Raw genomic sequence first — 57,671 nt, forward strand, 5'->3', positions numbered from 1 at the left:
GCAGTCTTTACTGCCATTCCTCACCATCGTCTTTCCGGCAGTCTTTTGGCCGGAATCCACTTTTATTGCTTTTATACCAATAATTTATCAATCGAGTATTAAAAGTTTTCTTAACTTATCGGCATTAGGTCAATAGCACTAATAATCTAAAAGCGTGATGATAAGTAGCAACACTTAGGTTATCTTTGTTAATTTGTATGAATCAAGCTACACACAACTAGTAACAAAGCTTGCATTTATTGTTCTCATCCATAGTATTACTTGCTAAATATTGACGCTTAAAGGACTAGTTTTCTCACCATGGCAGAACCCAAAAAGACACGTACAAGGTTATCACCTGAAGTCAGAAAAAATTTGATTCTTGATCATGCAGCAGAAGTGGTTGCCACTGAAGGTGTATCAGCATTAAGTATGGACAGATTGGGTCAAAAAGCGGGGATAAGTAAATCACTGGTTTATGCGTATTACCCTAGTATGAAAGAACTTTTGCAAACCCTACTTAAGCGCGAATACAGGAGCTTAAGAATACGCCAATCCAAAGCCGCAGAAGGCGCGGAGACATTCGAACAATTGGTTAGACAAACCACTAACACTTACTTAAGTTATATTGAAGAAAGGGGCCAAATTTTAGATAGATTAGCCGCTGAGCCGAGTCTATCCGAACATGGTGATCCAACTGAATATAGTAGAAATACTGCAGTAGAGTTTGTGGCAGAAATAGTCCATCACCATTTTGGAATAGATATCAATATCGCGCGAACGGCTGTAGATATATCTTTTGGTATGCCAGCAGCGGCTGGCCACTATCTGACTCGACACAATGTTAGCCGACAAACAGTTGAAGATATCACAGTCGCCATGATGGTTGGCAGCATTGAAGGGTTACAACGCAACTATGAAACGGCTCTAAAACCTCTCGTAAGAAACACTGACTTAGAATAAGCTCGATAATAACGTAAGAAATCGCTTAAGTAGCCTCTCGTTATTTTCGAAAAAACGCTTCCATCGCGCTAATCACTTCTTGAGGCTTATCAATAAATGGCGTGTGCCCAGACCCGGGAATAACAGCAATAGTGAGATCATCCACGTATCTGGGAATGACCTCTAACATAGCCGGAACAAATGTGCGTTCATTTTCAGTCCATATCAATAAGCTGGGAACACTGACCCTTGCCATTTTCGAAGGCCAATAAGTCTCATCATTTATATCGTCTACCTTTGGAACATTGGCACGATACCAATTAACAGCACCGGTGTGCGCGCCAGGTTGATTCCAAGCATCAAAAAATGCCTGTTTAAATTGCTCATCTATATGTCCATTTGCGTAACCACGGTTAAAACCGTAACGCCATAACATCTCAGGACCTTGTTTAGCGTAGACGTTTTCCATTTCTGGACTTTTCAGTTTCTCCATATAAACCGATGACTTTTTTTGGTCCGCATCATTAACCAACATAAGTAATAACACATTGTATGGCGGCGCATTGATCACTACCAATTTGTCCAGTAGTTGCGGATATTTTTGCGCCACGGACCATGCCAAAGCACCGCCCCAGTCATGTCCTACTAAGGTGACCTTTTTACCATTAGATAGCGACCCTATTAGCGCTTTTACATCTTCGACTAATAATTCAAGTTTGTAGTTTTCGACCCCTTCGGGTTTAGCAGATAAGTTGTAACCGCGGTTATCTGGCGCCACAACATGATAGTCATTGCTAAAGTGCCGCAACAAGTTGTGCCAACTTTCACCAAAAAACGGGTAGCCATGTAAAAAAACAATGAGATCTCCCTCTCCTTTATCCACATAGTGAAATCTGAGGTCATTGAGAGTGACAAAATGAGAATCATACCCTAGGGAAGACTTATTGAGTTGTGCTTGATTGTTAACATCAGCTGCATAGGTTGTGGTAAGCAGCAAAACAGAGCTACATAAATACACCCCAAGTAAGCGTTTGAAGCCAACAAAACTAAAGTTACAGGACATAACAGTTATTCTCTATTTGATACCAGATGACTTAAGTTCGAGGGTCAAAACTATCAATCGAATAGGCACTTAGTGGATTCACAGCCTGCCTTAAGCTATAGATATTACTATCAGGGTCTCTGGCGAAGACTTGCCAAAATTCACCCAGCAATTGCGGCTCGCTGATAAAAGCGATGCCAAGGGCTTTTAAGCGTTGGTATTCTTTTTGAATATCCGCCACTTCTAAGGAAAAGCTATATCCCAAATCACTTGGCGTACGAACACCTGAACTTTTTTCAGTTAAAGGCGTTCTATATTGCCAAAATTCCATTACTTTTGATTTTTGATTCATTTTGAACCAGCCACCTAGCAGTGATGTATTGTCCTCATCGATCAGTTCGTCTAATTTTGAGTTGTTGGCATAGTCACCCACACGGTAAGGCTTAAATCCCAAGACGGTTTGGTAGTAACTCATTAAGGCATTTATATCGTGGGTGACTAGCGCAACTTGGGTCATCCACAGATCGTAATCTAATGTTTTCCATGTAGGATCATAACCAGAACGCTCAAGTACTTTTTGGTCAAGCTGCTCTAGCTCAACCATATTACCTTCAGGATCATAGGCGTAGCCATAAGTGACACCATAACCACCTAAATCAACCGCTTTTCCTTGACGAGATAATACCTTGGCACCAGCCTTAACAAACTTGTCAAAACCCGATTTATTTTGTGGAGACTGAAAACAGGTATGTGTCATGCCTGGTCCATTTACTTTCATAGTGCTGGTTTTGGCATCATGATTGTGTTTGAAGGCTGTCAGTTCAAACAGCATGTTAGGGGCTTTTAAGGTAGCGACTTCGTATTCAATTCCTGGGTGACCAAAAAGTTTATCAGCAATTTTGTTGTTTTTTACTGTTTCGCGCTTAATCAACTCAAAACCTGTCGCTTCTTGGTAAAACGCCAAAACCTTATCTAAATTCGCCACAGAAATGCTAATGTGACTAATCCCTTTCAAGGTAGTAGTGGTGTCATTTATGGTGGCCGTTTTGTCTATTTCTATGGCTTCTGCAGACACTATTAGCGCCGACAAACACAGCGCCGTAACCCTTTTCAAAATATTCATAACTTTCTCCAAATAATTTAAGTTAAAACAAGCAAAGCCAAATCCTTTGCCACTGACAATTGAATACAAAACTAAATGTTTACTGACCACCGATTGAAAACACCATAAGCAAATTCCCAGGCGCTTCCCCCCATTTATCGTATCCAGAGGTAAGGTAAACGGATTTGTTGGCAATCACTGGGCCATCTGCCTCAATCGAACCGCCATAGCCCTTTACACCGTTATTACCAATGACTGCTTGTGTAGTGTTGTACTCCCAAAGAATGTCACCGTTGCTGGCAGAAAAAATTCTAAACATGCCATCTAGACTCCCCGCATAAACTAGATCAGCGGAACTAGAAACAGCCGCTGAAATACCGGGAAAACATAAAAATTTTCGTTCTTTAGGGCAAACATTGGGAAGGGTTTTACGCCACACAAACTCCCCTGTTTTCAAATCTAAACTATGAATACCTGGATGAGCGTCGCCAATATTGTAGGCATTGTTTGTTGGCAAATCGGATACACCTACAAATACTTTTTCAGTACTTGTGCTCATGCCCCAATGTACACCTCCCATTGTGCCGCCACTGCCTACACGCTTTTTCCAAACAACTTTACCTTGGGCGTCGGGGTCTAACGCATACACCATGCCTGACTTTTGGCCTACTATGAGTAATTGTTTACCATTTTTTTGTTTACTTAAAATGGCCGAGGCACCTATATCGTAATCGGGCCCGTCTTCTTTGGGGCAGTTGGGAGTATTGCGAGAGCACGCACCATTCCAAGCATCACCTTTTGTGACTTGTGTCACCCATTTAATCTCACCGCTTTCCAAATCCAACGCGAGTACAGCGTCACTTGTGCCAGTGGCAGGTGATGAGTAGTTCTGCCCTGTTGTGGCATACAATAAGTTTCGCTCTAAATCTAAAGTAGGTCCCGACCAGACTGGAGCACCAGAAGGACCATGTTGTTGAGTCCCTACCGAGGTTTTGTAAGTCGCTTTAGGCTCATCGACTGTATAAGTTGTCCACACTTTTTCGCCTGATTGAATATCAATGGCCACCACTGCACCTCTAAAGGAACAGCATTCATAGTCTGGTCTGGCGGCAGGAATGATTTCAAGGGAAGAGACTGGGACATACACTTTTGAGGCGTCAGCTATCACAGAGCCTGTCACCACTGCCAGTGGGCTTTGGTGTACTTTAGTGCGCCATAATAATTTGCCAGAAATGGCATTTATGGCGTATGCGTTGCCCTCCAAATCACCGAACAATAGCAAGTCATTTTGTACAAAAATGGCACCTCGTACTTCTGCCTTAGCTTGGTATTCCCAGTGAACACAACCTGTATTGGCATCAAGTGCATAAATAATCCCAGCTTGGCTTCCTATGTAAACCATATTGTCAGTCACAGTAGGCTGAGCCCTTACTCGCGTTGCATCTGGAAAAGCAAAGGTCCATTTTAGTTTTAGATCACTGACATTATCAGCTGTGATCCAAGCCGCATCTTGTTGATGGCGACTGTTATCAGACTGACCTCCCCAACCATTCCATGCCAAGTTGCTTACAGTACTCGGAGTCGCAATCTCAGTACTTTTACAAGTATAAGTGGAGACACTATTACCAGCTTTAGTGACCTTTTTACCCGTTAAGTACTCGGCCACCGCAGTCTTTTCTGAGCGAGATAACGCCATACCAGCGGTACTCATTAATCCAGATTCAAGTGAAGTTACTATTCTCTCTGGTGGATAAAGCTTCAGCGCCTCTACTTTTGGCGCCTCAAGTAAGGCACCTGAATGACAGGCTAGACAGCTAGTTTGGAAAATCTTGCCTCCATCGATTGATTCATCAGCTTCAACAGTCATTAAACCTAATCCAAATAACGCGACAAAACGCATCATTAATAGCAAACCTAATCGACCAATACTCGTCATTTTAATTCCCATAGTAACAACTAAAAACATCAACTATTAACTTCATATTTACAAAAAACAACATTAATGTAAACCTTATTGACGATTAGTGCAATAAGGTTTAGTGTTAATTTGACATAAACAAACCAGTATCGAGGAAATTACTATGGACTTAGGCTTAACAAACAAACGTGTAATTGTAACAGGTGGAAGTCGAGGGATTGGCCATGCCATAGCCGATAGTTTTATAAATGATGGAGCTGCAATAGCGACTTGTGCTCGTGGCAAAGAGGCCTTAGCCAAGGCATTGAATCAGTGGCACAACCAAGGTGCAACTGCCTTTGGAAGTAGCGTAGACGTATCTGAACCAGAGGCCTTTGCTAGTTGGTTTGAGTCTGCTGTAGAGCAACTTGGTGGCTTAGATATTCTAGTGAGCAATGTCACCAGCATGAATGAATTTACTGGGCTAGATCGCTGGAAACAAGCCTTTGAAGCGGATTTGCTGCAACATATAAGAGCGACCGAGTTAGCTTTACCACATTTAAAAAATGGCAAACAACCTGCGATTGTTTATATCGCGTCAATAGCCTCCATTATGACTGCCAATATGCCTACCGAAACTGAGTATGGTGCAATGAAAGCTGCTTTGATCTCTTATGCAAACCAACTCGCAAACAAGTTAGGCAAAGATAATATACGTGTCAACTTAGTCTCCCCAGGCCCCATCTATCATGAAAATGGCTTCTGGCAAGGGGTTGAAAAGTACAAACCAGAGCTCTTTAAACGTGCCGAAGCGTTGTCAGTATTTAATCGACTTGGCACATCACAAGAGGTAGCCAATGCAGCGGTATTTTTGGCGAGTCCTGCGGCTTCAAACGTAACGGGTACCAATTTACGCGTAGATGGTGGCACCATCAAAACGGTCAACTTCTGATTTTTATTTTACAATATTACAACAAAATAATTTTAAAAGACATTTACTTAATTACTTGTTTTATATGTAAATAAATTTAATTTCACGAGTCGACAATGTTGAAATAAAATATTTAATAACATTTTTGTTACAAAAATATTTGACTATTACAAATTGTTCCAATACCGTAAGCGCCTTATTGACTATAATTACAATAACGCTTTATTTAGATACATATACATCTAATAGAAAAATTCTATTCGATAAAAATAGAAAACAGTTATACACACATTGGAGCTTAATAATGTCAAATTTAAGACTAACTAAATGCTTATTAACCGCGGTCACTGTATTACCTTTTACACTGACAACCATTGCTCAAGAAGTACAACAGGCACCAAAAAACAAGGAACAAGAAGGCAAAGGCATCGAGGTAATCGAAGTCACTGCACAAAAACGAGTGACAACATTACAAGAAACAGCCATAGCGATTAGTGCGTTTAACGCTGCAATGTTGGAGGATCAAGACATTCAAGATGCATCTGATATGCAATTCGCAGTACCCAATGCGATGGTGAATGGTGGAGGGTCTTACAGTGTCAGGGGAGTAGGCAATACCGCTGTATCGGCAACTGCAGATCCGGGTATGGGGGTGCACATCAATGGGGTGTATATGAGTGCTAACGCCTCCCAAAATGAGTTTTACGACGTTCAATCTATTGAAGTACTTCGTGGGCCGCAAGGCACACTTTTTGGTCGTAATACCACTGCGGGTGTTGTGAATACTATTACCAAGCGACCTCACGATTTCTTCGAAGCATCTTTGATGACCGATATAGGGAATTACAATGGCGTTAGAACCAATGGATTTGTTAACCTACCTATTAGCGAAAAGGTGCTACAACGTTTTGCATTTAACACAGTTAAACGAGACGGTTATTCTGAAACCTTAGCTGAAAATGTTGATTTTGATACGCTAGACGGCCGTGATCAATGGTCAGTGAGAAGCTCAACAACAATAGAATTTAGTGATCAAACTGAAGGTTTTTTGTTTGCGCAGTATTTTAGAGAGCACAGTGATCGTAGTGGAACTGTTGGGGTGTTATGTAAATCAGATCCGGTACTGGGTTGTGACAACAGCGAAACCTTAGGGTTTGAATTTCCGAACACCAGTTTTACCGATGGCTCTTTAGCTAACGGCGCTCTGGCTGGGTTACTAAGTGCCCTTGGCTATAGCACGCGCCCGGATTTCTGGAATACTAATTTGGATGGTTCATCTCGCGCGACTAATACCGATCCTAGGAAAGTGCGAACAGATTACCAACCCAGCTATAACTACGAAGATTTACTATTATCTTTTGAGCTTAACTATGAATTTAGTGATTACGTATTTACATCAGTAACGGCCTATCACGATAGAGAAAGTGAGGCTTATAGAGATTTTGATAACGCTGATGGTGGCGATGCGATGTTGGTTCCACAATCTTTATTATTGCCTGAAGGACGAACTGAACCTACCACCCGCCACAGCACCACCCGCACTGACATAGCGGCAAGTACTCAGTTCAGTCAAGAATTTAGGGTTGCCTCTTATCTTGATGGACCCTTTAATTTTACCGCCGGTGCCTTTTACCTAGATTATGAAGGTGAAAGCTTAGTGCAATTTCATATTCCTGAAGTAACTGCTGTTGCCGCTTTTAAAGCCTTACCTGATGAGTTAGGAGCTTTTACTTTTGACACACCTGAAGTGTTCACAGAATCCTGGGCAATTTTTACTGAAGGTTATTACGACGTAAACGACGATCTCAAATTAACAGTAGGTATTCGCTATACCGAAGAAGAAAAATCAACTAAAACCAGAACCTATTCACCACTTGATATCTATCCATTCGCGGCGGGGTCATACCTGACCACTGACTTTGATATGGATAGCACCTTTAAATACGGCGACGGAGCGTGGGAGGAATTCACCGGGAAAATTGGTTTTGGTTATACACCTGATTTAGATGCGACTGATCAAACGCTGATTTTTGGTACTTTATCTCGTGGTTATAAAGGGGGAGGCATTAACCCTGGCGCTAGTGAGTCTTCGTTCCCAACTTTTGATCCTGAATATATTAATGCGTTAGAAGTAGGTACCAAAAACACTCTGTTTGACCGCACCTTTCAAGCTAATGTAACCGCATTTATGTATAAATATGATGGATTACAAGTAGGAGGCATTTTAGGAGACGGAACGACATTTAATACTAACGTTGATGCAGAAGTAAAGGGGGCTGAGTTTGAGTTTATTGCGGCGCCAATTGATGGTTTAAGAGTAAATCTTAATCTGTCACTACTCGACTCTGAGATTGTTGATGAATTCTACACATCACCAGATATATCATCTCCTTCTGGCTCCGGACCTGTAAACTTAAAGGGCAATACTTTGCAATATTCTCCTGAAAGTTCAGTGCAGTTTGGCATCCAATATAGCCATGAATTGAGTGATAACTGGGAAATCACTTATCGCGCACAAAGTTATTGGCAAGATAGCTATTACTCACGCTTATATAACATCAAGACCGACAAACAAGACGGATGGTCACAGTCTGATCTAAGCGTAACAGTAAGAGACATAGCGGATGAAACCTGGCAGTTTGAGTTGTATGTCAAGAATGTCAGTGACGAAGCCTCAATTACTGGGTTAGGAGTCGATAACTCCTTGGTCGGTCGTTATCGAACACCGACTTATCTTGATCCTCGCACCTATGGCGTGCGCATAACTTACAGATTTGAATAACCAAACTAAGTCTCAATAAAAACCTGAAATGTGTCCTCAGGATTTTAACCTCACCATTTGGTGAGGTTTTTTTTGACTGCTATATCTGGCTGTCGATCATGGTTTATCTGGCAATGTAATGTCTATCAAAAGAAACTTAAATTCGTACTTCACCATCACCCATCACAATAAATTTTTCAGTTGTAAGTGATTCGGCGCCCATAGGACCGTAAGCGTGCAACTTACTGGTAGAAATACCAATTTCTGCACCTAAACCCAATTGCCCACCATCTGAAAAACGTGATGATGCGTTAGCCATCACTACCGCAGAATTAATACGGCGAATAAAAGCTTGGGTTTTAGAATAGTCTTGGCTAACTATCACTTCAGTATGCCCAGAACTATATTCTTCGATATGTTCTATTGCTTGCTCGAAGTCATCAACCACTCTTACTGCAATTTCCATCGCCAAATATTCGGCGTGCCAATCATCTTCAGTGGCAGGCTGCGCATTACTAAAATAATATATACTATTTTCGCAAGCATGTACTAGCGTATTGTGCTCTGCCAACATTGCCGCCGCCTTAGGTAAAAACGATGCGGCTATGTCTTTATGTACCACTAAGGTTTCTAGTGAATTACATACACCAGTACGTTGCGTTTTGCCGTTCTTGAGAATGTCTAAGCCTTTATTCTGATCTGCGGCGCTGTCTACATACAGGTGGCATACACCTTTATAATGTTGAATAACAGGAATACGGCTATTTTGTGAGACAAAACGAATCAACCCTTCGCCACCTCGCGGGATAATCAGATCAATAGATTCATTGAGTGTCATTAATTCGTTCATCACGGCGCGATCGGGATCAGGCACAACTACCACAGCCGCAGGATCTAATTGCTGTTTCGCCAAAGCGCTTTTTATACATTCTGCCAAGGCTAAGTTGGAGTGAATCGCTTCCTTGCCGCCACGCAACACTACTGCGTTACCCGCTTTTAAACATAACGCAGCAGCATCAATAGTCACGTTAGGACGAGATTCGTAAATCATCGCAATCACGCCTAAAGGAATTCGCATTTTTCCTACTTGGATACCACTAGGCATGCGTTCAATTTTGGAAATAGACCCTACAGGATCAGCCTGACCTGCAATTTCAATAACAGCCTCAGCAATGTCTTGAATACGTTTAGGATCTAAACCTAAACGATCTAACATGGCAGCATCTAAGCCGTTTTCTTCGCCCGCGATTAGGTCTTTTTTATTAGCAGCTAAAATAGCTGGGGTGTTTTCCACCAATGCCTCAGCAATATCGCTCAATAACTGATTTTTTTGCCCTGCGGTCAAGCTAGCAATTTGACGCGCTGCTTTTTTGGCTTGTTGGGCAGCACTGGTAATAGAGAAACTCATATTTGTATGTCCCTTGTCTAAAATTAATTCATTGCAGTTCAAAGCAACACTAAGTCGTCACGATGTATTGCGACTTCGCCGAGAGTGTAACCTAAAGTGGTTTCGATTTTTTGGCTCTTCAAACCCTTTATTATGTTTAAATCTGTGCCGCTATAAAGTGCAATACCTTTAGCGATGATGTGGGTTTTATAACTAATGTTTACCGCTTCACCAGACATGAACTGCCCACTCACCTTAATAATACCAGAGGGTAACAGTGACGCGCCGTTTTCTAATAAAGCCTGTTTAGCACCTTGGTCAATTTCGATGGTACCTTTGGTTTTTAAGGTGTGCCTTAACCAAGTATCACGGGCGTTATCCAAAGTCTGGTTTGGCTTAAACAAAGTGCCTGGTGAATGTCCGTTAGCCAAGTCTGCAAATACCGCTGGATCACGGCCATTGACAATCAATGTTTGAATACCAGAATCCACACATTTTTGCGCTGCTTGTAATTTGGTTTGCATACCCCCAGTGCCTACATCACTGCCCGCTCCACCTGCCAACAGGTAGATACTTTCGTCAATAGTGTTCACTTCTGGGATTAACTTAGCGCCTGGTTTTTTTCTTGGATCTGCATCGTATAAACCATTTATATCAGAGCATATTATCAGTGTGTCGGCTTCTGCAACCAGTGCCGTGTATGCCGCCAAATTATCGTTGTCTCCTACCTTTAGTTCGTTGATGGCGACAGTGTCATTTTCATTCACTATAGGTAACGCATTATTTTTCAATAATTCTCGCAGTGTATTTTTGATATTGACGTAACGAGTGCGATTATGTAAATCATCTGATGTAAGTAATATTTGCGCACAATCAAAATCAAATAAGCTAGCCCAATTGGCCATCATTTGTGTTTGCCCAATTGCTGCCATAGCCTGCTTTTCTACAATCGAAGGGTGGTGTTTAAACGCAATTTTTCCCTTACCTGCCGCCACACTGCCAGAAGAAACCAAAATCATTTCTTTACCTTGTTTGCGACTGATATTAATAAATTCGGCTATTGGCCGAAGGTACTCCTGACTACACTGATTATTATTAGGTGCAATCAAACTACTACCGACTTTAATTACTGCTCGTTTCCAATTGACCTTGAACATATTTTACCTCGTGCACTTATGCGATTAGAGTACGATAAAACCAAGGAGAAACAAGCCATTGTAGTTATAAGCTATGATCTAAAAATTGTCAGCTTACGAAATAATTATTCTAAAAAAGGTCACAATAAATCCCCAAAATAAATAGATTGCGACTATTACGGCTTACTTATGGAAAGAATTTTCTAAAAATTTGTAATAAAATGGGGAGCGGTAAAAAATGCTCGTACTCAAAGAAGCAAAAATTGCCCCGCAGATCACGATTAACGACCATTAGGGAATAAAATGTTTAATAAACTCATTACCATAGCAGTGCTGTCGTTTACGACTATTGGCGCTGCCAATGCATCAATTAACCAAACTAAAGGCGACTTTGAAGATAAATTTCGTCAATTAGAAGAGTCTCTTCCTACCCCTAACGTCTACCGCAACGCAGCAGGTGAACCTGGGCATGAATATTGGCAACAGCAAGTTGATTACAAAATCAAAGCAAAACTAGACGAAAACAAACGTCGAATTACTGCTAGCCAAGACATCACTTACCACAATAATTCTCCAGATACTCTTAAGTATCTTTGGGTACAGTTGGATCAGAATAAGTTTCGTAATGATTCGATGTCTGCCATGACAACCACCTTTGGTGGTATAGGTAATCGTGGTCCAGCAACTTCAACAGCATCCGGTAGCAAACCAGCTCAGCTTAGTTTAGGAGCATTGCGCCGCCACCAATTTACAGAAGACAATGTTTTAGGTTATGACATTCAAGCTGTAAAAAACAGTAAAGGTAAGACACTTAAGCACACTATTGTTGGTACCAACATGCGTGTCGATTTGCCTACCCCTCTTAGGCCAGGGAAAAAAGTAGAATTCTCAATTGATTTTGCTTTCAACATTGTAGAAGAAGATGCGGTATCGGCACGTTCAGGCTACGAACACTTCCCTGATGATGAACGAGAAGGCGGCAATGACATATTTTTGCTTGCGCAGTGGTTCCCACGTTTACATGCCTACACAGATTATGAAGCTTGGACTAACAAAGAGTTTATTGGTCGTGGTGAGTTTACTTTGGAGTTCGGTAATTACGATGTTGAATTAACAGTACCTGCTGATCATATTGTTAGCTCAACAGGTGCCTTGCAAAACCCTAAGAGTGTTTTGACATCTACACAACGTAAGCGCCTGAAAGAAGCTGAAAAAGCTGACCGAATTGTATTTATAGTGACTGAAGAAGAAGCACTAGAAAACGAAAAAGAAGGCACTACTAAGTCTAAAACGTGGAAATTTAAAGCCGAAAACGTGCGCGATTTTGCATGGGCTTCTTCACGTAAATTTATGTGGGATGCACGTGGTCATCAGCAAGGTGGTAACGACCAACCTTTGGTTATGGCTATGTCTTTTTATCCTAAAGAAGGTGGCGATTTATGGAAGAAATATTCCACTGAAGCTGTCATTCAAACTTTAGAAGTGTATAGCCGCTTTTCTTTTGATTACCCGTATCCAGTAGCCCAGTCAGTCAATGGTCCTGTAGGTGGTATGGAATATCCGATGATCACTTTCAATGGTCCTCGTACAGAATTACAAGACGACGGTAGCCGTACTTATTCTCAAGCCGAAAAACGCTTTTTGATTGGCGTGGTGATTCACGAAGTTGGACATATTTATTTTCCAATGGTGGTTAACTCTGATGAGCGCCAATGGACTTGGATGGATGAAGGTCTGAATAGCTTCTTAGATGGAGTGGCTGGTCGCGAATGGGATCCAACTATTCCTTGGGGTGTAGAGCCACGGGATATCGTGAGCTATATGAAGTCATCTACCCAAGTACCTATTATGACTCAATCTGATAGCGTTTTACGTTTAGGACCCAATGCCTACGGTAAACCTGCTGTAGCATTAAATATTCTTCGCGAGACAATTTTAGGTCGTGAATTATTTGATTTTGCGTTCAAGGAATATGCTTTACGTTGGAAATATAAGCGTCCTACACCAGCCGATTTTTTCCGTACTATGGAAGAAGCTTCAGGTGTTGATTTAGATTGGTTTTGGCGTGGTTGGTTCTACAGTACAGATCATGTAGATATCTCAATCGATAGAATCTCTAAGTTGCGCTTGGATACTAAAGATCCTGATATTGACTTTAACCGTTTGCGCCAAGAAGAATTAGACAAACCACTATCTTTAACCGACGAGCGTAATAAAGCCGAAGGCAAAAAATTATGGGTTGAACGTTTCCCTGATATCACTGATTTCTATGACGAAAACGATCGCTTTACTGTGACCAATAAAGAACGTAATGCATACAAGAAGTTTTTGGACAAATTGGAGCCGTGGGAAAAAACTGTATTTGAACGCGCGGTTAAAGAAGACAAAAACTACTATGTTTTAGAGTTTTCTAACAAAGGCGGCTTAGTCATGCCGATCATTTTAGAGCTGACCTTTGCTGACGGCACCACAGAAAATCAGTACATACCTGCAGAAATATGGCGTCGTACCCCTAAAGCAGTTAACAAGATGATCATCACAGACAAAAACAAAGAGCTAGTCAGCGTGACTGTTGATCCTCGCTGGGAAACCGCAGATGTAAACGTTGATAACAACCATTATCCTCGTAAAATTGTCCCTTCTCGTATCGAAGCATACAAGTCGAAAAAGAGCACCAGAAAGGTATCTAGAGACATTATGCAAGATATTAAAACTGAGCTAAAAACAGACAAAGAAGAAGATGACAAAGACAACGATGAATAAAATCGTTAATTGGGCTCTAGGAACGCTGCTATTTGCAGCGTTCTCTATTTCGGCCCACCAGCAAAAAACCTCTTTTAGCACAGTGTTATTTAATCCACGTACCGAAAATATCGAAGTCATGCATCGATTTAGAGTACATGATGCAGAACACGCGGTGAAAGAAATTTTCGGTAAGGATGCTGATATTCTTGACTCAACAGAGACTCAAGAACAGTTTGGCGATTACGTTAATAAGCGCTTTAGTTTGTATGATAGTAGTGAGCAATTGCTACCACTAAAAATGGTAGGGGTCGAAATAGACGGAAAATTTTTGTGGGTATATCAAGAAACCACACAACCGAGTAAAATGGAAAATATGTCGATACGTCATAATGCCTTACGGGACCTTTGGCCGAAACAAGTCAACACCATTAATATCGAAGGCAAAGGTAAATTACAAACTTTAACTTTTGCTGATTCAGTCGAGTTACTCACGCTCTCTTTCGAGCATTAATGCCCGCTGCTGCAAAGCTGATCTAGATCAATATGAAGTATCAATAACGACCTAAACTAACCTCTGTTATCAAACGAACTAACAGAGGTTAATTTTTATGTGGGATCTAATTTTGAACGACCCAGTAGCATGGGGCTCTATACTTGGTATTGGAATAATAGTGGCGATGGGGGCTTTTTATACCTATCTGTTTATCCATAATACTAAGGAAAACCGCTAGGTTCTGCGATGTTAACTTTCTGCCATTCTCAATTTATCGCTAATTCGTTAGGGTTGTAACACGCCCTTTATGGTAGAAATTGACACAGTTTTAGTTGGCTGAATAAACGGACTTTGCCGCTTCATATCAATACCAAGTCAAAAATAACCTTTTAAAAAACCTAGCTTTATGGAATGCTGTAAAGAACTTACCATGTTAGCTAGGCCAGTATGTCTCATTCTACTTTCCTTAGTGGAACCGAAAACCTAAATACGACCATCTTAATCACTACACTAATACTGCGGGTGTAATACCTGAGTGAAATATTTAGTTTTCCTATTATTCATTAGTGTGCCTTTGGTCACTCAGGCTAAATCTAATGAGATATTATTTGTTGGCTCGAGCTTTCCGGTTATTTTACAACAAACTAAAAATGGTCAAATAACTGGCTTAGCATCCGATATTATTAGTCAGATCATGTCCTCAATGGATATGCCCTATAAAATCATTATTGTGCCGTGGAAGCGCGCACAGACAATGATTGAAAATGGTCAGGCTGATGTCATCATTGGCCCTTATAAAACCGCAAAAAGGGAAGCGTTATTTGATTTTAGTGCCCATCCATTTTATAAGGACAAGATGGTACTGTTTGCGCATCGCTCCAATACTATTCAATGGACGGGCAACTTATCCACGTTGCAAGGTAAAACGTTAGGCGTGCCACTAGGTTGGACTGGTGGTGAGAACTATGAATCATCGAAACACTTGATCAATATCTATAACGTACCAAGGTTAAGAAACGGTATTCAAATGGTTGTCAAAAAGCGAATTGACTTTGTATTGGCCAACCTAAGAAATGCTGAATTTATTATTTCAAACGAAAAACTCGCTAAAGATTTGCAGTTATTACTTCCTGAAATCCAATCGACTAATGGGTATTTTGGGTTTTCAAAAACCTCCAATAATTCGTCTTTTAAGAGGATGTTTTCCGATGAACTCAGCAAACTATTTAATCAGGGTGAAATTAGTCGTTTGAACCGTCAATATGGATTGCGCTTTGATAACAGTGCAGTGTTGCAATAAGCTGGATAACATCACCCAGCTCTCTAGCCTCTAGCCCATTTTATTCAGGTTACCGTCTATTTCTAGAGTAGGTTCTGCAGTGTTAAGAATCTCGGCCTTTTTATAGAACAAGAATACTGTATTAATCACTACCCACAGGGCAAGTGTCCATTCGAGCCAATTGGGTAAGCTATACACTATTAACGCACCTACAATTAAAGTGTATTTAAGACACTCCAAATACATTGCCTTAGGGTTATTTTCCATCACTAAGCCTGCAGAAATACTGGAATAAAAAACAAATAACACAACTAAAATTTGCTCAACAACACTGAAGCTTGAAACATTCATCATTAACAACAAACCAATAAACACAATCAATGAATATTGTATTAGGCTGTAAAATTTATTAGTTAATGACAGCGAAATGTCGAATTTTTTAAATTTAGTCAGATCAACCCGGCTTAGTGGGTAATTAAGTTCCACATCTGCAGGTCGCCACCCGGTGCGTTTAAACCAAATGAGTAGTTTATCTTGCCAACGTTTTGCATGCCAACTGTCTTTAAATAATTGGCTGTAAACATGGACGTTTGCCCAAAGCGGATTCCAACTTTTAAGTGCTTTTCGAATACCATAAATAGGAGGCTCTTCATCCAACTCCTCCTGGAATGAACCAAACAGGCGATCCCACAGAATAAACACACCTCCATAATTGCGATCGATATATATTTGGTTTTGTGCGTGATGCACTCTATGGTTAGACGGGGTAACAAACACCCACTCATACCAACCCAACTTTGGAATATGCCGAGTATGAACCCAAAATTGGTAGATAAGATTTAAGGACCCTACTGCTATAAGTAAGGCGGGCTCAAAACCCAATATCGCCATAGGAAGGTAAAAAATCCAGCTGAAAAAACTGCTACTACTTTGTCGCAATGCGGTTGTTAAATTGTATTCTTCGCTGGAGTGATGGACTACATGGGCGGCCCACAAGATATTCATCTCGTGTCCTAGACGATGGTTCCAATAATAACAAAAATCATACAGTACAAACGCACTTAGCCACACCCACCAGCTTGATGATAATTGAAACAATGCTAGTTGCTCGTAAACCAGCACGTAAATAGTCAAAGGTAACAATAACTTGATGATACCGGTCATTCTACTTAACACACCGGCGGTTAAACTATTAATGCTGTCATTAACGCGGTAATAATCGGTACCTTTAACTTTTTCTAACAACAATTCGATTATGATCAGCAAGAAAAAAAACGGCACTGCATATAAAATAATATTCAAAAGGCTTCTACTTGTCTTAAAATAAGTTAGCGACATAATCAGTGTAAATGTCAAACAATGGTCAGTCCAGTTATGAATACAATTACAATATTTTACGGTATGCACGTATCATTTAGGCGGTTATTTAAGTAGGCTGAAGTGAACGTATAAAGAAAGGCATTTAGTTAATAGGAAAATCATGAGCGAAGAATCTAAAAAATCGTTAATTCCACATTTCACTATAGGTGCAATTGTTTTGGCTGTAATTTTAGCGGTAGTGTTTTGGCCCAGCGAACCAGAGCCTAAGCCTGAACCGCTCGTTGTGGCACCTGTCTCTCCTGTGATTGAACCTCAAATTGAACCTGTTATCGAAGAGCCACCCACCGAAGTCATTCCAGAGCCAGTGATAGAGGACCCGGAACCCGAAGTGATTCCAGAGCCTGAACCTTTAGATACCAGCGATGGAACAGTGAAAACTAAATTATTAAGCTTATCTGACTATGATGCTTTTGCGCGTTTACTGATTGATGACGCACTATTGCAGCGCTTTGTAATCATGACCAACACTTTAGCCGACGAAGGATTAGCCACTAACAATAGGGTATTGGCTAAACCAGATAAACCATTTCGCACCTACAGGCAAGCCGATAAAGAATGGATTGACCCGGCCAGTTTCAAGCGTTATGCGCCTTATGTTGAAGTGCTTGAATCACTTGAAACCGAATCTTTGTTGCAACTGTATCAAGAATACAAACCAGCAATTGAACAAATTTTCTCTGAGATTGCGAGCCCATACGACAGCTTTGACGACAAGCTTGAAGAAGCCATAGATGTATTACTAGACACACCAGAAGTGCCGTTTCCACTCGAAGTGTACACCGATAGTGTCATGTACAAATTTAAAGATAGCCGACTAGAATCTTTAACCGCTCCTCAAAAGCAGTTATTGCGTACAGGACCTGAAAACATGCGGCGTATTAAAGCAAAATTACGCGAGATTAAAGAATCCCTTTAAATGGCAACTTTCGATTTAGGCGCCTTTCAAAATCAAATCAGCGCACAAAATGCTGCGTTGCCGCCTGTTGATAAATGGAACCCCGACTTTTGTGGTGACATTGATATACAAATAAAACACGATGGCACTTGGTTTTACATGGGCACCCCCATCGGCCGAAAGCCACTAGTTAAACTTTTTGCCAGTGTGTTAAAACGCGAAGACCAAAATTATTTTTTGGTTACACCAGTAGAGAAGGTAGGGATTCAAGTTGAAGACGTGCCTTTTATCATTACCCAGTGGCAAAAAGAAGAGGATAAATTGTTATTCACCACCAACACTGGTGATGATTTTATAGTTAGCTCCGAAAACCCCATAAAAATTTTTGCGGACAAAAAAACTGCAGCCTTCCTACCTTATGCTTTGGTTCGCAGAAATTTATGGGCTCGTCTACATCAAAATGTGTTCTATCAACTCGCTGAGTTAGGCACAGAACAACAGTTAAACGGTAAAAATCATTTAATGCTCAATAGTGGAGACTACAGCTTTAGTCTAGGTGAGCTTTAACCAAAGCGAATAGATGTATTGTTTAATACACACTCATCAATAGCTTATTGATTTAATTGAAACAAATGAGGCGATACAACGGTCTGTTACGGCGTTGTAATAAATTTACTTTAAATGGAGAAACATCAGTGAAGAAACTTCTACCTATATTACTACTTGCAGTAAGCGCTAATTCAATAGCCGCTGACAGCTTTGACGCAACGGCAGAGAAAATCAAAACAGCATTAAAATCCGACATAAGAACCCAAGCCGAAAGCGACCGTGACAGGAATCGCAAAGCGTTGCAAACCTTAGAATTTTTTGGTTTGCGTGACGATATGAAAATCCTTGAACTTATTCCCGGTGGCGGCTGGTACACAAAAATTTTAGCGCCTGTTGTCAGTGAAAATGGAGAATATTATGCAGCAGTCGGTACCGGTAGAATTAGCGATTTAAGCGAACAGCCTGGTTTCGAAAAAGTAAAAATTGTTGCCGAAGACGCCAAACTTTATCGAAAAGAGGGTGAACGTTTTTATTCTTTAGATGCAAGTACTTTTGGAGTAACAAACCTTGATATGGTACTGACGTTTCGTAACTACCATAACTTCGGAGAAGAAGGTCGCCGTACTATGAATAAGTTAGCCTTTGAAGCACTCAAACCGGGTGGCGTTTATGCTGTTGTTGATCATACGGCTCGTCATATGGAGCAGCCAAACTCTGCCAATCGACGCCGAGTTGACCCTGTTCTAGCAATCAAAGAAATTCAAGAAGCTGGCTTTGAATTCGTCGATTATTCCGATCTTCATTACCGCGCTGACGACGAGTTACGTTACGAAGTAGGGGTGAAGTCGGTTACAGGCAATACCGACCGCTGGACCATGAAGTTCCGCAAGCCCAAGTAACAAACATTGGGTAGATTGAAGCTCAATTGAATAAAGGTCGCTATTTTAGCGACCTTTTTTGATCAGGTATTGGTAAGGAGAAGTGCTACTTTGAGATCCCAGTAACTCATGCTCCATAAAACGGCAAAAGCTAGGAACATCCCGAGTAGTCGAGTGGTCATCGGCTGTTACAGTGACGGTTTCACCCACTTGCATCTCGCGAATTTTCAAGCGCACCATCATAACAGGCTCAGGGCAACGCAATCCAATTGCATCCAATTGATAGTCTGCGGACTCGAATGAAACTGGCGTACTCACCTTAGATCCCGTAGTCAATTTGATATTGCTTAATATTAGTTAAGTGCTCAGCCATATCTGCTTTATCACTTAAGTATTCAACTAAATCACTCAAACTCACAATCGAAACCACTTGCGTACCAAAGTCACGTTCCACTTCTTGAATAGCTGAAAGTTCACCTTGGCCTTTTTCTTGTCTATCTAAGGCAATCAACACCCCTGCAAGTTGCGCATTATTGGCAGCAATTAATTGCATTGATTCACGAATAGCCGTACCTGCGGTAATCACATCATCCACCAGCATGATTTTACCCGCTAAAGGACTACCAACTAGGTTGCCACCTTCACCATGGGTTTTGGCTTCTTTACGATTAAAACAATAAGGCTTATCGACATTGTGTTTGTCTGCTAATGCAACAGCCGTAGTGGTGGCGATAGGAATACCTTTATAGGCAGGACCAAATAACACATCGTAATCGATACCTGAAACCTGCAAAGTTTGCGCGTAAAACTGCCCAAGCTTGGCTAAATCACCACCTGTATTGAACAAACCCGCATTAAAAAAGTACGGGCTCACTCGACCAGATTTAAGGGTAAACTGACCAAACTTTAAAACATTACGAGCAAGTGCAAATTCAATAAAATCCCGCTGATAATCTTGCATCATATTGCCCTAGTTCAAAGCCAATTTTTGCTCATCGAACAACTCACGAATGCCGTTTTTAGCTAATTCCAACATTTCGTTTAACTCGTCCATCTCAAAAGGTTCACCTTCTGCTGTACCTTGTACTTCAATGAATTTGCCGGTGTCGGTCATGACAACATTCATATCGGTCTCGGCATCAGAATCTTCAAGGTATTCTAAATCAGCAATAGCGACGCCTTTGTACACGCCAACAGATAAAGCAGCAATCATGTGTTTGATTGGATTAGCTTTTAAAATACCTTTAGCACGCATCCAAGTTAACGCGTCGGCCAATGCGACACAGGCCCCGGTAATAGACGCAGTACGTGTACCGCCATCAGCCTGAATCACATCACAATCAACCACAATTGTGTTCTCACCCAGCAATTTTAAATCCACTGCTGCGCGCAATGAACGGGCAATTAAACGTTGAATCTCTAAAGTACGCCCGCCTTGTTTACCACGAGCGGCTTCACGATCAGAGCGAGTATGAGTAGCTCGTGGCAACATACTGTATTCTGCGGTTACCCAGCCTTTACCCTGACCTTTCATAAAACGCGGCACACCTTCGGTGACCGAAGCGTTACACAACACCTTAGTATTGCCAAACTCGATCAAAACTGACCCTTCAGCATGACAGGTAAAATTACGGGTAATAGTAACGGGGCGAATTTGACTGGCAGTTCTTCCACTTGGACGCATGTTGCTCTCCTAAATATTCACATACTAATTAATGCGCCGAATTATAAAGGCTTCCACGTAAATTTTCTTGAGTTTTACGCCCTTCTAAAACAAATAATCACTTAAGCCACTCGCCCCAAGGCACAACAGGGGTATAATACCCACAACCAAGACATAGGAAGAATTCAATGATTTACAGTATGACTGCTTTTGCCCGCCGCGAACTTAAAGCCAATTGGGGCACAGCTGTGTGGGAAGTGCGTTCCGTTAACCAACGATTTCTAGAAACCTATTTCAGGCTCCCAGAGCAATTTAAAAGTATGGAACCCGTATTGCGAGAACGTTTTCGCAAACAACTGCAACGTGGCAAAGTAGAATGTTCACTACGTTTTGTCGCCAACGACGCAGCGGTAGGCAAACTTAACCTCAACGAAGACTTAGCTAAACAAGTGATGCACGCGGCAGACTGGGTGCAATCACACGGCCAATCAGCCGGCGTTAACCCCTTAGACGTATTACGTTGGCCTGGCGTAATTTCAGCCGAAGAAGCCGACATGGACGGTATTCAAGCCGATATTCTGACTGAATTTGACCTTACACTAAAAGACTTCATCGCCGCACGAGCGACCGAAGGCAGCAATCTAAAAGCCATGATTGAACAACGTTTAGACGGTATTAACGCAGAAGTCGAAAAAGTCACCGCCCACATGCCAGACGTAATCAAATGGCAACGCGAAAAAATCCAAGCCCGCTTCGAAGAAGCTAAAATAGAACTCGATGCAGCCCGTGTTGAACAAGAAATGGTGATGCTGGCACAAAAAGTAGACGTAGCCGAAGAACTAGACCGCTTAATCTCGCACATTGGCGAAACCCACAAAATACTCAAAAAGGGTGGGGCAGTAGGCCGCAGACTCGATTTTATGATGCAAGAGTTCAACCGCGAATCCAACACCCTAGGCTCTAAATCTATTAATACGGATATCACCCAATCAGCGGTAGAACTTAAAGTGTTAATTGAGCAAATGCGAGAGCAGATCGCGAATATAGAGTAGAGCTTAAAAGATCATAAAACCATTCAAAATATTCATATTAATCAACAAGATAATACCTTGTCGTTTAAGCAAACTATGAAGATTTTTAATATGAGCGACAGAGAATTACAAAATAGATTTTCACAGTGGTTAGCTGATGGCGATAAGTTTACGCATCAAATATAGGGCTAAAACTAAAAGCCATTCACCACAGAGCGCGACGCTACATAGAGAATACGGAGAAATGCACTAACAGCAGATAAAATCAGCATGAAGCTGTGTGAAGCAGAACTAGCATTGAGCTGGCTTGCCCCCTGCCTAAAATCCCGTCATTCCTGCATGTTGTTAGCAGGAATCCATTCTGTTGAAGCAGTAAATAGTGGCTAGCAGATAGTGCAAACTTGCATAAAGAAAATCATTCACCTCACACCATTTATTGATGACACTCCCAGTATATTCATTTCAACGTATTTAATACTGGACGTATCTATCATCACTTATCTATATATACCTGATTAGAAACTTGCAGAAGTTCACATGGATGTTAACATTGAGATGAAAACTATTAATTTTTATACAACACAAGAAGGTAAAACACCCGTTGCTTAGTTCTTGGATTCATTGCCAGCAAAGCAAGCTCAAAAAATAACTTGGATCTTACAATTGGTTGAAGAGCTAGATGTTATTCCTACTACTTATTTAAAGAAGCTGGTTAATACCCAAGACATTTGGGAAGTAAGAGCGCAAGTGGGCAATAATATTTTTAGATTATTAGGCTTTTTCGATGGTGATAACTTAGTAGTACTTAACCATGGTTTTCAAAAGAAAACTCAAAAAACGCCAGCCAAAGATATCAAACTCGCAGAACAAAGACGTAGTGATTATCTACAGAGGAAAAAACAATGAGCGATTTAAAAAAGTACGTAGCCAAACGTAAAGCCGATGATAAAGATTTTGCCAAAGGATATGATGAAGGTTACCAAAATTTAAAATTTGGCATCATGCTGAAAACGGCTAGAAAAGAATCAGGCATAACCCAACAAGCATTGGCCGAAATGCTACACACTCAAAAAAGTGCGATATCTAGAATTGAAAACCATTCTGATGATGTAAAGCTATCCACACTTGAACGTTTTGCGTCTGCTTTAGGTAAAAAGATAGAAATCCGATTGGTATGAGTAAATGCAGCAAGAACAGACAAAATCAGAATGGAGCTGAGTGAAGCAGCGAATAGGAAATAGGAAATAGAAAATAGAAAAATCACGGTTAAAAATTCGTCATTCCGGTGTGCTTTTAAGCCGGAATCTATTCTTAAAACAGTAAATAGTCGCTAGGTGATAGCTGCGAGTTAAAGCAAAGATCAAAACAAAAGCTATTCACCACAGAGCGCTTCGCTACACAGAGAGCACGGAGGAAATCATTAACAGCAGATAATATCAGCATGAAGTTGTGTGAAGCAGATCTAGCATTCGGCTGGCATACCCCTTGCCTAAAATCCCGTCATTCCTGCATGTTGTTAGCAGGAATCCATTCTGTTGAAGCAGTAAATAGTGGCTAGCAGATAGCAGCGAGTTAAAGCAAAAATCAAAATAAAAGCCATTCACCACACAGCGCTACACTGCACAGAAAACACAGAGAAATGCACTAACAGCAGAATAAATCAGCATGAAGCTGTGTGCAGCAGATCTAGTATTCGGCTGGCTTACCCCCTACCTAAAATCCCGTCATTCCTGCATGTTGTTAGCAGGAATCCATTCTGTTGAAGCAGTAAATATTGGCTTGCAGATAGTAGCGAATTAAAGCAAAGACCTAGTATTCGGCTGGTTTAAGCCCTGCTTTTATCTATAAAATTTATATTTTGACGAAACTAGATCCACAGAATCATGACCAACGCAATTCAAGGCGCAGGATCGGGGCTTTAATTTGATCAACAACGCCTGCCTAAGTTATAAAAGCTAACCCTGCTTAATATTGTGATTAGAATCATCTTTCAACCAAGGCAATATGGATAAAATAAATTCCTCAACATCTTCAGGTTGCTCACTTTGATAACTATAAACACGGATACCAAAAATTATAAGCATGAGCTGTTTTGCGTATTGCAAACTGATCTCAGGAGCGAATATCGTATTTAGGATAGCGCAGTAATTTGCTTCGATTTTTGCAAACTCTTCGGAAACGTTAGTCAGTATCGACTCATTGTGAGCTGACAACTCCAATTGAGTTTTAACTAAAAAGCAGCCACAGTAATTCTTAGCTTTGGCCTCTTCGAACAAGTCCAACAGTATCGACTTAATGCCTTCAATAACACTTGAACTGCCTTGTATACGGTTGTTCACAGTCGTAATAGTGGCCGCAGCATAGCGACTCAGAGCAAGCAAGTACAACCCTTCTTTACTTTCAAACTCTCGGTACAAGCTACCTGGGCGTAATCCCGTGGCTTGTAACAATTGCTGCATAGACGTCCCATGATAACCATATTGCCAAAATGTATTGATTGCCTGCTCAAGTACGACATCCATATCGAATTTTTTAATCGCCATTTTTAATCGCCATAATGCTCATTACTTTATTGAGTACAGGGATATTTAATAACATTTTGAATGACTATTCAAATTGATATTGACAAACACCGCTTGCGGAAATAACATTTTGAACGTTCATTCAAAAAAATAAATTTAACCTGAAGGAAAATGATGAGTCTTAAAGATCAATTAACTGAAGTACGCGAAGCATCTGCTAAAAACATCCCTGCGGAAAAGCTTTCAGTCATGCTGGCTGAAACCGACAACCTAAAAGCAAAAGAGCTGGAGAAGAATGCTCCCAAAGCGGGTGAAGTGTTTCCTGCATTCTCTCTTACAGACCAACTTGGCAACCAAGTTACTTTGTCAGAAAAGCTTTCTCAAGGCCCAGTAGTACTAACATTTTACCGTGGCGGCTGGTGCCCATACTGCAATCTAGAATTGCGTGCCTACCAAAGCGTTCTTGACGACATCAAAGCACAAGGCGCTAGCTTACTGGCTATAACACCTGAGCTACCTGATGCATCACTTTCAACAGCGGAAAAAAATGCGCTAAGCTTTTCTGTATTGTCTGATCCTAACTCTGAGTTTTCTAAAACCTTAGGTCTAGTGTTCACTCTACCGGATTCAATCAAGCCTATTTACAGTGGTTTTGGCATTGAAGTTGAAGCTCATAACGGCAAAGGCGCGTTCGAACTACCTCTTGCAGCAACCTATGTCATCGCCCCATCAGGAAAAGTCGTATTTGCTGATGTGCATGCTGATTACACGCAACGCGCAGAGCCTAGCGAAGTCGTTGAATCATTGAAGCAAATCTAAAAACTTGGCAATAACTTACTTACAGGAAACGTTAAAATGACGCGTTCATTCAAACTATTAGCATCGGCCGCAATGATTGCTACCAGTGCATTCAGCCTAAATAAGGCAGTAGCCGATGAAGCAAGACAGCTTGAAGTAGTTGCCAAGCTCAGTGCCGAAACGCCTCCGGGTAACATTGCGGTGGGCCCTGACGGCCGAATATTTCTCAGTATTCACGGGTTTTACGGCAAATCTCTACGGATCGTTGAGCTGTTACCAGATGGAACAACCAAACCTTACCCAAACGAAAACTGGGCGTATGCGGCTCAAAGCCGTGAGTCTGGTGGTCTTTACGGGGTACTTGGGTTAAATATCGATGCCAATGGCATTTTGTGGTTATTGGACACGTCTGGGCCTGACCATGCCGGACGATTAGTAGGATGGAACACCAAGAAAGAACAACTGCATAAAGTAATCTACTTAGCTAAGCCTGTGATTACTGGCTCAAGCTTTCTAAATGACTTAGCTGTTGATAGCAAAAACAACGCAATCTACATCGCTGATACGGGCACAAGCTCAATCATTGTGGTTGACTTGAAAACAGGCAAAGCTCGCCGAGTATTGAAAGAGTCGAAGTCAACTAAAGCCGAAGACATCGATATGGTCATTGATGGCCAAACTGTCTACCTAAACGTCCAACCAGTTCGCATGGGCGTGAATCCAATTACGATCGATAGCAACTTTGAATACCTTTACTACGGCGCGATGTCTGGCACAAGCCTGTACCGAATTGCGACTAAAAACCTATTAGATACAAGGCTGTCAGAGCAAGAGCTAAACAAAAAAGTGCAGCGTTATGGTGACAAACCCATTTCTGACGGCATAACGATCGATAACGCGGGCAATGTGTATGTTACTTCAATAACAACTGACGCAATCGGTTATGTTCAACCAAATGGTCATTATAAAACCCTAATTCAGCGCGATGATGTGTCATGGCCTGATGGGCTTGCAGTTGGCTTAGATAGTTACATCTATGGCACAGTGAATGAACTGCACCGCTCTCCCGTATTAAATAACGGAAAAGACGCTACAAAGGGCGAATTTAAGGTCGTACGCTTTAAGGCATTATCCGATGCCAACACCGGCCGATAATTAAGACAATAATATCGCTCATTCTAAGTAAGCAATTAAAGCGTTACACTCTTATTTCAACAATAGTGTAACGCTTCAATCTTAAACCTTAATAGGTATAGAATAGGTGTAATTGACCATGACAGAGCTTAAGGATGCAGCTTCGTCGAAAGACTAAAAAGCCATTCACCACAAAGCGCTACGCTGCACAGATAAAACAGAGAAATGCACTAACAGCAGAATAAATCAGCATAAAGCTGAGTACAGCAGATCTAGCATTCGGCTGGCTTACCCCCTAACTAAAATCCCGTCATTCCTGCACGTTGTTAGCAGGAATCCATTCTGTTGAAGCAGTAAATAGTGGCTAGCAGATAGTAGCGAATTAAAGCAAAGATCTAATATTGGAGTGGTTTAAGCCCTGCCTTTATCTATAGAATTTATATTTTGACGAAACTAGTTCCACAGAATCATCATCAACTCAATTCAAGACGCATTGAGTCTTAAATTTGTTTTAAAGTGACACTGACCTTTTTTATTTTTTTATAGCATTTTTTCCAATTACAGGTATCAATCGGTACAACGCTTTCATACCGCCTTTCGGAGTTCTTTCGTCTTTGAATTCGAATAGGTGTGTTGCAATCATAAAGCGTTTTAAAGTTTTAAAACCATAGATTTCAGGTAACCTATCAAACTCTTCTGGTGCATGTTGCTTTACCAGACTACCGGCTAAACTTATCAATATCCAGCCATCTTCTTTGTCAAGCTGATCCGCAATATCAATTAGTATAGAAGCCAACTTAGACTGCCTTAAATACCCCTGTTCTAATTGTTTTTGACCTTCGTCTGAATTGTAAAAACTAGCCATGTACTTCATACTTTTATTACGAGATGTGATAACCGCCTGTAGTTCTTTAATTTGATTTCGTACAACTTCACTCTGGATATCAAGTTGCTTGCCTAGCTCATCACAACTTGCTTTAGATTTAGTGTCAAACCTAGGAAGTAAATGATGGACTAGCTCGTTTCTTTCTCTTACTAATTTGTCTAAGGATTCTTTCTTCTCAGCATAACGTTCTGGAGTGGTTTCAATGCGGAAATTAATGGAAATCTGCGCCTCATTAAACTCTTCAGACTCATCAAAATTTGTTTCGGAATTTGAATGAGCATTTTCAATAAACTGCCCAACTAACTGCCCCATAGTCTGTTTGCTTACCGCTTCAACTTGTTTGGCTTTGATGTCTGCAATTTCACTAACATAACCAGATATATTTCCATAGGCAATGACATATTTTAACAAGTGTTCTAGCTCTTGAAACAACATCATGTTTCGACCAATTTTTCGCAAAATATCGTTAACTAAGTCTTGTAAATCCATTAGGCGGCGATCCCTTTTTAACAATGCTCATTGGTGACGAGGAAGATGGGGGTACAACGATTAGTAGTCTTTCTAAATATTTCGTATTTTACTTTAATAGACTAGTTAGATTAGCCTATCTCAACAGATTGCAAAATATAAAATCCCATAACCAGTTATTAAACAACACATTGCACAACTTTGAATTGCGGGTATATTTAATCCCTAATTTACTATCACGGATTGATCATGAGCCGCAATAACCCTTCACTTCTAAAAGCCCCTTCTTTGTTACCTTGGTCGATAAGTGCTTTTACTGGCAACTATGTATGTTGCGCTTAGTTTGTGATTACAAAAGGCACTCACTTGTTAAAATTATTAAGAAACGGAATTCTGATCTTGTTAGCCTTTATAGCCAGTTTTCAACTCGTCCATTACTTAGATAATAAAAATCTCTATTTACCGTCTTTTTTAAATCAGTTATTTCGCTATTTTGATGACACCAACTTTGCGGGATCGTCGCCCGTAGATTTGGCCTCAATGGATACACCATCCACAAAATCGCGTTCACCGGCTCGACAATACCAACCTCAAGAATTACCTCAAACACAGCGCAGCAATCTTAGCTGCACCGATCACTCTCTTGGCAACGTAAAAGTCAAACCTCAAAGCAAGATTTACACTTGGAAAGACGAAAAGGGTGTTACCCATTTTAGCGATAGCAAACCAGAAGATACCAACTCGCAACCCTTGGAATTAGCAGCAGATAAAATATTTGATTACTTTAAACTGAATATCAGTGGTGCAAATGTACCTTTTGAATTTAAAGAAAAACTCACCCACTCCATTAATAAATTGTTTGCCCTATACGGCCAATTAATTGCCAAAGAAGATTTAAGACAAGTAGTCGTCAATCTAAGATTTTTCACTTCTAAACAGCGTTATCGCGCCTATTCTCAAAAACACGCACCCAGTCTTAAAAACACTGCAGGCTTTTATGACAATGGCACAAATGAAGCAGTGATAATGTACCAAAATTCTGAGCGAGCCCTAACCACTGCCATACATGAATCAGTGCATGCCATTAATCGCGGCATAATAGGTAGTAGCAACAAATGGTTTAACGAAGGTATGGCCGAATACCTAGAAAACATCACTGTCAATCTTAGTACTGCGGTGATCAAACGTAATCAAAGCTGGTATAAAAATGGCAAACTTAAATACCGTCCGCTTCCTTTACGTAAGTTGTTAAGCGCATCTAGAAAGGATTGGAACAGCCAGTCACCAAGTAATTTATACAGTACAAGCTGGGCGTTTATTTATTTTTTAATGGACGACACAAAACGAAAAGCCAAACTGGTAAAAATACTAAAAGCCGAACAACAAAACTTATGTAATACCTTGTCGTTTAAGCAAACTATGAAGATTTTTGATATGAGCGACAGAGAATTACAAAATAGATTTTCGAGGTGGTTAGCTAAGGGGGATAAGTTTACGCATCAGATATAGGGTTACGAACAATTAACAACGCCTTGCTTTCATTGTGTTTTTTAGGGACAAGCTAAAGCTCAACACCCACATGAAAAACTATAACGATATGATTTAATTTGGTTTTTACTATTTTGTTACAGAGGGGGACTTCGTAATTCCATTATTACTTGTAAGACACCTTAGCTTTATTTTTTAACCTATCTTTGTAAACAGGATATAAGTTATAGGTAGGATAAAACTCACTCGTAAATGCTTTCCACGCCGTTTTCTCTATAGCAAGATTCACTTCGTTAAGTTGATGTGCAGGAACTTCTAAAGTAATAACTTGCCCAATCCCCATCATTACATACCAACTTACAACAGAGACCCCTTTAGGCGGGAATGTGTCAAAGAAACCTTGTTCCGTTAAAATTTCCTGAGTCTCAGCTAAGACCCTAGTTTGGTCGTGTTTCAAAAATACAGTTAAAAGAATTGAATCTTTCGGCTGCGTATCAAATTCTGCCTCAGCAAGTGAAGTAAAACTGATTAAAAAAAGTGCAAAAAACATCAATAATTTTGTCATAAATTTTTCTTTTTAAACATGGATGATAAAAAGAGTATAAATTACTCTAATTTTCATTTATTCAAAAAACACAAAAAAACAATCGGCATAAATAATTTCGTTATTCGAAAGTATGATAAAGAGGATAAATGGATCGTATTCCTTTACTTTCACCTGTAAGGCTGGCGCTGCTTTTTATGACCAATTACATGAACTACCAAATATAAAATCCAATAACCAGTTATCAAACGACACATTGAACAACTTGGACTTACGGGTATATTTACTACCTTATTTAAAAGTCACGGATTGATCATGAGTCGTAAAAAATCTTCACTTCTAAAAGAACTTTCGTATTTACCTTGGTGGGTAAGTGCCATTGTGGGCAGCTGTGTGTATGTAGGTCTTAAATTTGTTATCCCAAATTTGCTAAGTGAAAATCCAATATTGTCAGCTGTTGCCACTACCGCGCAAAACGCGGCGTGGGTGTTTGCTTGTTTATTCCTCATCCCAGCCATTTCTTCTATTTTTAACCACCAAAAACGTAAACAACTGATTAAGCAACAAAGCAGTATTGATACTCTTAGAGAAACCTCTTGGAGTGATTTTGAAGTGTTGGTCGGAGAGGCTTTTCGTCGAAAAGGATTTTCGGTACAAGAAAACATGGTAGGAGGGGCTGATGGAGGTATCGACCTTACTCTGCGCAAAGACGGGAAATTACATATTGTACAATGCAAGCAGTGGCGCAGGTCTAAAGTGGGCGTTTCTATTGTGCGTGAAATGTTTGGTGTGCTGACCGCATCAAATGCTGTGAGTGTTTATGTGGTGAGTTCTGGGCATTTTACCAATGAGGCCATTAGGTTTGCACAAGGCCTGCCCATTGAGCTGATAAACGGCAATCAATTACTAGAATTGATTGCTGACGTGCAAACCACTAAGCCTTTGCAAGCTGAAGTTAAACCAATAGTTAAACGAGCAAATACCACTACTTGCCCAAAGTGTGCTTCGCCTATGGTGAAACGGATCGCTAAAAAAGGAGCGAACCTTGGTAATAAATTTTTGGGTTGCAGTAGTTTTCCTAAATGCAGACACATTGAGCAACTCTAATGACTACCACTCTCTCAACTGCTGCATCTCTCTCAACCTACCACGCTGCACCAACAGCGCTTCGAACAAGTCGTCGATTGATTCGTTGTTTGAGGTTAATCCCGGTAAGGCAATATTGGCTTCGGCAAAAAAACGTTTGTTTTGCCATGGTTGGTTAGTTGCTGTTTGCTCTAACTCTGTTGAGTTGTTTGTCTCAGCGGTACTAGATCGGCTAACTTGGTAGCTGGCTGTTTGTTCTTGTATTTGGTTTGTATCACTGGGTTTAAGCCAAGCTTGTTGCCACCAGTGTTGAATCCGCTCTTTGGCGTCTTTTAGTTTTTGTTCTGTGGGTAGTCGGTCGCTTTTTTGGTTATTGATTTTGCAGTCGGTGGGCAAGAGGTTCCATAGGTCGTTATTAGGCCAGCGGGAAAAAGGCATGCTGTGGTCAATATCGTATTGTTTTGTTAGTGATTTAGCCGACCATACACATTGAGCGAGTTCGGGTGTTTGTTGTTTCACTTGTTCAAATCGCGTGCGTACTTCTGTGGTGGAGCGTTTTGGCTCTAACCAGTTTAATGCTTGTTGTAAGTGATGCTGATTTTCTGCTGCGGCATATTGCTGATTGCCTTTATAGCTTGCCATGGTTTTTACCCATTCACTGACGAGTACTGGCTCAATCCAACAGGCGTAACGGTTGAAGGCTAGCCATGTCGATTCTGGCAGTGAAAACTCGCCCCATTGCTCTAGGGTTTGTAGGTCTAGAAATAGGCTGTCTTTAGCTTTGACGGTTTTGTTGCCTACTTCAAAAATAGCTTGATCACTATTTGGCAGAGTGATGAAACGACACGGCATGTCTTTAATGTTGCTAACAGCAGCCGAAATGGTTTTGTGTAAAGCGATGGCATCGTCACCCACAAACAAGTTACCAATGCGGTAATCTGCCGCAGTGCGATGGGTTAATTGATGCCAACCATTGGCTTTCATAAAACCCATGTTCGGGCTTTTATTGGGCGTTTGGTATAACCGGTGCGTATCTATTAACTCTTTGTATTGATGGCACCAATACAAGGCCACTAAACCAACAGGTAAAATTACTCTGTCACCATTTGGGCTAGATTCGCGACGTAATACTGCGCCTGGATGGCCGTCGGCAATTCGTAATAAAACTCTTAAAAGCGCCAGTTTGTGCGTGGCTGATTTACCGTCGTTAATGGCCACATGGCGAATAAAGGGGAAAGCACCTGTGCCGTCATCTGGCATTTGTAGCACTAGGGTTTGCCAATGTACTTCGTTGCGGCCTAGTTTGTCTGTTTGCTTTGCGGTGGCTAATGTAGAAAACAACCCTAGGTTTTGTGCTAAAGCTTCTACTTCTTCGACACTCACATCGTACATACTGCGTTCTTGCTGCTCGTTTGCCGTCATACCAAACTTGAGCGAAATCACAATTTTGCCACCCGGCTTGAGTAAATTAGCCAGTTTACGCAAAGCACGATTACGCTCAGAAGGTGGCACATGCATCCAAACGGCACTGAGAAGAATTAAGTCAAAGCTAATTTCTAGACGGGTTATTTTGTCGAGCGAAGGTAGTGAGTCTTGCAGCCAATGAATCGTATGTGCGGCAGTGGTTACCTGCCCAACTTTCATTAATTCTGCGGCAGGTTCAACGGCATAAATTTGGCAAGTGTTAGAGCTGGTTTGGTTGGGAGTTTGAATTGCAGCTGCGAGTTCAGCGATACGTTTTACATCACGGCCCACACCAGCGCCAATATCCAAAATTGAAGCATTAGGCTTTGCTAAAATAGGCGTTAATTGGTGTGACCAAGTGCTGTGTACGTCTTCGAATGTAACAGACAAATACTGCTGAGAAATCTCATTCACTTTATTGTTGTAATAGTCGCTAGACACAGTCTTCCTTTTTGATGCCGCTGAAAACGCTTATTAAACAAAATAATGATTACCGTTAACCGGAATTATCACAACCAACTTAATGAGAGATATACACCGACGTCCGCAAAATTTTGACATGGCAAATCATCTACTATTGTTAAGAGATTAGCCATAGTAAAATTCATAGCTCGTTATTGAAACTGAACATTTTTTATTGTTTCTTTCTGATTAACAGAGAGTTACAAACCTATTGCCTTAGGTTTATCCCTAACCTGACTCACTGAACCGATTTTTCATCGAGTTGTTCGTCATCACGGCACAACAACTTGGAGCAACTATTTACAAAAGCAGTGGAGGGGACTAATGCTGTTCACTTAAGGTGAGCAGCAGATTTTTTTGATGGAACGCCAGTCAGTCTATTTAACATTGGATTCCCGATAAAAGCATTCGGGAATGACAAGTGGGAGGGGGATTACCGTCATTCCCGCAGTCTTTACTGCTATCGCTCACCCACGTCATTCCGGCGGTCTTTTGGCCGGAATCCATTTTTATTGTTTTTACATCAATAATTTATCAATCAATTATTAAAAGTTTTCTTAACTGATCGGCATTAGTGGAGGGGACTCACTTTTCAGTAACCCTTAAGTTTGGAATAGTAGCTAGTGTGACTCGCTATTCACGGCTATTTAGCAGCAATGTTAGAGCTTCGACTTAAACACATTTGGATTGCTCTAAATTATCGTTTCCCTTTGGCTATGTTGATTCAAAGGGAAATAATGAGCCAGAGAATATATCTGACTTTTTTACATCATCTGTCAGGTTTTTTTACACACCTGAATAGATGGAAGTTGTAAGTGATTAATATATATAGAAAATTATTATTGGCCTATTTTTTGTTTATAATTAAATATTGATAAAAAAGTAAAATTAATTACTATTTTTTTGTCAACCCGCTAAATAATGAAGCGTCATTATTTTAAGCCTTTAATTCTGATAGAGATGTACAGATGTCTTGTTTGACTCGAAAGTTGCAGCAAAAGTTAACGCGTTATGTCCAGAAAAACAGCGCTCGTTTTTCGTCGAATGATCCCGAATGTATTCATGAAGAATTGGTTAATAAAGGGGTATGTCCCTCTGATGTGACCACTGACCAAATCATCGTAATTTTAAAAGAAGCAAAAGTGACCTAAGCAGGTTAACGTTAAGGCGTTATTCTCTAGATCGCGATTGATTCATTAAAATACTTGTTGAAATCAAGTTTGAAGTCGCTCGCGATGACGGCATCAACAATCTTAACTCCATTGCTAACTGTAGCTAAGTTCACCTCTTTGGGCTCTACGTAATGGTTGCCTCGAATTGAATAAAATACTTTCACTACAGGTTTGGTGCCGTGAACAGGATGTTGCTTAAGTACCATAGCTATTTTTTCGTTGTTGAGTTTAACTAAACTACCCACTGGGAAAATGCCTATACATTGCACAAATTGTTTTACTAACTCTCCATCGTATTTTTCAGGTGAATCTTGCACCAAAATTTGTAGTGCTTTTTTAGATGACATGCCGACTTTATAACAACGGTCTGCAGTGATGGCATCGTAGGTGTCTACTATGGCTATCATACGTCCAAACTGGGTTATTTCGTCGCCACGCAATCCATCAGGATATCCATAACCATCAAGCCTTTCGTGGTGCTGCCCAATCGTTTCTACTATTGATTCAGGGATCCCCATTTCAATCAGTACTTTTGTACCGTAGTACACATGGTCTTTCATGATCGTCATTTCTTGATCAGTCAATCGCCCTGGCTTGTGCAAAATATGATCAGGAATTTTGATTTTACCAATGTCATGTAAAAACCCAGACAGCGCTAGTTCTTGTACTTGTTCTTCGGCTAAACCTACGTGGGAGCCAAAATTAGCGAGTAAAATTGCGACATTTAAAGAGTGTTCTAGCAAGTATGTGTCTTTCTCGCGAATTTTTGTCATGCACATTAAAGCGTTAGGGTTGCGATCAATGGAGGAAACAAGATTGTTGGTGAAGGCTTCAGGTATCGCAATGTCTATCGGTAATTTCTTACTGATACTCTCTAACATTGTTTTTTGTATCTGTTTGCCTTTAGTGTGAAGTTTGGTGGCTACTTCGAGCTCTTCTTCGAAAGATATTTCTACGGGAGCTTCAGGCTCTTGTTCAGGCGTTTCAGGTTCAACAACCTCAGATTTTAGTTGTTTGCTCATGTCTACAACAACCGACAAAATCCCTTTATTTTTGAGCTGCTTGATTGCCTCTTTAGAATTGACCCTACCTCTACTGGTAATCTTAAAGGTACCTTGTTGCTTTGCTATAGAGTCGACGAACATCCCTTCTTCTAGCTCGTCTATATCAAAGGTTTTTAACACTGATAAAATCTCAAGTTCATTAAGTCAAAATATAGCCAACAAAATATCCGATTTGCTTGTTAAGAGCAACAATAACGATCATTTGGTTAACACTAAAACTCTAATTTCCAAAGCATTTCTTCTAGGTTGGGATGCCATTGAAATTGTTGTAGTTTAACTCGATTATTGAAGACAGCCACATCTTCTTGCTGCAACAATCCCGTTTGTTTTTGTGATTGCTCAGATCCTTTAGGAAAGGCTATTTGTCCATTTGAGCGCAGTACTCTATACCAAGGAACATCTAAATCCTTGGGTACATAACCTAAACACTTGCCCACCAGCCTTGCTCGCCCTGGCAACCCGGCCAAGTCTGCTATTTGACCGTAACTCGCCACTTTTCCAGCGGGAATAAGCTGTACCGTGCGCCAGATTTTACTGTAGTGAGGATGTCCAGACATTGGCAATAGTTAGCTTGTTGCAACAAAAGGGTACTGTGTTTGTAGTTGATCTAAATCGAATAACTTACCTTGTTGGTTAACATTTCGATAAAGCGCTAAGTCACTCGGCGAGGTATAACCAGCAATTTGTTCTATATCGTTCAGTCTTGCCCCTAAACTCGCCAAATAAGTCAAGTAGGTATGTCGCAGTACATTGAGAGATAACTGCTCTGGAAATGCAACTTGTGCGTCGTGCCCTATATTCACTAACAACTGTGTTAAGTCTTCTAATGTGTTGATATTTGACCAAAATGATTGTTGTTCAGTTAGATTGTTACACACTACTTGTAAAGCTTGGGATAACCCCTCTTGTAGCTCGATAGTTCGAGCAAACTGGTTGTTTATTTGTAACCTTGAAAATTCTTGGGTGAAATTAGATTTTTGTAGCTCCAATATTTCATCTACGTTAACGCCGCTTAAAATCAAGCCTACTAACGCTTTACCTTGGCTGTTTGCTACTGCAAAAAGTAGTTGGCATTCTTCCTTGCTCAGTAAACGTAATATTTGAGATTGAGGTGGTAATTTAGCCGCTTCATAGCCCAAGCGAGGGTCGGGCGACGCTATCGGCATTGGTTGGTTGTATCCTAAGTTTGCGTTATCAGTAGGGCCTGATTGACCAGGAATAACCATAAAATGATTTGCTGCGCTGGGAGCTTTTTGCTTAAAAATAAAGCTGAACAAAAGTAACGCTAAAATGGCCGCAATAGCCGCCACCAGCAAACTGATTAAGCTATTAATTGTATAGTTTGGCCCTATGGCATAGTCGGGGTAAAACGCCTCTTCAAGTAACGAAATTTTAGCGTCGAAAGGCTTGGACACCTCTTGTACAACTTGTTGACTTTTTAGTTTTTGAGCTTGATTTTGCAGCGCCTTTAATTCGTCGTCTATGCGTCTATATTGTTCTAGGTTTTGATTAAATTGCTGGGCCAATTGATTTTTTTCAATAAGTTGGGTTTTCATTTGCTGCACTTTATCTTTGGCTGTATTTAGGTCGCGCTCTACATCCAATAAATATTCTGATTGACTGTTTTTAATTTGTTGTTCAAGCAGGGTTTGCAGTTGCCGTGCTTTTTTCTGTTTCGCCACTATAGCGGGGTCTCGCTCTAGATAGGCTTGAGTATACTTTTCAGACAAATCCGATAGGTTTGCGCTTATTTCTCTCAGGTTTTTTCTGGTAGCATCTATCTTGGCTTTGTCGGCTGGATTAATAATGGTTTGCCCACTTTTAGTGGCTTCTAACAAACTATTCAATAGGGCTTGAGATTGTGCCTCATCAGCTAAAGCTTGGTCGAGATTTGCCCCTAAGTTTTTTGTCTGGCTTAAGGCTCTGTTTTCGTCTCGCTCTAAGGATGTAATATTATTTTCCTGAGCAAAAAGTTGTAGCCTTTGTTGTTGTTCAGATATTTTGGTTTCTAATAATTGTAAGCGTTGATCTGTCACTAATAATTCATCGGCATTGTTTTCTTGGGTTTCAGACGCTATGAATGTCAGATACACCTTTACCCACGCATCCAACATAGGCTTAAGAAGCTGTGGTTCGGTACCACTGGCTCTGAGAGTAATAATTCGGCCCGTTAGACTGGCTTCTGCAGACAGCGCGTCAAAAAGAGTCTGATGGTTAATGGTTAGCATTTTGGATTGTTCAAGCTCTTTTGAAACCAAACTCAAAACACTATTACTTTTTAACCTTTGTTGATGCAAAGTGATTTGCCTATGGGCCAAATCTGACAGGTCTGCTTCGGTATGTGAAGTATATGAAAAATGCAAGATTGCTTGACTCTGATAGATAGGTTCCTGGCTCCAAATGACCGCGTTGGCAACAATTGAAATCAATAAAAACGTACCTATCAACACTTGCCATTTACGCTTTTGAAAGGTTTTGTGTTGGGTGTCTGATGAGTCTAAAGTGGCATTAGAAAAGGATTGATTTGGTATGTAGTCAACTTTGTTATTAAATGACATGAGAAAAACCTAAGATAGTTATACTGCTAACTAATCTGATAACGCTGTTGTTGTAGAACATAATAAATCCATTTTGCTTTATATTTTTGATTTACAATCAGTCCACAAAGAGCCGATATGAGCCTAGCAACTAAATTTAACAAGCCTAATCGCAAACACCAAGATAAGTTTTAGAGAAATCAAAATAAAATGGCGGATTTGAAAAACACTAAGAGATTGATCTGTGCTGATTGTGGATATCCGCAAGCCACATGTCTATGTCCTTGGGTAAAACCTATCGATTCTCCAATGAACATTGTGATTCTTCAACATCCTTCAGAGGCCAAACATGCTAAAAATACAGTCAGGCTTTTGGCCTTAGGTTTAAGCAACGTAAAGATTTTACAAGGGGAAACAGCTGCCGACTTTAGTGAATTAGCTGAAGTGGTGCTGCGCTCACAACAGCATTATCACTTGTGTTACCCTCATGCTAAAAGCATTGCCATTGAAACATTCAATACCCAAATTCAACCTATTGAATTCGGACATACATTAATATTAATTGACGCATCTTGGCGTAAAGCTCTAAAAATGTGGCATCTCAACCCTTGGTTGCATTCACTGAATAGTTGGCATTTTGCTAATCCACCTAAAAATCAGTATCAGATCAGGCACACTACACAAAAAAATAGTTTATCTACTTTAGAGTCTGTCAGTTATGTTCTGGAACTGATCCACGACTTGGATTGTTCACCTTTGTATCTGTTATTTAATCAAATGCAAATTCGATGTTTCATCAATCAAAAACGTAAGTGAATTAGAGTTTAAGTGGTTAAATAGAACGTACGAATGAAGGTTTATTCCATCTAAAGTTTGACTTAATTAATCTATATGGCATGTTGAAATACTTTCACGTAAAACAACACAAGTTGTGTATTACGCATTTTAGTGTTTCGTATTAAGAAAAAGTGGTATTTATTTGAAACAGATTAAGTTACTAGTTTGCTTTATTTTCTTTTGTTTATGTTTGACTGCAAATGGAACAGCAGCTAAAAAAATTGTTAGTTTTGATTTAAGTAAGATTATTAATAGTGATATTAGTGAGCAAGTCAGCTATTTTTCACTTAAAAATAATACTAATCCTGCTCCCAGTGAATTGCCTCAATTAGTTGACTGGCTAAGTACTTTACCTATACACCATACCACCAACCTATTAGGTGATAAATACGCCGTTTCGTTTGAAATTTATAATGACACACAGCAAACAGAGTGGTTTATTTATCCTTATGGATCTCTCGTTCAACATATCGAAATTCGTTATTATGACGACACGCAAACTGCAATGTCTTTGCATACAGGGCATGGATTTGATAATCAACAAGACTTCCACTACGGAAGTTCGATAGAAATATTACCAGGCCAACGAAAAACATTGTTGTTGTTGTTTGAAAGTGAGTTTTTCACTTCTCCAATTAGGATATTAGTCAAACCTCAAGCCGAAGCTGAGCAATTATTCCAAATAGAGAATGTTATTTTATTGCTCTGCCTAGGAATATGTTTTGCATTAGGCATATATAACTTATTTATATTTATCACGACCCGTGACCCAAAGTATCTTTATTATGCCATTGCCACATCATGCTACGCTTTGGGTTGGGCCTGTGGTTTTGGAGTACCAGAATTTTTAGGCATAGTTCATGCTGAATATTGGTTAGTACCAACGTTTTTAATTGGTAGCTTTTTCTCCATCTTTTTCAACATTCGATTTTTACATCTAGAAAAGTTTTCACCTAAAATATGCAAGATTTTAAAGATAACAGCTGTAGCTAGCCTGATATCACTACCTATTGCCGTTTACAGCCCAGGAATTAGTCTATATTTGGCTTTTATATTTAGTTCTGTGATACTCATTACGGGTGTTTACTCTGGTATTAACTGTTGGATTAAAGGGTATTCCCCAGCCAAATATTTTGTGTTTGCTTTATTATCGGTAGCGCTACCTAACATAGTGGGTAACTTAATTAGTTTGGGAATTTTACCCGGATTGAATACCAATATTTATTTGTTATCTTTAATTGGTGTGAGTCTAGACAGCTTGTTGTTGGCTTTTGCTTTAGCCGCCCAGGTTCGTTTGTTATCCATTCACAACGAAGAGCTCACTGCTACCCTTGAAAATACCGTTGAAAAACGTACTGCTGAATTACGTCACGCAAATATCCAGCTTGAGCAAAGCAATGCTGAACTAATCGAAGCCAGTAATGCAAAAGGCCGATTTTTGGCAACTATGAGTCACGAAATTCGTACCCCTCTTACTTCCATTATTGGTTATGCAGACGGTATTTTGCATGGTGATATAGACAAATCTGAACAGGCTCGTGTAACAAAAATCATTGCAGAAAATGGTAATCATTTATTAAGTGTTATTAATGATATTTTGGATATCAGTAAGATTGAAGCCAATAAACTAGACTTCGAATCAATAGCGACTCCTTTATTTTCGGTTTTGGCTCAAATTGAGTCAATTGTGGGGAAGCGAGTCAGAGACAAAGGTTTAGCTTTTCATTTGGAATACGAGTTTCCATTGCCGACACTAATTAATACGGACCCCACACGTTTAAAACAAATATTATTTAACCTAACCAATAATGCAATTAAGTTTACTGATCAAGGTTATATCGGTTTATCGGTACGTATACTCGACAATCGCTTACAAATACAAGTTAAGGATTCTGGTGAAGGTATTTCTGCTCAACAACAAGAGCAGTTATTTGAAGCTTTTACTCAAGCTGACAGTTCTACAAACAGGCGTTTTGGAGGTACAGGTTTAGGGTTAAGTATTGCACGTCGATTAGCTAACGGGTTAGGTGGCAATATTGAGGTAATAAGCGCCCCAAGAAAGGGCTCAACTTTTATATTGGATATTAACTTAGATGTGGTTCAAGACTCACCGTGGATCAATAATGTGGGTGAAATATGGCAGTCAACAACCACTAAATCTGTACTAGCGACTCCTTTACCTAACTTTGTAGGTAATAGAGTATTACTTGCTGATGATCATCCTAATAATCGCGAATTAATTTCCATATTATTAAAACGTATGAATATCACAGTCACTGAAGTTGAAGATGGTAAGCAAGTACTAGAAACAATTTTTTATCAAACTTTTGACTTGATTTTGCTGGATATCCACATGCCACAAATGGATGGCACTGAGGCACTTAAACAAATTCGAGCCGCCGGTAATTACACTCCCGTAATAGCACTAACGGCTAATAATATGAAACATGAAATCGATCATTATATGCGCCTTGGGTTTTCTGATCATTTAGCTAAGCCCATTTCACGAGATCACTTTATTCGTAAACTGTCACTTTACCTGAATAAACAAGGCGAAATCGATGGCCCAATCCATCAAGGGGATATGTTGAAGTTAATAAAAGACTATCAACTTGATCTGCGAGACGAAATGGCTAGTCTGCAAAAAGCCTTAGAACAGGGTGACTTGACCATTATCAGCGAAATAGCCCACAGAATAAGAGGCTCTGCTGGCTCTTTTGGCTTTGATATTATTGGCCAAAAGTTTGCTGATATTGAACATTGTGCCCTGCAAGATGACGAAATAGCGGTGACCTATGAATTACCTAAAGTCATTGCCTTAACACTGCAATGTATCGACTTACCTGGTGTAGATATCGCACAAGGCATAATTAATCATCACAATAGTGCTGAAAAGTTTTTATTAGCCATTTTTGAGCTAGTTGAACACTCACAACAAACCCTGAAGGATTTAACCGCTGCTCTTAATAATAATGAAATTAACAGCGCTCTAGTACATTTGTATAAGTTTTTCCCTAGCTGCAATGAGTGTGCATTAGTAGGTTCAGAAGCGGCATTTAAAACCTTAGAAAATTTGTTCAAACAAGGCAAATTGGAGTCTCTGCAATATTCGCCCCCGCTGGATATCATTGCCGCACATTTAACGGAGCTAAGAGCTGCGACAGATGCAAATTTGATGCAGCAAATTTAGTGAAAAGTCTATTCGAGTATTGATTTTTGACTATACAAAAATATCAGTGTTTAACTGATAATTAAGTCAGATTTTCACACATTGTCAATTTAGGCAGCCGAGCTATTTCATCTAGTAAATTTTTAACAAACATCATATCGTATGACCTACAGTTTTTATTCGAATTTAAGAGTTTTTATATGTTTTACAATGAAGTAAAAAGAGCGTTTTTGTTGTCGATATTTTGCTGGTTGAGTTTCAACAGTGTAGCGGCAAACCGTATTGATACTCAGCGACCTGATGCACCTGAATTGGCGGCTTATGGAAAATACGCAATTGGTGTAAGAACGTTAAATGTTACTCATTCCAAACAGATTGATATTGTCAATTACGATCCTAACGAACCTGAAAACATACCTTTATATGATCGCCCTTTAATTTTAGAAGTTTGGTATCCTGCTTCGGCAAATAGTGATGGAAATACCACTTTAGATGTCTATTTACGTGATGGTAAAACTGTTGTATCTGTTGAAGGTAAAGCAATCAGAAATGCTACTCCGGTAAAGACTACTCAACAATTTCCACTAGTATTGATTTCCCATGGTTATCCTGGCAATCGCTATTTACTTTCTCATTTAGCTGAAAATATTGCATCTAAAGGCTTTGTAGTGGCGTCGATAGAGCATACTGATTCGACCTATCGAGCTAAAGAAACATTTGCGTCGACTTTGTTGAATCGACCACTTGACCAACAATTTACTCTTGATCAAATCACGCAACTATCACAGGATAATTCTTCGTTTTTATTTGGCTTAGTTGACACATTAAATACTGCTTTAATCGGTTATTCTATGGGTGGCTACGGAGCAGTAATTTCCGCTGGTGGCGGTGTTACACAACAGGCTGTAGATTATCCTTGGGGTTTGCCCAAAAATGCGTTAACAATTTATCAAAACTCCGTAAAAGCGCCACTATATCCTGATCCCAGACTCAAAACTGTTATAGCCATAGCACCATGGGGAATGAATTATGGTGTATGGGATGAAGCAACGTTAAAAGGAGTAAGCGTTCCAATGATGTTTATTGCTGGCTCTGTTGATGATGTATCTGGCTACGACAAAGGTATACGTAGTATCTGGAAATCTACAACAGCAATAGACAGGGCTTTGTTAACCTTCCTTAATGCTGGTCATAGTGCGGGTGCGCCTATGCCTGCACCACAAGAGTCATTTGTTTATGACCATACCTTAGGTTTCAACATAAGTGATCATTACACAGATGCGGTTTGGGACACAGTGCGCATGAATAATATATCCCAACACTTCGTCACGGCGTGGTTACAGAAGTATTTGAAAAACAATGCTGCAATGGATCCGTACTTGAATTTAGTAGTTAATTCGAATGATGGTGTTTGGAGTAAAGATGAAAATGGCAATAATAAAAAGGAACACAATCATTGGTTAGGCTTTGCTAAAGGAACAGCCAAAGGCCTAACATTTGAAAAATTAAGTCGCGGTGAATAGCGTTGTATTCAATTACATGAACTCAGTGGGTAACTTGGTCTCCCCAAATATCACTAAGGCGCTGATCACGACCGCAGTTCCAACGGTATAACTTGTATCTAACAGGATTATTTTTGTAGTAATCCTGGTGATAACTTTCGTCCCCTTTGATGGGATAAAAGGGGCTTTGACTTAAAATGGGCGTTACTACCTTTTGATTTGGGAATTGCTCTGCTACTTTTTGTTTGGATAGTTCGGCTTTTTCTCTTTGTTCGTCATTTGCGACAAAGATTGCACTTAGATAACTAAAACCCTTATCACAAAACTGGCCTCTGGCATCAAAGGGGTCGATATTCACCCAATAGTGGTCTAGTAAGCCCTGATAAGTTACTTTGCTAGGGTCGTAACTGACCTCAACTGCCTCATAATGTCCGGTATGATTACCGTTATAGGTAGGATTTTTTAATTCCCCTCCAGTAAATCCAGAAACAACATTAGTCACGCCATCGAGTTTTTCAAAATCAGACTCCATACACCAAAAACAACCGCCTGCGAAAATTGCCTTATCGGCTGTAGCCTGGGGTATATACATAGAAAGTAGCGCTAAAAATGGCAGTAATAATTTGAATTTCACTTAGGTTTCCTTAATTATCCAACAACATTAATACACTGTTACTGGAAGATAAGACCAAAGTTTTTCAACAAACTTTCAAATTTAATACGCTGAGCTAAACGGTATAGTTAGAATTTCCGAAAATATCGCGTTCATGAAACTTATTTGTGTTGTAAAAACAAAAAACCCAGGTATTACCTGGGTTTTTAAAAGGTTTCACATGAAACATGTTAACGTATTTATTTCAATTACTTACGCAGTTTTTGAATTAACCTTAACTGGGCAATTGCTTCAGCAAGCTCAACAGCGGCTTCAGCATAATCAAAATCAGCACTTGGATTAGCGATATGCTCTTCAGCGCGTTTTTTCGCGTCTAAGGCCGCTTGTTCGTCTAGATCTTCAGCACGAATAGCGGTATCAGCCAATACAGTCACAGTACCAGGTTGTATTTCTAGTACGCCACCATTGATGTAGATATCTTCTGCTTCACCAAATTGTTTAACTAGATGTACCATGCCAGGCAACAATGTAGTTAATAAAGGCGCGTGACCAGGCACAATACCTAGTTCACCTTCACTACCTGTTATCTGAATAGTTTCGACTAAACCAGAAAAGATGCTAGTTTCGGCGCTTACTACGTCTAGATGTACGGTCATAGCCATAAAAATCTCCAATTAAAAACAGTTTTTTCGTTTGCATTTAGCTCCGAAAAATAATCGGAACTAAATGAGTCGAAAATTACATGTTTTTGGCTTTCTCGCTTGCTTCTTCGATAGAACCAACCATGTAGAAAGCTTGCTCTGGTAGGTGGTCAAACTCACCTTCCAAGATACCTTTAAAGCCGCTAATGGTGTCTTTCAAAGATACATACTTACCAGGTGAACCGGTAAATACTTCTGCTACGAAGAAAGGCTGTGACAAGAAACGCTGTATTTTACGAGCACGAGATACTGATAACTTATCTTCTTCAGAAAGTTCATCCATGCCCAAAATAGCGATGATATCTTTTAATTCTTTATAACGTTGCAATACTGATTGCACACCACGAGCTGTATCGTAGTGCTCTTGACCAATAACAAGAGGGTCAAGTTGACGTGAAGTAGAATCAAGTGGGTCAACAGCAGGGTAAATACCCAAAGACGCGATATCACGTGACAATACAACTGTTGCATCTAAGTGAGCAAAGGTTGTTGCAGGTGAGGGATCAGTCAAATCATCCGCAGGTACGTATACCGCTTGAATTGAAGTGATTGAACCAGTCTTAGTTGATGCAATACGTTCTTGTAAAACACCCATCTCTTCAGCAAGAGTAGGCTGATAACCTACCGCTGATGGCATACGACCTAGTAGTGCAGATACTTCTGTTCCAGCTAGGGTATAACGATAGATATTATCTACGAAGAATAATACGTCACGACCTTCATCACGGAATTTTTCAGCCATGGTTAAACCAGTCAAGGCAACACGTAAACGGTTTCCAGGAGGCTCATTCATTTGACCGTAAACTAGTGATACTTTATCTAGTACGTTAGATTCGTTCATTTCGTGATAGAAATCGTTACCTTCACGAGTACGCTCACCTACACCAGCAAAAACTGAGTAGCCACTGTGCTCGATAGCGATGTTACGGATTAATTCCATCATGTTTACGGTTTTACCAACACCGGCACCACCGAACAATCCAACTTTACCACCTTTAGCGAAAGGACATACTAAGTCGATAACTTTGATGCCGGTTTCTAGTAGTTCAACTGAACTTGATTGATCTTCGTAGCTAGGCGCTTCACGGTGAATAGACATACGCTCTTCTTCACCAATAGGACCTGCTTCATCGATTGGGTTACCCAATACATCCATGATACGGCCTAGTGTAGCTGTACCTACTGGAACTTGGATCGCTGCACCCGTGTTTTCAACAGCTAGGCCACGACGTAAACCGTCAGTGGTACCCATTGCGATAGAGCGCACTACGCCTCCACCTAATTGCTGTTGTACTTCAAGGGTCAAACCTTGCAAATCACCTTCGGTAACTCGCAATGCGTCATATATTTTTGGAACCGAATCTTGTGGAAATTCAATATCCACTACGGCGCCAATGATTTGGACGACCTTACCTTGACTCATGTTAATTCCTCTTAAATTCTAAAACCATTGCCTACACCGCCGCCGCACCAGCTACTATCTCACTGATCTCTTGCGTAATCGCTGCTTGACGTGCTTTGTTATATATCAATTGCAAGTCATCAATGATGTCACCCGCGTTATCGGTTGCCGCTTTCATGGCTACCATACGTGCTGCTTGCTCAGAGGCGCCATTTTCAACTACGCCTTGATATACTTGAGACTCAATAAAACGCACCAACAACATATCTAAGATAGGTTTTGGATCTGGTTCGTATATGTAGTCCCAACGGTGTTGTAATTCTTTTTCTTCAGATTTAGGCAAAGGCAACAATTGATCGATCTGCGGCTCTTGCGCCATGGTATTTACAAATTTATTAAATACCAGATACAAACGGTCGATTTTACCCTCGTTAAATGCATCCAACATGATACGCACTAAGCCAATGATTTCATTGACAGTGGGCGCATCACCTAAACCCGATTCAGCAGCTAAAACATTGCCACCAAAGCGGTTAAAGAATGCTACAGACTTAGCACCTAACGCTGCAAAATCCGTTTCGACACCTTTTTCTTGCCATTGTTGTGCTTCTTTGGCGACCAGTTTGAATTCGTTGGTGTTTAAACCACCACATAATCCACGGTCGGTAGAAATCACAATATAACCAACGCGTTTTACTTCGCGTTCTTCCAAATAAGGATGGCGATATTCAAGGTTAGCGTTTGCCAGGTGACCGATCACGTTTCGAATACTCTCAGCATATGGACGGCTAGAAGCCATACGGTCTTGCGCCTTTTTCATTTTTGACGCTGCAACCATTTCCATAGCGCTGGTGATCTTCTGCGTATTTTTAATACTGCCGATCTTACCTTTTATCTCTTTACCGCTAGCCATAAACTCTATCTCCGATTATTCAACATACTGACCACCTAGCGATTAACGCTCAGTGGTCAAATTGATTACCACGTTTGTGTCGCTTTAAATTTATCTAAAGCTTCGTTTAGTGTGGCTTCAATTTCTTTGTCAAAATTACCTGTCGCATTGATAGAGCTCATTAGCTCGCTATATTCACTGTTCATGTAAGAGTGTAAAGAGGCTTCGAAATCTAGAATTTTGTCTAGTTCAACACCTTCCAAGTGACCCTTTTCTACAGCAAATAGTGAAACACCCATGTCTGCAACTGAAAGCGGTGCATACTGGTTTTGTTTCATCAATTCCATAACGCGCTCACCATGTTCTAATTGAGCACGTGTCGCATCATCAAGGTCAGAAGCAAATTGCGAAAACGCCGCTAATTCACGATACTGAGCTAGGGCTAGACGAATACCGCCACCTAGTTTCTTGATAATTTTAGTTTGAGCTGCACCACCAACACGAGATACCGAAATACCTGCGTTAACCGCTGGTCGAATACCTGCATTAAACAAATCAGTCTCAAGGAAGATTTGTCCATCGGTAATTGAAATTACGTTTGTTGGTACAAAAGCAGATACGTCACCAGCTTGGGTTTCGATAATAGGTAAGGCAGTTAATGAACCTGTTTTACCTGTTACTTCACCATTGGTGTATTTTTCAACGTATTTATCATTTACACGTGCAGCACGTTCTAGAAGACGTGAGTGAAGATAGAAAACATCTCCAGGATACGCTTCACGACCTGGCGGACGACGCAACAATAGTGAAATTTGACGATAGGCAACGGCTTGTTTAGACAAGTCATCATATACGATCAAAGCATCTTCACCGCGGTCACGGAAATACTCACCCATGGTACAACCAGAGTAAGGAGCCAAGTATTGTAATGCTGCAGATTCTGATGCAGAAGCAGCAACAACAATGGTGTGACCCATCGCGCCATGCTCTTCTAGTTTGCGTACCACGTTAGCGATAGTAGAAGCTTTTTGCCCTACAGCCACGTATACACATTTAACGCCAGAATCTTTTTGATTGATGATGGCATCAATCGCTAAAGCTGTTTTACCGGTTTGACGGTCACCGATAACCAATTCACGTTGACCACGACCCACTGGGATCATGGCATCCACTGATTTATAACCAGTTTGAATAGGTTGGTCTACCGATTGACGTTCAATAACGCCCGGTGCGATTTTTTCGACTGGTTCAAAACCGTCTGCATCGATAGCGCCTTTACCATCGATAGGTGCACCTAGTGTGTTAACAACACGACCAAGTAGGTTACGACCTACTGGTACTTCTAAGATACGGCCAGAAGATTTTACTTTAACGCCTTCTTGTAAGTCAGCGTAAGGTCCCATTACAACCGCACCAACAGAGTCACGCTCTAGGTTCAATGCGATAGCGTAACGGCTACCAGGAAGCTCAATCATTTCACCTTGCATTACATCCGCAAGGCCATGGATACGGATAATACCGTCGGTAACACCGACAATAGTCCCTTCATTACGAGCTTCACTTACTACTTCGAACTTCTCAATACGTTGTTTGATTAGTTCTGCAATTTCAGTGGAATTCAGTTGCATGCTCTTTTCCCCGTTATGCTTGTAACGCGTCTGATAGACGGTTTAATTTACTACGAAGTGAACCGTCAATAACTGTGTCGCCGGCTTTGATTAGTACGCCAGCTATTAAGTCAGGATCCACGCTACAATTTAGCTTAACTTTTCGTGCAAGACGTGTTTCAAGAGACTTGCTCAGACTAGTTTGTTGTTTTTTATTCAATTTGACCGCTGATGTAATATCAACGTCAATTTCTCTTTCAAACTCAGCTTTAAGCTGATTAAACAACAAAGATATGTCTGGAAGTGCTTGTAAACGCCTATTTTCAGCCAAAATCATTACTAGATTTTGACCCTCTTGGTCGAGTTGTTCACCGCACACGCCATTAAATATTTCTGCAAGTTTTTCTGCTGCTAGTGAACCAGTGAGTAATGCCTCAATAGTTTCATTGCTTGCTACTTCAGCAGCAAACACCAGCATTTCTTGCCAATGTGCGACGGTTTTATTTTCGACCGCGTAATCGAACGCAGCTTGAGCGTAAGGGCGAGCGATAGTAGTCCATTCAGACATAGCTCAATCTCCCTTACAGTTCAGCGACAAGTTTTTCAACTATGTCACTTTGTGCTGCAGCATCAATTTCACGTGCAAGGATCTTTTCAGCACCGGCAATAGCAAGAGCAGCCACCTGTTGGCGTAACTCTTCTTTAGTACGGTTTCGTTCTGCTTCGATCTCTGAGTATCCCTGAGCGATGATTTTTTCACGCTCGGAATGACCACGTTGCGTTTCTTCGTCAACAATAGTTGAACCACGCTTTTTGGCTTGCTCGATTATATCTGCCGCTTGCGCTTTCGCTTCTTTCAGCTGATCCGTTGCTTTAGCTTGAGCTAGTTCAAGGTCTTTTTCACCTCGTTCTGACGCAGCTAAACCATCAGCGATTTTTTGTTGGCGTTCTTCAATAGCACCGATAATAGGCGGCCATACAAACTTCATGCAGAACCACACAAAGAATATAAATGCTATTAATTCACCAAGTAGAGTGGCATTGATGTTCAAGACCGCTACTCCTCTTTAATAGTTCGTTGAAAGAAATGGATAACTACTATTGAGCACCAAGTACGAACAACATATAAAGAGCGATCGCAACACCGATCATCGCGATTGCATCGATAAGACCCGCTACAATAAACATTTTTACTTGAAGGGTGGGTGCAAGCTCAGGTTGGCGTGCTGCCGACTCAAGAAATTTACCACCTAAAAGACCGAAACCAATCGCTGGTCCCAATGCACATAGACCAATCAAAATACCAACTGCGATATATAGATTACCTAAGATTTCCATAGATTTTCACCTTTGTGTTTAAGTTAAAATTAAAAAAATAAAATGTTCAAAATTGTATTTAAGGTTGTTGGTAATTTTTTTCTGTTATTACCAACAACTGTAAATGTGTTTCTGTTTTAGGGTGTCCTACCCTTAGCCTCTTGGCTAGCTAACGCTTTACTAAACTTAATGTTCTTCACTTGCTAAGCTAAGATAAACGATGGTTAACATCATAAATATAAAAGCTTGTAGAGGGATAACTAATAAGTGGAATGCAGCCCATAAGAAGTGAATAGGCAATTGCCATAATCCTATGGTACCTGCAATCAAAATAAAGATAAGTTCGCCAGCGTATAAGTTACCGAATAAACGTAAAGACAGTGAAAGTGGCTTAGCCAGCAATGCAACGACTTCTAGAATAAAGTTGAACCAATACAACCAAGGCGTATTAAACGGGTGTGCATATAACTCTTTCATAAAGCCACCCACACCTTTGATTTTTATTGAGTAAAAAATCATTAATACAAATACACCGATTGACAATGCAAAGGTCATGTTTACGTCAGTTGTAGGTACAACTTTCATGTATACGTCGTGTGGATCCACACCAAAACCGTAATAACCTATTTGGCCCGCTAACCAGGGTAAAAAGTCTACAGGAATAAGATCCATTAAGTTCATCAACAACACCCACACAAAAATGGTAAGTGCTAAAGGCGCAATTAAAGGGCTTTTCCCATGGTAAGTACTTTTAACCGTATCATTTACAAATTCGACTATCAGTTCGACACAGGCTTGCCATTTACCTGGCACTCCTGTGGTTGCTTTTTTCGCAACCGCTCGAAAACTCAATATAAAAACAAAACCCAACACTATAGACCAAGCTAATGTATCAATATGGAAGGTCCAAAAACCTTCGCCCACTGTTGCATTAGTTAAGTGGTGCTGAATGTAACTGCTAATGGTTTGTTCGCCACCAGTATCTGCCATTTTATCATCCACAATTTTAAAGTTAAAAAGCTGTATTCAGTCTCGTTGTTTTATGACTCAACGCGACTGCAAAATATTATTATGGGCCATTGGGCCATTAAGGTTACGACATAGCTGACTAACAGCGGAAAAGGTTGTAAATTAGGCCACTTATAAACTAATACAAACAACACTATCGTAAACAAAAATTTTAGTTTGCTTCCTTTGTTAAAACTCCGCACTACTAGCTTGTTTTGACTAGCACCGGTATATTTAAACGCCAAGAATGCAAATACCATTGCTGGTAACACACTAGCTATACCACCGTAAAACGCTGATATACCTGCATATTTTCCAGAAAAAAAAGTAAAAACTAAGGTTAAGACAATGGTAATCAGGCTTTGATAAAAAAGCACTTTTTTAGCCAACTGTCGACCTTCTTGGGCCAAGCTAGATGCCAATTGAACCCTCGATATGTTTAAACCCTAACAAAAAGCGCCAAAAGTATACTTTAATGGCGCTGATTTACAATACTAAAGTCTAGTTTGGTGCATAAAAGCACTAATATGGACATTCCTACAAACCCTTTGTTTTTCTAGGGATAATAGATTCAATTAGTCTTAAATTATGACTTATTGCACCTAAGTTCATCATAGATCGTCAAAATCACAAAATAGGAAGTCGTTATACTTAACATTTCTTAATGTTATTAATTCTATTTTATATGCCCTAGGATCCCATCTAGTTGATCCAGACTGGAGAAATTTATCACTAATTTTCCTTTTCCTTTGGCATTATGAGCAATACTGACCGGTGCACCTAGATTTTCAGACAACTCGGTTTGTAACCTTTGCACGTCAGGATCTTCCTTGATAACTGGCTTTTCTTTTTTAGGCTCTAATAATCGGCGTACTAAATTTTCAGTATCTCGAACGGTTAAACCTTTGCCTGAAACAATTTGTGCGGCTTCATTTTGCGCATCACCTTCTAGAGATAACAGAGCCCTTGCGTGCCCCATTTCAATATCACCGTGTTCTAACAATAATTTCACATCACTATTCAAATTATTTAGACGCAACAAATTAGTCACTGTTGTTCTAGACTTACCAACAGCAGACGCTACTTCTTGATGAGTGAGCTCAAATTCAACCATTAAGCGATCAAGTGCTTGCGCTTCTTCCATGGCATTAAGGTCTTCGCGCTGAATATTTTCTATTAAGGCAATAGCTACAGCAGATTCATCAGGTACATCTTTTATTAAACAAGGAATTTCGTCTAACTGGGCTATTTGAGAAGCACGCCAACGTCTTTCACCAGCGATAATTTCGTATTTATCTTCAGATAATCTACGAACTACTATTGGTTGAATTATACCTTGTGAGCGAATTGATGAGGCTAAGTCTTCTAAGGCTTCGGAGGACATATCATTTCTAGGTTGGTATTTGCCTGGCTGCAAAAACTCAACAGGTAGTTTCTGTAATTCACTCTCCTGCTCGGGTATTTGTGAACCGGTGCTTTTCCCCGTTTGGCTGGTCGCCAATAACGCATCTAGCCCTCTACCCAAACCTCTTTTTTTAGCCGACATGTTATCCTCAGTTTTTTCTTTCAATTTTATTATTTACACTAGTTTATTTGGATGAATGATTTATTTTAGCGCGTCTTAATATTTCACCAGCTAACGCTAAATACGCTTTGGCACCTGTTGACGATTTATCATAATACATGGCCGGAGCTCCAAAACTAGGTGCCTCCGCTAGTCGCACGTTTCTTGGAATAACGGTTCGATAAACTTGATCACCAAAATGCCGCTTAAGCTGTTCAGATACGTCATTGGCCAGCCTATTTCTAGGATCGTACATAGTACGTAAAACACCTTCAATTTTTAAATTTGGATTGACAACCGAGGCAAGTTTTTTGATCGTGTCCATTAACGCAGTAAGCCCTTCGAGGGCATAATATTCACATTGCATAGGCACCAATACCGAATCTGCCGCGGCCATTGCGTTCACGGTTAATTGGTTTAACGAAGGTGGACAATCTATAAAAATAAAATCGTAGTAGTTTTTAACTGGGGCTAACGCATTACGTAATCGAATTTCTCGAGCAAAGACTTCCATTAACTTTATTTCAGCGGCAGTAATATCGCTATTACCCGCAATCAAATCATATTTACCAGACGTTTCTTTGATCAATACTTCTTCGATAGGTTTCTCTTCTATCAGTAGTTCATAACAAGTATTGTCTACGTTGTATTTGTCAACACCACTGCCCATAGTCGCATTGCCTTGAGGATCGAGATCAATCAACAAAACTTTACGCTTAGTGGCCGCCATTGACGCTGCTACATTTACAGCAGTTGTAGTTTTACCTACACCACCTTTTTGATTAGCAATTGCAATGATTTTGCCCAAAATAATCGTCCACTTAATTTATTTAGAAGACCAGTGTAGAAAAGACATTTTATTTTCAAAATGTCAGAGAAATAATTTCTAACCAACTGATTTTTTTATAATTTTGACAATATGACGTTCGCCTTCAAGTCCTGGAACGTCTAACTTAACAGTTTCTTGCAGAGTAAATTCCAAGGGTAAGTGCTGCAATTCTTCTGTTGGAAGTTGCCCCTTCAATGCAAGAAAAACTCCGTGAGAATCTACCAGATGTTGGCACCAGTGCAACATATCTTTTAATGAAGCAAAGGCTCTGCTCAATACTCCATCAATTTTCACACTAGGTATAAAGTTTTCCACCCTAGATTGCATCGGTTGAATATTGTCTATTTTTAATTCGTAAGCGACTTGTTTCATAAAACGCACGCGTTTACCTAAACTGTCCAATAAAATAAACTGTTTATCTGGACACATAATAGCCAGAGGAATCCCCGGAAGACCGGGTCCTGTACCTACGTCAATATATTGAGTTTTATCTAAAAATGGCGCAACAACAATAGAATCTACAATGTGTTTAAGCACCATTTGCTGAGGATCTCGCACTGATGTCAAATTGTACGCCTTATTCCACTTATGCATCATCAATACATAACGAATAAGTTGCAGTTGTTGTTCTTCAGTGACCACTAAATCACAGTTTTTCAGGCTGTTTTTTAAGATTAGTAATAAGTCATTTTGTAAAGATTGTAGTTCACTCATTAAGCCGACACTTTGTTTTGATCACTGCTGGAACCAACTAACAATCCATGTTTTTTCAAGTAAACCAATAACAAAGATACAGCTGCTGGTGTAATCCCAGATATTCTGCCAGCTTTACCAATAGTTTCAGGACGAGCATCAGTTAATTTAGCAACCACTTCGTTACTTAATCCTGAAATTTGACCGAAATCAAAATCCATTGGTATTAAGGTGTTTTCATTTCGTAATGTTTTGGCTATTTCATCTTTTTGGCGTTCGATATAACCGGCATATTTAATTTGTATTTCAACTTGTTCAGCAGCTTGTTGATTTTCCAATTCAGGACCAAAAGCATCAATCTGCATCAAAGTTTTATAGGTCATTTCTGGGCGACGAATTAGATCTTCCAAATTATTTTCTTTGGTAACCGGATTTTTTAACAAAACATTTAACGCGTCAGTTGATGCATGGCTAGGATAAACCCAAGTCGACTTGAGTCGTTGCCTTTCTAATTCAATAGCTTCTAACTTTTCATTAAATGCTTTCCATCTATTGTCGTCCACCAGCCCAATTTCGTGCCCTTTTTCGGTCAAACGAATATCTGCATTATCTTCGCGAAGCAATAAACGATATTCAGCACGGCTCGTAAACATTCGATAAGGCTCTTTGGTACCCATTGTAGCTAGATCATCAATCAGTACACCCATATAAGCTTCATCACGCCGCAAGATAAATTCATCTTTTTGTTGTACTTGAAGGGCTGCATTTGCACCGGCTATCAAACCCTGAGCACCGGCTTCTTCATAACCAGTTGTTCCATTAATTTGGCCAGCAAAAAATAGTCCATCTATAAATTTAGTTTCTAAGGTTTGTTTAAGATCTCTGGGATCAAAGAAATCATATTCGATCGCATATCCTGGACGTACAATATGTGCATTTTCAAAACCAACAATTGAACGTACAAAATTCATTTGAACGTCAAAAGGTAAACTCGTAGAGATACCATTAGGATAAACCTCTATGCTGTTTAGACCTTCTGGTTCGACAAATATTTGATGTGAGTTTTTACCGGCAAAACGATGAATTTTATCTTCAATAGATGGGCAGTATCTTGGGCCAATCCCCTCGATCACACCAGTGTACATAGGCGATCTATCTAATCCACCACGAATTATTTCATGGGTTTTTTCATTGGTGTGAGTAATATAACAAGGGATTTGCTGTGGGTGATCGCTGGCTTGTCCCATAAATGAAAAAACCGGTACTGGTGTGTCACCTTGTTGTTTTTGCATCACGTCAAAGTTAAGTGAACGGGCATCAAGTCTGGCAGGTGTACCAGTCTTTAAACGATCTACTCTAAAAGGTAATGCACGAAGCCGATCAGCTAAAGCGATCGAAGGAGGATCGCCAGCACGGCCTCCTTTGTAGTTTTCCATACCTATATGTATCGTGCCTCCTAAAAACGTGCCTACGGTGATAACAACGCTCTTAGCATGGAATTTAAGACCCATTTGTGTCACTACACCTACGACGCGATCTTGTTCAACGATCAGATCATCACAAGATTGCTGAAATAAGGTTAGGTTTTCTTGGTTTTCAATAAGTTTACGAATTTCATTTCGATATAAGGATCTATCTGCTTGTGCACGGGTAGCCCGAACAGCTGGTCCTTTGCTAGAGTTTAATGTTCTAAATTGAATGCCAGCTTTGTCAGTCGCTACAGCCATGGCTCCACCTAAAGCATCAATTTCTTTAACTAAATGACCTTTACCAATACCGCCAATAGCTGGATTACAAGACATTTGCCCTAAGGTTTCGATATTGTGAGTTAGTAAAAGCGTATTCACACCCATGCGAGCAGATGCTAAAGCTGCTTCTGTTCCTGCGTGACCACCACCTACTACGATGACATCGAAATGTTGCTGATAAAACATGGGTTTCCTCTAAAACGTATTGATCAATTTTCCCCAAATAAAAAGGGTCGCATATTCTATATGGATCTGAGCGTAAGTAAAATGTTTAAAAACTATTCAATTAAGGTTTTTTGATCGCCTTAATATTTATATGATCTTTTAGATCTTTGTTTATTACTACTATTATTAGTAAAGGTGATCTCTGTTAATAAGTATCTTTTCTCTTTTACTATCAAATATTTAGAGTGTAGTTGATCATGTGAATAAGGATTGATCAAACTGGTATAAGGTGGGCACAAGTAGGTGTTTTATCCACAAGGCTGTATTGTTGGAATTGTATTAAGTGGATATAAAGTAGTTTTACAGTAGTTATACATATTTTTACCCACAAGAATTAATATCTTTTGATCTAACTGTGCGTAACTTGTGATCAAAAATTAGCGATTTCACAGTTAGATCCTGATCTATAAAGGAAAGATCTGCAAAATTAGAGTTCTTTGATCTTTATACTTCCGCCATTGGTTTTTAAAGTTAATTTTGGGCCTCCACCATTTATAGATCCCCGTACATGCATTTTTTTAAGCATGCCATTAATTTTAAAGTCACTTTTGACTCGTCCACCATTGGTTTTTGCATCAATGTTTACCTGTATATCAGAAACTAAATGGGCTGTAATTGAGCCTCCAGAGGTAGTCAATTTGGCGTCTTTTGTTAGCTGTTTATCTATGCTTACATTGATACTTCCACCGGAAGTATGTGCTTTAATGTTGCCGCTTATATTACCTGTTTTAATTGATCCTCCTGAAGTTCGGAGTTTAACATCACCTTGTATATTCTGAATATTGATAGACCCCCCAGAGGTCGTTGCTTTCAATTTACCAATCAGATCTTCGACAGTTAATGATCCACCCGAGGTGTCTAATTTGACATTGTAGGTTTTTGGGATCATTAGAATAAACTCTACTTTACGATTTTTTAGCCAGTTTCGATTTTGGCTAGTTTCACCGATAATGGTTAAATCACCGCCAGATTGTTCGAAGCGGTATGTAAAGTCTTCTTCTTCAATGTCTCGTGTTTTAATTTGCAGTTCTATTGTTGCAGCGTCGTGAGTCGCTATTTTAATAGAGCCTGTATCGGTTTCTAGCCTTAGTTGGCCGCCTAACTCGACATCGAAAGATTGCGTAAAGGTTGCTGCAAAAAGTGACGTGGAGTGAAGCAGAATAAAATATAGTAATACCGCGTTTAGATAAGTCGTAAGCTTGATTACTTTTTTCATGATAATGGCCCTTTGTAGTTAGGACCTGTAGGTCCAGTTTAAGTTACAAAGGGTGAGTCGCTTGGAAGTATTGAAAAGTTTAAAGTTTGTCTAGTAGTTGCTTTTATTTGACCTGGTTTGGACGGTAGCCAGATGTATGTTGAGCTTGCTGTGGTTCTGGCTGTGCCGGGATGATTTCTTTGCGCCTGCTTGGACCTGAAAACTTCACTTTATAGGTATCGTATTCTTTAATTGATTCAAAACAATATCGACCTAAAGCATTTTCTAATTCTGCTAAGTTGTGGTTAGTGATCATGATGCAATTTTTGTTATTGGCTAGTCTTTGTCGTAATACATTTCCCAACCAACTTTGGGCATTTTTCTTTAAGACACTTTCGTTTACACATACTTCATCGAGTATTAATAAATCTACATCAAGTAATTCTTGGTTTATTTCACGAAACTTTTGTCCGACGTTGTCTTGGGCATTGTAGTCATATGAAAAGAAACGCATTTCTAATATGGTTGATAATTGTCTGTATAAAACTGAAATTTCATATTTTTCAATCAATTCGTGAGCAATGGCCCCGGCTGTATGAGATTTACCACGGCCATAGTCGCCATAAAAAATCATCATATGTGCGCCGCTTTTTC

Annotated in this window: 53 protein-coding genes (1 of these 53 running past the window's edge); 21 read left to right on the plus strand and 32 right to left on the minus strand. The window is 40.1% G+C overall.

What is annotated here, in order from left to right; all coding sequences use genetic code 11:
• The first annotated feature begins 300 nt into the window (after nucleotides 1-300).
• Nucleotides 301-942, plus strand: a complete 642-nt coding sequence (locus tag KO534_RS08635; RefSeq protein ID WP_215929247.1) for a TetR/AcrR family transcriptional regulator — start codon at nucleotides 301-303, stop codon at nucleotides 940-942.
• A gap of 40 nt (nucleotides 943-982) precedes the next feature.
• Here KO534_RS08635 and KO534_RS08640 read toward each other — a convergent pair whose 3' ends face one another.
• From KO534_RS08640 to KO534_RS08650, 3 genes are all read right to left on the minus strand, one after another.
• Nucleotides 983-1,984, minus strand: coding sequence for an alpha/beta fold hydrolase (locus tag KO534_RS08640; protein WP_215929248.1), 1,002 nt, complete (start codon nucleotides 1,982-1,984; stop codon nucleotides 983-985).
• A gap of 31 nt (nucleotides 1,985-2,015) precedes the next feature.
• Nucleotides 2,016-3,086 carry a VOC family protein gene (locus KO534_RS08645; protein ID WP_215929249.1) on the minus strand — a complete coding sequence of 357 codons (1,071 nt, stop codon included), beginning with the start codon at nucleotides 3,084-3,086 and terminating at the stop codon, nucleotides 2,016-2,018.
• 79 nt (nucleotides 3,087-3,165) lie between these two features.
• Nucleotides 3,166-5,001 (minus strand): outer membrane protein assembly factor BamB family protein, encoded by a 1,836-nt coding sequence (locus KO534_RS08650; protein ID WP_215929250.1) that lies wholly within the window; start codon nucleotides 4,999-5,001, stop codon nucleotides 3,166-3,168.
• A 145-nt stretch (nucleotides 5,002-5,146) separates the two neighbouring features.
• On the opposite strand from KO534_RS08650, the gene KO534_RS08655 reads away from it, so the two are divergent.
• Both KO534_RS08655 and KO534_RS08660 read left to right on the plus strand, forming a co-directional pair.
• Nucleotides 5,147-5,914 carry an SDR family NAD(P)-dependent oxidoreductase gene (locus tag KO534_RS08655; protein ID WP_215929251.1) on the plus strand — a complete coding sequence of 256 codons (768 nt, stop codon included), beginning with the start codon at nucleotides 5,147-5,149 and terminating at the stop codon, nucleotides 5,912-5,914.
• 283 nt (nucleotides 5,915-6,197) lie between these two features.
• On the plus strand, nucleotides 6,198-8,675 hold the full coding sequence (locus tag KO534_RS08660; RefSeq protein WP_215929252.1) for a TonB-dependent receptor: 2,478 nt from the start codon (nucleotides 6,198-6,200) through the stop codon (nucleotides 8,673-8,675).
• 136 nt (nucleotides 8,676-8,811) lie between these two features.
• Here the strand turns inward: KO534_RS08660 and KO534_RS08665 are convergent, their stop codons facing one another.
• Nucleotides 8,812-10,062, minus strand: coding sequence for a glutamate-5-semialdehyde dehydrogenase (locus KO534_RS08665; RefSeq protein WP_215929253.1), 1,251 nt, complete (start codon nucleotides 10,060-10,062; stop codon nucleotides 8,812-8,814).
• 38 nt (nucleotides 10,063-10,100) lie between these two features.
• Nucleotides 10,101-11,198 (minus strand): glutamate 5-kinase, encoded by a 1,098-nt coding sequence (gene proB / locus KO534_RS08670; RefSeq protein WP_215929254.1) that lies wholly within the window; start codon nucleotides 11,196-11,198, stop codon nucleotides 10,101-10,103.
• A 282-nt stretch (nucleotides 11,199-11,480) separates the two neighbouring features.
• Between proB and KO534_RS08675 the strand changes: the two genes are divergently transcribed.
• From KO534_RS08675 to KO534_RS08690, 4 genes are all read left to right on the plus strand, one after another.
• Nucleotides 11,481-13,940 (plus strand): M1 family metallopeptidase, encoded by a 2,460-nt coding sequence (locus KO534_RS08675; RefSeq protein WP_215929255.1) that lies wholly within the window; start codon nucleotides 11,481-11,483, stop codon nucleotides 13,938-13,940.
• Nucleotides 13,933-14,433: a DUF6702 family protein gene (locus KO534_RS08680; RefSeq protein ID WP_215929256.1), complete on the plus strand. Its 501-nt coding sequence runs from the start codon at nucleotides 13,933-13,935 to the stop codon at nucleotides 14,431-14,433. The genes KO534_RS08675 and KO534_RS08680 overlap by 8 nt, the downstream gene beginning before the upstream one ends.
• Nucleotides 14,434-14,530: 97 nt before the next feature.
• The gene (locus tag KO534_RS08685; RefSeq protein WP_215929257.1) at nucleotides 14,531-14,653 is read left to right on the plus strand and encodes a DUF3149 domain-containing protein; all 123 of its coding nucleotides are present in this window, start codon (nucleotides 14,531-14,533) and stop codon (nucleotides 14,651-14,653) included.
• 297 nt (nucleotides 14,654-14,950) lie between these two features.
• Nucleotides 14,951-15,715 carry a substrate-binding periplasmic protein gene (locus tag KO534_RS08690; protein WP_215929258.1) on the plus strand — a complete coding sequence of 255 codons (765 nt, stop codon included), beginning with the start codon at nucleotides 14,951-14,953 and terminating at the stop codon, nucleotides 15,713-15,715.
• Between the two features lie 30 nt (nucleotides 15,716-15,745).
• On the opposite strand, the gene KO534_RS08695 is transcribed toward KO534_RS08690, so the two are convergent.
• On the minus strand, nucleotides 15,746-16,996 hold the full coding sequence (locus tag KO534_RS08695) for a sterol desaturase family protein (RefSeq protein ID WP_215929259.1): 1,251 nt from the start codon (nucleotides 16,994-16,996) through the stop codon (nucleotides 15,746-15,748).
• Nucleotides 16,997-17,174: 178 nt separating this feature from the next.
• Between KO534_RS08695 and KO534_RS08700 the strand changes: the two genes are divergently transcribed.
• The 3 genes from KO534_RS08700 (at nucleotide 17,175) to KO534_RS08710 (ending at nucleotide 19,417) form a co-directional block, all read left to right on the plus strand.
• On the plus strand, nucleotides 17,175-17,990 hold the full coding sequence (locus tag KO534_RS08700; protein WP_215929260.1) for a DUF3014 domain-containing protein: 816 nt from the start codon (nucleotides 17,175-17,177) through the stop codon (nucleotides 17,988-17,990).
• Entirely contained in the window at nucleotides 17,991-18,536 is a 546-nt protein-coding gene (locus KO534_RS08705; protein WP_215929261.1) for a DUF1285 domain-containing protein, read from the plus strand.
• A 128-nt stretch (nucleotides 18,537-18,664) separates the two neighbouring features.
• Nucleotides 18,665-19,417, plus strand: coding sequence for a class I SAM-dependent methyltransferase (locus KO534_RS08710; RefSeq protein WP_215929262.1), 753 nt, complete (start codon nucleotides 18,665-18,667; stop codon nucleotides 19,415-19,417).
• Nucleotides 19,418-19,462: 45 nt separating this feature from the next.
• Here KO534_RS08710 and tusA read toward each other — a convergent pair whose 3' ends face one another.
• From tusA to rph, 3 genes are read right to left on the minus strand one after another with little or no spacing between them, the layout of a single operon-like run.
• Complete coding sequence (gene tusA / locus KO534_RS08715) at nucleotides 19,463-19,714, minus strand: sulfurtransferase TusA (RefSeq protein ID WP_215929263.1); 252 nt, start codon at nucleotides 19,712-19,714, stop codon at nucleotides 19,463-19,465.
• Between the two features lies 1 nt (nucleotide 19,715).
• On the minus strand, nucleotides 19,716-20,357 hold the full coding sequence (gene pyrE, locus KO534_RS08720; RefSeq protein WP_215929368.1) for an orotate phosphoribosyltransferase: 642 nt from the start codon (nucleotides 20,355-20,357) through the stop codon (nucleotides 19,716-19,718).
• A 9-nt stretch (nucleotides 20,358-20,366) separates the two neighbouring features.
• A complete protein-coding gene (gene rph, locus KO534_RS08725; RefSeq protein ID WP_215929264.1) occupies nucleotides 20,367-21,080 on the minus strand; it encodes a ribonuclease PH in 714 nt (237 codons plus the stop codon).
• A gap of 167 nt (nucleotides 21,081-21,247) precedes the next feature.
• Between rph and KO534_RS08730 the strand changes: the two genes are divergently transcribed.
• The 3 genes from KO534_RS08730 (at nucleotide 21,248) to KO534_RS08740 (ending at nucleotide 23,268) form a co-directional block, all read left to right on the plus strand.
• Entirely contained in the window at nucleotides 21,248-22,111 is an 864-nt protein-coding gene (locus KO534_RS08730; RefSeq protein ID WP_215929265.1) for a YicC/YloC family endoribonuclease, read from the plus strand.
• 600 nt (nucleotides 22,112-22,711) lie between these two features.
• Nucleotides 22,712-22,996: a type II toxin-antitoxin system RelE/ParE family toxin gene (locus tag KO534_RS08735; protein ID WP_215929266.1), complete on the plus strand. Its 285-nt coding sequence runs from the start codon at nucleotides 22,712-22,714 to the stop codon at nucleotides 22,994-22,996.
• A complete protein-coding gene (locus tag KO534_RS08740; RefSeq protein WP_215929267.1) occupies nucleotides 22,993-23,268 on the plus strand; it encodes a helix-turn-helix domain-containing protein in 276 nt (91 codons plus the stop codon). Before KO534_RS08735 ends, KO534_RS08740 begins: the two co-directional genes overlap by 4 nt.
• 777 nt (nucleotides 23,269-24,045) lie before the next feature.
• Here KO534_RS08740 and KO534_RS08745 read toward each other — a convergent pair.
• Nucleotides 24,046-24,633, minus strand: coding sequence for a TetR/AcrR family transcriptional regulator (locus tag KO534_RS08745; protein WP_215929268.1), 588 nt, complete (start codon nucleotides 24,631-24,633; stop codon nucleotides 24,046-24,048).
• Nucleotides 24,634-24,786: 153 nt separating this feature from the next.
• Between KO534_RS08745 and KO534_RS08750 the strand changes: the two genes are divergently transcribed.
• Together KO534_RS08750 and KO534_RS08755 are read left to right on the plus strand one after the other, a co-directional pair.
• Entirely contained in the window at nucleotides 24,787-25,431 is a 645-nt protein-coding gene (locus KO534_RS08750) for a peroxiredoxin-like family protein (protein ID WP_215929269.1), read from the plus strand.
• A gap of 36 nt (nucleotides 25,432-25,467) precedes the next feature.
• Nucleotides 25,468-26,565 carry an L-dopachrome tautomerase-related protein gene (locus tag KO534_RS08755; RefSeq protein WP_215929270.1) on the plus strand — a complete coding sequence of 366 codons (1,098 nt, stop codon included), beginning with the start codon at nucleotides 25,468-25,470 and terminating at the stop codon, nucleotides 26,563-26,565.
• Nucleotides 26,566-27,076: 511 nt separating this feature from the next.
• Here the strand turns inward: KO534_RS08755 and KO534_RS08760 are convergent.
• A complete protein-coding gene (locus KO534_RS08760) occupies nucleotides 27,077-27,919 on the minus strand; it encodes an OST-HTH/LOTUS domain-containing protein (RefSeq protein ID WP_215929271.1) in 843 nt (280 codons plus the stop codon).
• Nucleotides 27,920-28,264: 345 nt separating this feature from the next.
• Between KO534_RS08760 and KO534_RS08765 the strand changes: the two genes are divergently transcribed.
• Entirely contained in the window at nucleotides 28,265-29,407 is a 1,143-nt protein-coding gene (locus KO534_RS08765) for a DUF4124 domain-containing protein (RefSeq protein WP_215929272.1), read from the plus strand.
• Between the two features lie 145 nt (nucleotides 29,408-29,552).
• On the opposite strand, the gene KO534_RS08770 is transcribed toward KO534_RS08765, so the two are convergent.
• Nucleotides 29,553-29,951, minus strand: coding sequence for a hypothetical protein (locus KO534_RS08770; protein WP_215929273.1), 399 nt, complete (start codon nucleotides 29,949-29,951; stop codon nucleotides 29,553-29,555).
• 294 nt (nucleotides 29,952-30,245) lie between these two features.
• Between KO534_RS08770 and KO534_RS08775 the strand changes: the two genes are divergently transcribed.
• Nucleotides 30,246-31,037 carry a restriction endonuclease gene (locus KO534_RS08775; RefSeq protein ID WP_215929274.1) on the plus strand — a complete coding sequence of 264 codons (792 nt, stop codon included), beginning with the start codon at nucleotides 30,246-30,248 and terminating at the stop codon, nucleotides 31,035-31,037.
• A 3-nt stretch (nucleotides 31,038-31,040) separates the two neighbouring features.
• Here the strand turns inward: KO534_RS08775 and KO534_RS08780 are convergent, their stop codons facing one another.
• Nucleotides 31,041-32,921, minus strand: a complete 1,881-nt coding sequence (locus KO534_RS08780; protein ID WP_215929275.1) for a methyltransferase — start codon at nucleotides 32,919-32,921, stop codon at nucleotides 31,041-31,043.
• A gap of 989 nt (nucleotides 32,922-33,910) precedes the next feature.
• Here KO534_RS08780 and KO534_RS08785 point away from each other — a divergent pair.
• Nucleotides 33,911-34,093, plus strand: coding sequence for a hypothetical protein (locus tag KO534_RS08785; RefSeq protein WP_215929276.1), 183 nt, complete (start codon nucleotides 33,911-33,913; stop codon nucleotides 34,091-34,093).
• A gap of 26 nt (nucleotides 34,094-34,119) precedes the next feature.
• On the opposite strand, the gene KO534_RS08790 is transcribed toward KO534_RS08785, so the two are convergent.
• The 3 genes from KO534_RS08790 to KO534_RS08800 all read right to left on the minus strand — a co-directional run bounded on the left by KO534_RS08790 (nucleotide 34,120) and on the right by KO534_RS08800 (nucleotide 37,736).
• Nucleotides 34,120-35,298 carry an HD-GYP domain-containing protein gene (locus KO534_RS08790; RefSeq protein ID WP_215929277.1) on the minus strand — a complete coding sequence of 393 codons (1,179 nt, stop codon included), beginning with the start codon at nucleotides 35,296-35,298 and terminating at the stop codon, nucleotides 34,120-34,122.
• 92 nt (nucleotides 35,299-35,390) lie between these two features.
• Nucleotides 35,391-35,735, minus strand: coding sequence for an MGMT family protein (locus KO534_RS08795; protein WP_215929278.1), 345 nt, complete (start codon nucleotides 35,733-35,735; stop codon nucleotides 35,391-35,393).
• Between the two features lie 9 nt (nucleotides 35,736-35,744).
• Nucleotides 35,745-37,736, minus strand: a complete 1,992-nt coding sequence (locus KO534_RS08800) for a hypothetical protein (RefSeq protein ID WP_215929279.1) — start codon at nucleotides 37,734-37,736, stop codon at nucleotides 35,745-35,747.
• Between the two features lie 189 nt (nucleotides 37,737-37,925).
• On the opposite strand from KO534_RS08800, the gene KO534_RS08805 reads away from it, so the two are divergent.
• The 3 genes from KO534_RS08805 to KO534_RS08815 all read left to right on the plus strand — a co-directional run bounded on the left by KO534_RS08805 (nucleotide 37,926) and on the right by KO534_RS08815 (nucleotide 43,244).
• Nucleotides 37,926-38,531 (plus strand): tRNA-uridine aminocarboxypropyltransferase, encoded by a 606-nt coding sequence (locus tag KO534_RS08805; protein WP_215929280.1) that lies wholly within the window; start codon nucleotides 37,926-37,928, stop codon nucleotides 38,529-38,531.
• 163 nt (nucleotides 38,532-38,694) lie between these two features.
• Nucleotides 38,695-41,742 (plus strand): 7TM diverse intracellular signaling domain-containing protein, encoded by a 3,048-nt coding sequence (locus KO534_RS08810; protein ID WP_215929281.1) that lies wholly within the window; start codon nucleotides 38,695-38,697, stop codon nucleotides 41,740-41,742.
• 179 nt (nucleotides 41,743-41,921) lie between these two features.
• Complete coding sequence (locus KO534_RS08815; RefSeq protein ID WP_215929282.1) at nucleotides 41,922-43,244, plus strand: alpha/beta hydrolase family protein; 1,323 nt, start codon at nucleotides 41,922-41,924, stop codon at nucleotides 43,242-43,244.
• A gap of 22 nt (nucleotides 43,245-43,266) precedes the next feature.
• On the opposite strand, the gene msrA is transcribed toward KO534_RS08815, so the two are convergent.
• The 16 genes from msrA to KO534_RS08895 form a co-directional block, all read right to left on the minus strand.
• Nucleotides 43,267-43,815 (minus strand): peptide-methionine (S)-S-oxide reductase MsrA, encoded by a 549-nt coding sequence (msrA, locus tag KO534_RS08820; RefSeq protein WP_215929369.1) that lies wholly within the window; start codon nucleotides 43,813-43,815, stop codon nucleotides 43,267-43,269.
• Between the two features lie 269 nt (nucleotides 43,816-44,084).
• On the minus strand, nucleotides 44,085-44,498 hold the full coding sequence (locus KO534_RS08825) for a F0F1 ATP synthase subunit epsilon (protein WP_215929283.1): 414 nt from the start codon (nucleotides 44,496-44,498) through the stop codon (nucleotides 44,085-44,087).
• Nucleotides 44,499-44,574: 76 nt separating this feature from the next.
• Complete coding sequence (gene atpD, locus KO534_RS08830; protein WP_215929284.1) at nucleotides 44,575-45,960, minus strand: F0F1 ATP synthase subunit beta; 1,386 nt, start codon at nucleotides 45,958-45,960, stop codon at nucleotides 44,575-44,577.
• A 31-nt stretch (nucleotides 45,961-45,991) separates the two neighbouring features.
• On the minus strand, nucleotides 45,992-46,852 hold the full coding sequence (gene atpG / locus KO534_RS08835; protein ID WP_215929285.1) for a F0F1 ATP synthase subunit gamma: 861 nt from the start codon (nucleotides 46,850-46,852) through the stop codon (nucleotides 45,992-45,994).
• 65 nt (nucleotides 46,853-46,917) lie between these two features.
• Nucleotides 46,918-48,459, minus strand: a complete 1,542-nt coding sequence (atpA, locus tag KO534_RS08840) for a F0F1 ATP synthase subunit alpha (RefSeq protein WP_215929286.1) — start codon at nucleotides 48,457-48,459, stop codon at nucleotides 46,918-46,920.
• Between the two features lie 13 nt (nucleotides 48,460-48,472).
• Nucleotides 48,473-49,006 carry a F0F1 ATP synthase subunit delta gene (gene atpH, locus KO534_RS08845; RefSeq protein ID WP_215929287.1) on the minus strand — a complete coding sequence of 178 codons (534 nt, stop codon included), beginning with the start codon at nucleotides 49,004-49,006 and terminating at the stop codon, nucleotides 48,473-48,475.
• A gap of 13 nt (nucleotides 49,007-49,019) precedes the next feature.
• The gene (gene atpF / locus KO534_RS08850; RefSeq protein WP_215929288.1) at nucleotides 49,020-49,490 is read right to left on the minus strand and encodes a F0F1 ATP synthase subunit B; all 471 of its coding nucleotides are present in this window, start codon (nucleotides 49,488-49,490) and stop codon (nucleotides 49,020-49,022) included.
• Nucleotides 49,491-49,536: 46 nt separating this feature from the next.
• The gene (gene atpE, locus KO534_RS08855; RefSeq protein ID WP_215929289.1) at nucleotides 49,537-49,776 is read right to left on the minus strand and encodes a F0F1 ATP synthase subunit C; all 240 of its coding nucleotides are present in this window, start codon (nucleotides 49,774-49,776) and stop codon (nucleotides 49,537-49,539) included.
• 165 nt (nucleotides 49,777-49,941) lie between these two features.
• On the minus strand, nucleotides 49,942-50,745 hold the full coding sequence (gene atpB, locus KO534_RS08860) for a F0F1 ATP synthase subunit A (protein ID WP_215929290.1): 804 nt from the start codon (nucleotides 50,743-50,745) through the stop codon (nucleotides 49,942-49,944).
• 50 nt (nucleotides 50,746-50,795) lie between these two features.
• Nucleotides 50,796-51,185 carry an ATP synthase subunit I gene (locus tag KO534_RS08865; RefSeq protein WP_215929291.1) on the minus strand — a complete coding sequence of 130 codons (390 nt, stop codon included), beginning with the start codon at nucleotides 51,183-51,185 and terminating at the stop codon, nucleotides 50,796-50,798.
• 254 nt (nucleotides 51,186-51,439) lie between these two features.
• Nucleotides 51,440-52,309, minus strand: a complete 870-nt coding sequence (locus KO534_RS08870) for a ParB/RepB/Spo0J family partition protein (protein ID WP_215929292.1) — start codon at nucleotides 52,307-52,309, stop codon at nucleotides 51,440-51,442.
• 43 nt (nucleotides 52,310-52,352) lie between these two features.
• Nucleotides 52,353-53,135: a ParA family protein gene (locus KO534_RS08875; RefSeq protein ID WP_215929293.1), complete on the minus strand. Its 783-nt coding sequence runs from the start codon at nucleotides 53,133-53,135 to the stop codon at nucleotides 52,353-52,355.
• A 78-nt stretch (nucleotides 53,136-53,213) separates the two neighbouring features.
• The gene (gene rsmG / locus KO534_RS08880; RefSeq protein WP_215929294.1) at nucleotides 53,214-53,870 is read right to left on the minus strand and encodes a 16S rRNA (guanine(527)-N(7))-methyltransferase RsmG; all 657 of its coding nucleotides are present in this window, start codon (nucleotides 53,868-53,870) and stop codon (nucleotides 53,214-53,216) included.
• On the minus strand, nucleotides 53,870-55,783 hold the full coding sequence (mnmG, locus tag KO534_RS08885) for a tRNA uridine-5-carboxymethylaminomethyl(34) synthesis enzyme MnmG (RefSeq protein WP_215929295.1): 1,914 nt from the start codon (nucleotides 55,781-55,783) through the stop codon (nucleotides 53,870-53,872). Before mnmG ends, rsmG begins: the two co-directional genes overlap by 1 nt.
• Before the next feature lie 466 nt (nucleotides 55,784-56,249).
• Nucleotides 56,250-57,038, minus strand: a complete 789-nt coding sequence (locus KO534_RS08890; protein WP_215929296.1) for a DUF4097 family beta strand repeat-containing protein — start codon at nucleotides 57,036-57,038, stop codon at nucleotides 56,250-56,252.
• A gap of 103 nt (nucleotides 57,039-57,141) precedes the next feature.
• Nucleotides 57,142-57,671: the 3' portion of an ATP-binding protein gene (locus KO534_RS08895; RefSeq protein ID WP_215929297.1), read on the minus strand. 295 nt of this gene lie beyond the right edge of the window; only the last 530 of its 825 coding nucleotides appear in the window; the start codon falls outside the window, past its right edge; it ends in the stop codon at nucleotides 57,142-57,144.

The sequence above is a fragment of the Paraglaciecola arctica genome (assembly GCF_018861065.1).
In the GTDB taxonomy this organism is placed as follows: domain Bacteria; phylum Pseudomonadota; class Gammaproteobacteria; order Enterobacterales; family Alteromonadaceae; genus Paraglaciecola; species Paraglaciecola arctica_B.

Bases quoted from the DNA above. Each gene is read 5' to 3' on its own strand.
- KO534_RS08815 (WP_215929282.1), top strand. From the start codon at position 41,922: ATGTTTTACAATGAAGTAAAAAGAGCGTTTTTGTTGTCGATATTTTGC.
- atpE (WP_215929289.1), bottom strand. From the start codon at position 49,776: ATGGAAATCTTAGGTAATCTATATATCGCAGTTGGTATTTTGATTGGT.
- KO534_RS08685 (WP_215929257.1), top strand. From the start codon at position 14,531: ATGTGGGATCTAATTTTGAACGACCCAGTAGCATGGGGCTCTATACTT.
- KO534_RS08775 (WP_215929274.1), top strand. From the start codon at position 30,246: ATGAGTCGTAAAAAATCTTCACTTCTAAAAGAACTTTCGTATTTACCT.
- KO534_RS08795 (WP_215929278.1), bottom strand. From the start codon at position 35,735: ATGTCTGGACATCCTCACTACAGTAAAATCTGGCGCACGGTACAGCTT.
- KO534_RS08635 (WP_215929247.1), top strand. From the start codon at position 301: ATGGCAGAACCCAAAAAGACACGTACAAGGTTATCACCTGAAGTCAGA.
- KO534_RS08700 (WP_215929260.1), top strand. From the start codon at position 17,175: ATGAGCGAAGAATCTAAAAAATCGTTAATTCCACATTTCACTATAGGT.
- KO534_RS08740 (WP_215929267.1), top strand. From the start codon at position 22,993: ATGAGCGATTTAAAAAAGTACGTAGCCAAACGTAAAGCCGATGATAAA.
- proB (WP_215929254.1), bottom strand. From the start codon at position 11,198: ATGTTCAAGGTCAATTGGAAACGAGCAGTAATTAAAGTCGGTAGTAGT.
- KO534_RS08825 (WP_215929283.1), bottom strand. From the start codon at position 44,498: ATGGCTATGACCGTACATCTAGACGTAGTAAGCGCCGAAACTAGCATC.
- KO534_RS08705 (WP_215929261.1), top strand. From the start codon at position 17,991: ATGGCAACTTTCGATTTAGGCGCCTTTCAAAATCAAATCAGCGCACAA.
- rsmG (WP_215929294.1), bottom strand. From the start codon at position 53,870: ATGAGTGAACTACAATCTTTACAAAATGACTTATTACTAATCTTAAAA.
- msrA (WP_215929369.1), bottom strand. From the start codon at position 43,815: ATGTATATACCCCAGGCTACAGCCGATAAGGCAATTTTCGCAGGCGGT.
- KO534_RS08760 (WP_215929271.1), bottom strand. From the start codon at position 27,919: ATGGATTTACAAGACTTAGTTAACGATATTTTGCGAAAAATTGGTCGA.
- pyrE (WP_215929368.1), bottom strand. From the start codon at position 20,357: ATGCAAGATTATCAGCGGGATTTTATTGAATTTGCACTTGCTCGTAAT.
- KO534_RS08870 (WP_215929292.1), bottom strand. From the start codon at position 52,309: ATGTCGGCTAAAAAAAGAGGTTTGGGTAGAGGGCTAGATGCGTTATTG.
- atpA (WP_215929286.1), bottom strand. From the start codon at position 48,459: ATGCAACTGAATTCCACTGAAATTGCAGAACTAATCAAACAACGTATT.
- KO534_RS08890 (WP_215929296.1), bottom strand. From the start codon at position 57,038: ATGAAAAAAGTAATCAAGCTTACGACTTATCTAAACGCGGTATTACTA.
- KO534_RS08660 (WP_215929252.1), top strand. From the start codon at position 6,198: ATGTCAAATTTAAGACTAACTAAATGCTTATTAACCGCGGTCACTGTA.
- rph (WP_215929264.1), bottom strand. From the start codon at position 21,080: ATGCGTCCAAGTGGAAGAACTGCCAGTCAAATTCGCCCCGTTACTATT.
- atpB (WP_215929290.1), bottom strand. From the start codon at position 50,745: ATGGCAGATACTGGTGGCGAACAAACCATTAGCAGTTACATTCAGCAC.
- KO534_RS08805 (WP_215929280.1), top strand. From the start codon at position 37,926: ATGGCGGATTTGAAAAACACTAAGAGATTGATCTGTGCTGATTGTGGA.
- KO534_RS08745 (WP_215929268.1), bottom strand. From the start codon at position 24,633: ATGGCGATTAAAAAATTCGATATGGATGTCGTACTTGAGCAGGCAATC.
- atpD (WP_215929284.1), bottom strand. From the start codon at position 45,960: ATGAGTCAAGGTAAGGTCGTCCAAATCATTGGCGCCGTAGTGGATATT.
- KO534_RS08680 (WP_215929256.1), top strand. From the start codon at position 13,933: ATGAATAAAATCGTTAATTGGGCTCTAGGAACGCTGCTATTTGCAGCG.
- KO534_RS08665 (WP_215929253.1), bottom strand. From the start codon at position 10,062: ATGAGTTTCTCTATTACCAGTGCTGCCCAACAAGCCAAAAAAGCAGCG.
- KO534_RS08640 (WP_215929248.1), bottom strand. From the start codon at position 1,984: ATGTCCTGTAACTTTAGTTTTGTTGGCTTCAAACGCTTACTTGGGGTG.
- KO534_RS08645 (WP_215929249.1), bottom strand. From the start codon at position 3,086: ATGAATATTTTGAAAAGGGTTACGGCGCTGTGTTTGTCGGCGCTAATA.
- KO534_RS08800 (WP_215929279.1), bottom strand. From the start codon at position 37,736: ATGTCATTTAATAACAAAGTTGACTACATACCAAATCAATCCTTTTCT.
- atpG (WP_215929285.1), bottom strand. From the start codon at position 46,852: ATGGCTAGCGGTAAAGAGATAAAAGGTAAGATCGGCAGTATTAAAAAT.
- KO534_RS08785 (WP_215929276.1), top strand. From the start codon at position 33,911: ATGTCTTGTTTGACTCGAAAGTTGCAGCAAAAGTTAACGCGTTATGTC.
- KO534_RS08655 (WP_215929251.1), top strand. From the start codon at position 5,147: ATGGACTTAGGCTTAACAAACAAACGTGTAATTGTAACAGGTGGAAGT.
- KO534_RS08730 (WP_215929265.1), top strand. From the start codon at position 21,248: ATGATTTACAGTATGACTGCTTTTGCCCGCCGCGAACTTAAAGCCAAT.
- KO534_RS08770 (WP_215929273.1), bottom strand. From the start codon at position 29,951: ATGACAAAATTATTGATGTTTTTTGCACTTTTTTTAATCAGTTTTACT.
- atpH (WP_215929287.1), bottom strand. From the start codon at position 49,006: ATGTCTGAATGGACTACTATCGCTCGCCCTTACGCTCAAGCTGCGTTC.
- KO534_RS08755 (WP_215929270.1), top strand. From the start codon at position 25,468: ATGACGCGTTCATTCAAACTATTAGCATCGGCCGCAATGATTGCTACC.
- KO534_RS08650 (WP_215929250.1), bottom strand. From the start codon at position 5,001: ATGACGAGTATTGGTCGATTAGGTTTGCTATTAATGATGCGTTTTGTC.
- KO534_RS08675 (WP_215929255.1), top strand. From the start codon at position 11,481: ATGTTTAATAAACTCATTACCATAGCAGTGCTGTCGTTTACGACTATT.
- KO534_RS08750 (WP_215929269.1), top strand. From the start codon at position 24,787: ATGAGTCTTAAAGATCAATTAACTGAAGTACGCGAAGCATCTGCTAAA.
- mnmG (WP_215929295.1), bottom strand. From the start codon at position 55,783: ATGTTTTATCAGCAACATTTCGATGTCATCGTAGTAGGTGGTGGTCAC.